Genomic DNA, 57,671 nt, shown 5'->3' with positions numbered 1-57,671 from the left:
TTTATGTGCTCTATGTGATTTATTGAAAAACTCAGGCATTGCTATCGCATTTTTTCGTTCTGTCTCTTTCCAATCTTCTCTATCTTCAAGGCCAGCATGTACAAAGATATAATCTTCTGTTTCAATCACTGTTGGCAATTCTGTTAACCATTCTATTTCTTTTGAAAAATGGCCCATCAATATGTTTTTCACTTCACAAATATTACTTTCTTCATTAACGGTGACTTTCAATTTCCCTAGCCATTCATTAAAAATTGTATTCTTTCGCGTACACAAATAATTTATTAGCGCAGGATTTTCATTTACAAGCGCCTCAACTACAACTTCACAGTTCCCTTCGACTACATAAACATTTGGCTTGCTAACTACTAGATCCATCACATAGTTTACGACGCCAACGCTACCTCTTCCTTTCTCACAAAGATCACCATTAATAATTAAATAATCTTCATCTTTAAAGTTAACTTTCTGTAGTAATTTTTTTAAAAGAGGTAATTCTCCATGAATATCAGATATTACGATTACTCTAACATCATTAGGGATTGATAGTTTCTTTATTTTTCCCAAGTGTAAGCGCTCCAATCATTCTCTGTATTATTTACAAAAAAAACAATTCAACAACATAAATTATAAACCTTTCTAAATGAAATAGGTTCTATATATTATGTCATATAGAACCTATCCTTCTTTATAATTCTTTATAAAAAGAAAAACTTACCTTATCATAGCCTTCTCTTTCATAAAAGCGGTGAGCGTCTAACCTAGGAAACGCTGATGTAAGAGCGATGGACCCACATTCGTTTTCTTTTCCCCAGTTCTCTATATATGAGAGTAATACATTCCCATACCCTTTTGAACGATGAGCTTCTGCTGTTACTAGGTCATATACGAAAACGTGCTTCTTATTATAAAAATTCGTACAAATCGCTACACCGGCTAGACTCACAACTTCATCCTCTTCATTACGTAGCGAAAACAGTTTATAATTTTCTTCTTTCATTTTTTGACATAAAGAACTTGCTTCTTCTCTTGAAAGTTTTGTTCGCAATTGCTGTAATACGGGAAATACATCATGTAAATCCACTTCTGTTACTACTTCTTTAATATTCATTATGATTCTCCCCTTACTATTTATAAAATTTTCTAAATGTTATATCATCATTATAGAAAGGAACTGCCCTTAACTTAAGTGACAGTTTTATTCTTTTTTATAAGGCCAGTATGAAAAGGAGCGTCTACGAATGGATCTGACTATCCCATTAGCATTACAAAGTAAAACACCCCTTTACTTACAAATTTATGAATATATGAAACGGGAAATCTCTCGTGGATCACTACGTGCCGGTACACGCCTTCCTTCTCACAGAAATTTAGCGGTGCAACTTAATGTGAGCCGTATTACAGTGGAATCCGCTTATCAACAACTACTAGCTGAAGGATATGTAGAAAGCAAACCAAAACGTGGGATTTTTGTTGCAGCAGTTGATATTGATGTCATTCAAAAGAAACAGCAATTTGCGTCAAACAGTACTAACAATAAAGAAAACGAACAATATGATTATGATTGTAGCCAAGGGCTTATTGGTCAAAAATCTTTTCCGATAACAAACTGGAAAAGAGCATTACATGAAACTTTATTTCAATATGAAAATGAATTATTTGCTAAAGAAGATCCTCAAGGTGAGCTCATTCTACGAGAACATATTTCAAAGTATTTATATCATGCTCGCGGGGTACACTCTTCACCTGATCAAATTATTATTGGAGCAGGTACGCAACCTCTTCTTTGGCTAATAATTCAACTACTTGGTTCAAAAAAAGAATACGGAATCGAAAATCCTGGGTTTCATCGTATACCTGCTATGATTCAAAGTTCTGGCCTTCCTGTTCACCCTATTCCTTTAGACGATAAAGGAATTCATATTTCCGCTTTACGTGAATCGGGTTCCAATGTAGCATATGTCACTCCATCTCACCAATTTCCACTTGGAATCATTATGCCGTTATCTAGAAGACTCGAGTTATTAAAATGGGCGGATGATTGTAAGGGATATATTATTGAAGATGACTACGACGGGGAATTTCGCTATATAGGAAAACCTATTCCTTCTTTACAAGGACTAGATTCAAATGAACGCGTTATTTATATGGGAACTTTCTCGAAATCTTTTTTACCTTCTTTACGAATGGGATATATCGTTTTACCACCTCATCTGTTAAGAGCTTATCAAGAACTTAATGGTATGTTTAAACAAACAGTTTCTACGCTTCAACAACTTACCTTTTCCACCTTTATTCAAAATGGTGATTGGGAGCGCCATATTAACCGAAGTCGTACGTTATATAAAAGAAAACATATTTCTTTAATTAAATCTATTACAAATGAAATGGGAAACAACGTTCATATACTCGGTGAACAATCTGGACTTCATATCGTACTTCACGTTCATAATGGGATGAACGAACAGGAACTTATTCATGCAGCTGCAAAAGAACGTATTAAATTATATCCTCTCTCCACATATGATTCTGTTCATAATGTAAAGGAGGATTCGTATGTATTACTCGGTTTTGGCAGTATTCCAGAGAATCGTATCGAAACTGTTGTCAAATTACTAAAAAAAGCCTGGTTCCCTAAATAAAAATAGCTCCACGCAAGTTATACTTACGTGGAGCTATTTCATTCACTATTTTTCTGATCTCGCTGCCCTTCCCGGACGCTTAACACCTGTTGTTTCTGTTGAATAAGACGCTTCAATTATAGCAGTTGGATCTACAGAGAGAACGAGATCTTTCATTTTTGGATAAATGAAACGGTTTGTAATACAATAAATGATTCTCTTATGTTCCCCTAAAAAACCACCTTCTCCATGTAGATACGTCACAGATAATTGTAATTCTTTCATAAGTAGATCGCCTATTTCTTTATTTTTACCAGAAATAATCATAACGCTCTTTCCTTGATTAATACCATCTAATATGAAATCAATCATCTTCGTAACAATATAGAAAATTGCTAATGAGAACATCGCTTGCTCGATTGAAAATAAAATCGCTACAAATGTGAAAATAACTGCATTTACAGCAAGTAAAAATGTACTAATTGGTACTTTAAAATGTTTATTCATCCAAACTGCTAACATTTCTGATCCATCTATTGCTCCGCCCATTTTCACTACAATCCCAACGCCAATTCCAAACAGTACTCCACCATAAAGTACAATTAATAGTTCAGAAGTTGTAATCGCTGGAAATGGTTTTAAATAGATTAATCCGAGTGTTGTAACAACGTTTGCATAGGATGTACGGATGAAGAACTTCTTCCCCATTACTTTTGCAGTAAAAAGCAGGATAGGAATATTAAGCCCTAAAAACACTCCGTAAAGCGGTAATCCAGCAACTTTATTTGCCATAATAGCAATGGCCGTTACCCCGCCATCTACTAATCCATTAGGAGCTAAAATAAGCTCTAATGAACCCGCTACAATAATTGATCCAATTGTTAATAATATGTATTCAAATACTCTTTTCATTCATTACCCCCAAAACTTATATCTTTTCTTAGTATTATTTTAACGTAATTTTACTACCAATTCAAAGATATGAGCTTATATACACAAAAGTTTCACCTGTACAATGATTTTTTATGTAATTTATTTACAGAAGCACACTTACATATTACAGTAAGTGTGCTCCAAACATTTATTTAAGTTTTGAGTATGAATTCATTTTCATTTTTAAGATTTCATCAACTGCCCTATTATACCCACCAGCATTTCGAAGTGACTCTCCAACTTTACGACTATTTTCCTTAAACGTTACATCATACATGACTTTCTCTACAGCTTCACGTAACGATTCAGAAGTTAATTCTTTACGATTAAGCCTTATTCCAGCTCCTACTTCACTCACTCGTTTCGCAACTAAAGGCTGATCTCCTGTTACCGGAATTACAACTAACGGGACACCGTAATATAGCGCTTCACTTGAACTATTCATACCACCGTGTGTCACGAATACATCAGCATACTGTAATACTTCTAATTGCGGCACATAATTAAACAACTTAAAGTTATTCGGAATGTTTTCGAATTGATTTATATTTATCTTTTTACCAACAACTAATATGACTGTCGCTTCTACATCTTTAAACGCTTCAAAACATTTTTCATATAGCTCAGGTTGTTCATTAAAAACTGTTCCCATAGAAATGAAAATCAATTTTTTATCTTTTAAATTTTCCATAGGAAAGCGCCCTACTTCTTTACGCGTAGCAATTGATGGGCCGATAAACTTATACGATTCATCGAATACATCTGAACGTGGCTGATATTCCTTTGAAGTATATACAATCGTAATATCACCAGGATGGTTCATAATATCATACATACTATTACATTTCATTCCATACTGTTTATTCCATTTTTCCATTCCCGCTAAACAAGATTGATACAATGGATTCGTTTCATCTACTTTTCTTGATTCATGTTCATCGTTAAAAGTAATGTACTGATTAAAAGCAAACGTTGTACAAGAAGAAACGCTAGGTAATTTTAAAACATTGGCTATAATACGTCCTACTGGAAAATGATTATCATATATCAAATAATCGTACTTTTCCCCTTTTGTTTCTTCTACAATTTGAGTAACAATACGTTCTGATGCTTCAACCATATGAGACAGCATCGTCAAAGGACTCCCACCTTCATTTACTCGCTCCATAATATTAATTTGAGAGAGGAAATTCTCAAACACTCGGAATTGTGCACCTGTTGCTTCAATCTTCTTTCTATAATCTTCAATACAATACGAAACAACTGTCTCCCCTCGCCGAATTAACTCACTTACAATAGCTAAAGTCGGATTTATATGACCTTCTCCAGGGAAATTTATTACGAGTACATTTGCCATCATATTCTCTCCCATCTAACATTATTAATAATTAATTATATTAATTAATTTAAAACTATTATAAAGGAATCTATTCTATTTCTTCACATTTTTCTCTTCATTTTATTATTGATAAATATTTTTCATAATCTACATTATAACTCTCATAAAAGAACTCTTACTCTTCAATTAATGAAAAATAAGAGATTTACATTTGGGTGTTTTTACAGATTTATCATCAAAAACATTATTTTGATAATTCATACAAAACTAGAAAAATATAATTTACACACTGATTTCTCACCAAGAATGTATGTAAGTTCTATGTTGTTCCTATCATTATCCACTTGGAACATATTCTGTTGTATAATGAATTTATAGAATTTACAGAAAAAGGAGCAATTTCATGCTACAACAACTATTCACTTCACCTATTTTATCTGTTCAAGCTTTACACCCAGGCTATGAAAACCATGCAAGCGATGTGTTTCTCGTCCGAACAGAAGATGCTGAAGTCATCGTTCGTTCTTCTAAAATGAATGAAGAACCAAATAATGATTTTTGGTGGGGATGCAAAAAACTATTTGGAATTGATCCAAGGAATGTCCATCATTTAGAAGCAGTTCATACATTGCTGCAAGAATATACGAATCTCCCCATCCCAACAATATTAGAAAAACATATTTTAAATGGCCGTGAATTCGTTGTGGTCGAAAAGTTAACAGGTAATACAGTTCAATCTTTTATCGGACAACCAGATTCTGTTTTAATCAGTCTTGGAAAAGGGCTTGCAGAAATACATAAATGTAATGCCGATTATATAGGAAATCCATCATGTACTTTCCAAGTTCCACTAGAAGAATTTAAGTCTCACATATTAAAAGTCAGTAAAGAACTTGTAAATATGTTTTATTCCGATAATGAAAGCATACAAAATGCATTTCCTACTTTTGAATCACAACTTTCTTCCTTACCAGCACCAAAGGAATCAACGCTCGTTTTAATTGATATGGACCCTACTCAGTTTTTATCAGATGGTACAACTATTACAGGTTTAGTAGATACAGAAGCTTACGCAGTTGCTCCCCGGGAGTTTGATTTTATCGGCTTAGAATATGTGCTTACAGAAAAAGAAGCTCGTTCTTTTAAACAAGGATACGAAACTGTTATGCCCATTCCTCATCTTGCAGAATGTAGACGTCCCTATCGATATTTGTACCGGTTATTATCTGTTCAGGGCAGTGTGGAGTTAGAAAAGTGGCTAAGTCATCCAGCCTATTTTTAAATAAGAATGAGAGAGATTATGAAATGAATATTGAACAAAAACAATCTTTAACAGCCAACGAAATTCAGCAAATGAAAGATTTAGCTCATTTTTGCGGACAATACGATCAAATTGATTACTCTTCAGATTTATATGTAAACTTTTTAAATGCTCGTAATAAAGAAGAGATACATGATTTTTTACTCTATGACGATACTCAATTAATTGGTGCATTAAGTATATATGACTTTGAAAGACCGACAAAACTGGAGTTAATAGGGTTTGTTCACCCGAACTATAGGAAACAACATATAGGCACCACTCTTTTACAAACTGCAATGAAAGAAATACGAAAAGAGGGGCAGATGAAGTACTTCTTATTATGAATGGGGATTCCGCTTCTGGGAAAGAATTTGCAAAGCATATGAAGTTACCTTATTTATATAATGAATATAGTATGGAGTTCCTAGCAAAAAAAGTACAAAAACCAACAAAGAATACTATACAGCTCACTCTTGCATCTTCAGAATCACTTCTTGATCTTATTGACCTTTCCAGTCAAGCCTTTGGAGATTCAGTAGAAAATACCTCTATATGGTTACAAAAGATGATGAATTCACCTTCTCATCAAGTGTATAGTGCTCTTATCGACGAAAAAGTGATAGGAACGATTACAGTTTCTAAGCAAGAGCAATCTACTATACTATCAGGATTCGCCGTTCATCCTTCATATCAAGGTAAAGGATACGGAAAAGATATTCTTAGTTATATGGTACATACCCTTATTACAGAAGGAACTTCAACAATTGAATTAGACGTCGAAACGAAAAATAACCATGCTTTACAACTATATACACAATGTGGTTTTGAAATGAAAACGAAGCATGACTATTATAATGTAAAATAAAAAAACTGAATCATATCGATTCAGTTTTTTCTTAGTATATTTACAACAGCAGCCGTTTCATTATTTTCTTTATAAACTCGCGGGATTCTTCTGTCTAACATACATGTAATTTCATAGTTAATTGTACCTAACATATCTGCTACTTCTTCTACCGCAATTTCTTCTTCACCTTGTTTACCGTAGAATACAACTTCGTCCCCAACTTGTACTGGCATTGCTTTTGAAACGTCTAACATGAGCTGATCCATACAAACACGGCCAATAACAGGTACTCGGACTCCATTTATTAATGCGTGCCCTTTATTAGATAACTGACGATTATAGCCATCAGCATAGCCAATTGGTACAGTTGCAATCCATTCTTCACCAGTCGTTACATACGTATTCCCATAACTTACACCGCGATTCTTCTTCGCATGTTTAATGTGAGCTACTTTTGATTTTAACGACAACGCAGGCTGTAAAGAAACAACTGCATGATCTACCTCTTTTGAAGGATACATTCCATAAATTCCAATACCTACACGAACCATATTTTGAAATGTATTGCTAAGTTCCATCGAACCTGCACTATTTGAACTATGAATATATGGGATATGAATTCCTAATTCTTTTGCTGCATTAACAGCTTTTTCAAATAAACTTGTTTGCATATTCGTATATGATTTATCGATTTCATCTGCCGTAGAGTAATGTGTAAACATTCCTACTACCTCTACATACTCCATACGGTTTAATTCTTCTAAAAATGGTATAACCTCTTCTTCTTGTAAACCGATACGACTCATTCCTGTATCAATTTTCACCTGAATTTGCGCTTTCTTTTGAAGACGGTTTGCGATTTCATTTATACCTTTTAAATCTTCACTTCTATAAACAGTCATCATAACGTCATATTGAATTGCCTCTTCCGCGACTGCTACTGATGTATAGCCTAAAATTAAAATCGGCACGTTAATTCCTGCTTCTCTTAACTCTATCGCTTCATCTACAAATGCAACTGCAAGCTGGTTTATTCCCGCTTCAATAGCAGCTTTCGCAACTTCAACTGCTCCGTGGCCATACCCATTTGCTTTTACAGCAGCCATCATTGCAATATTTTCATCATTCACACGTTTTTTAAATTCTTTTACATTATGTTTTACTGCATTTAAGTCAACTTCAACAATTGTATCTCTTCCATATTTCAAACTCATTGGTCTAACTCCTAACTCAATAATTGCATTCCATTCTATTTCACGTTTCATATGACCTTTTACAATATAATACTTTTCAATATGCTAGTCAAACTACTAGAATTTTCGGAATTTTGAGCATGATATAATACCCTCAAGAAACTATTATATACGGAGAAGAGGAGAATTACAATGGTTGTTCAATCTGCCTTACATCAACTTAAAGTTGCTGTTGATACTTCTATTCAAATGCTTATGCAATATAAAGAAGACGAATTAAAAATACACCCCATTCACTCAAAGCGGTCATTATTTGAAATGTGGGCACATCTTTCTCTTATTTGCCATGCAGATCTACTTATTTTAAATGGTATTACAGAAAAACAACTACATACTTTCTATAAAGAACAAACACCCGAAACAATTACGCAAATGCAACAAACGATGATACAGGGCTACGATTTACTTTCTAAAACTTTTTTATCCTATTCCAATGAACAATTAGCGGAAATGAAGACTGCTTATTGGGGTATTTCTTATTCACGCTTTGAATGGTTGCTGGAAATTGTTGCACACTTTTATCATCATCGTGGGCAAATTCATATTTTATTATGTGAGCATATTAAAGATCCTAACATACCTTTATTTCAATAAAGGTATGTTAGACGACATGAAACTTCTCTAAGGCAAATAAAATACCACCTTCACTCGCCTTCTTTGTAACGAAATCAGCTCTTGTTTTTAACTCTTCTCCAGCATTCCCCATCACAATTCCTAATCCTACATACTGCAACATCTCAATATCATTTCTACCGTCACCAAAAGCAACCGCTTCTGATTTACAAATATTTAAATGCTCCAATACTTTTTGAATTGCAGTTAGCTTCGATACTTTACTATCTTCCAATACATTTATGACATAACCATGAAAACGTTCGAATGTAAGCATTGGGTACTTTTCAATAAATTTTTGAGATTCCATTTCATCCGCATACAGACATAAACAATAAATCTCTTTAGACAAATCCTTGCTTTTTTCAGGGTACTCCTTTAAATGTAACGTCTCGCTAAGCGCTTGTATTACACGCTCATTATCTGAAGCTATTCCGTTCATTGCAAAACCTTCAGTAAAATAAGAAATACTGTGACCATGTAATGCAGCAAACTCTGAGATATCATGAACGATTTCACTTGAAAGTACCGATTTATGTATAACGGTTTCTCCACACTTAATATGCGCACCATTTGCTGAAATAATTGTATGTATGCCCATCTCTTTAAATTGCGCGCATAAGTTATATGGTCTCCCTGTTGTAACAACTACGTGAATCCCTTTATCTATTAATCTTTGTATCGCTTCCTTTGTACTTTCGTGCATACTTCTATCAATCTCACTTAAAAGCGTTCCATCAACATCAAAAAACACTACTTTGTACATAGGTCTTTACATCCCGTCCAAATGATTCGTATCATTAATGAAATGTACCGTTTTTTGTTCGCCATCCATTTCAATTAAGCTGATTCCCGTATCTCCCATTTTAAAATAATAATCCATTGAAATGGGCATTTTGAAAAACGCACGTAATAGGCTATTTATTACACCGCCATGTGCAACAATTGCAATTCGATCATATGTATTCTCTGTCACGATTTTAGAAAAGATTCCTTCTATTCTCATTCGAAACTCAATAAATGACTCCCCGTTTTCAAATCGATCATGAAGAAACTTTGGCTCGGGATATTTCTTTGCTTCTTCAAATGAAAGACCTGCTTGTACTCCATTATTGAACTCCATTAATTCCTCTTCTAATTGAATTGAACACCCAATTCCTTCCGCTAATGTTTCACCCGTTTCACGAGCTCGTTTTAATGTACTTGCCCAAATGAAATCTGGCGGAAAATCCTCTTTCACCTTCCGTACAAGTCTTTGCACTTGCTGCCTTCCCTTTTCTGTTAATTCAAAGTCAGCTCGTCCTTCATGTACGTTTAAGATATCAGCTTCTGATTCTCCGTGTCTTATTAGTAGTATTTGCAATTTTTCTCCACTCCCCTGTTTCATATCCACAAAATCCCATTATATCATATTCTTAATCTTCCGAAACAAAATAGCTTTCTATAACAGTTGTTCAACTTAACATTTCCAAGTAGTCTAAACTTATTATTCTTTCAAACGGGCCATACAAAAAAGTCCTACCCATAGTGGCAAAGAGGCTAATATTTTTTTATTCAGCTCAAAAATAAAAAGAGAAATGGAATCCCATTTCTCTTTTTCGCTATTATTGTTCGTTTGGTGTATCTGACGAAGGCAATCTCTTCGCTTGTTTTTCTTTAAAGATTTCTCCAATTGCTCCAAGAGTACCAAGTGTTTCAATTGCATTAGACGGAATAAAGACTTTATTTGCTGGTCCTTTTGCAACTTCAGCTAATGATTCAAATGATTTGTAAGCAAGTATACGCTCATCTAAATTCGCTTCACGAAGTAATTCAATTCGATTTTGTTCTGCTTTTGCAATTTCCTCAATCGCTCTTGCTTCCCCTTGCGCTTCTAATTCTTTTGCTTCTTTAATACCTTCCGCTTCTCGAATACGTGCTTCTTTATCCCCTTCAGCCATTAGGATTTTACTTTGCTTTTCACCTTCAGCACGAAGAACTTTATCTTGCTTTGCAGCTTCAGCTTCTAATATAATCGCACGTTTATTACGTTCTGCTTTCATTTGCTTTTCCATTGACGCTTGCACATCTTTCGGCGGATTAATATCGACAACTTCAACACGTTCAATGCGAACGCCCCATTTTTCTGTAGCTTCATCAAGTGCTAAGCGGATTTCTGTTGAAATTTTTTCACGACCAGATAACGTTTCATCCAGTTCCATTTTACCAATGATTTGGCGCATCGTTGCTGAAGTAATGTTACGAACACCGTATTCATAGTTTGAAATACCATATGTCGCAAGTTCCGGTTCAACGACTTGATAGAAAATAATCGTATCAATTTCTACTTGTACATTATCTTTCGTAATTACCTTTTGCGGTGGTACATTCGTTTGTTGAATGCGTAAGTCATGATATACACGAACGCGATCTACAATCGGGATTAATAAATTTAATCCTGGCTGCATAACACGTTGAAACTTACCAAATCTTTCAACGACTCCAACCTTTTGCTGTGGAATAATTTTAATTGTTAATGCAATAAATGTAACAACAATTAGTGCGAAAATAATGGTTAATGTTAATGCTGCAACCATATTTATTCACTCTCCTTTTTTACTTGTAATATAGTACTATGCCTCTTTATAACAATAACTTTTTCTCCAGCATCAATTGGATCATCTGCAATAGCTGTCCAAGTATCTCCATCCACCTTCACAATACCATTCGCTTCATTTGTAATCGCTTGCATAATAATCCCTTTTTTACCGACTAGCATATCTACTGTATCTGTAAAACCTTTTGCTTCTCGAAAGTTTTTTGAAATTCTTTTCGTAAAGAAAGTCAATGTTAAACTTACAATCGCACCGACAATAACTTGTAACAGTAGTGCTTCGGGAGCAAACAAAGCTATTAGACCTCCGACAACAGCCCCAATTCCAAGCCAAAGCATATAAAATGTAATCGACAACATTTCTGCAATAAATAAAATACCAGCTATTATAAACCACATTACCCAAGCAGCCATATGCAACCCTCACTTTCTTTCTCATTTTCTATATGTATATGAAGAAAAGAATGGTTTATCCGCCCTTTCTAATACGCGGGCGCTTACTACGAGCTATTGTACATATTCACTGTTATAATAAGTATTATTAAAATACTATATTAATATATTCTTCATTATACATGAAAATTCCTTTCAAAAAGTGACAAAAAATGAAATTCTTCTGAAAATTTAATTTTCAAATTATAATTATTTTAAATACTGAAATATTATATTGTGCTCTGCTTGTTTATCATTTAACTTATTAAAATATGATAAGACAAAGCAAAAAAACATTTCACTTTAATGAACAAAATAAATAGGACAGAATTTCCTGCCCTATTTATTTTATTTATGATAAGTTAGGAGATTTCCGATGCTTTGTCGCTTGTTCAAAAGCGTATGCGAGTTTAATCAAAGTCCCCTCAGAAAAAGCAGTGCTTGCAAGCGTAATTCCAAATGGTCTCCCGTTATCCATATATCCCGCTGGTATCGCTATAGATGGATAACCTGCTTTCGCACATATAGTGGATCCGATATAAGAAGGGAATAGAATTGCATCAAGATTATATTTTTCCAGTGCAAAATCAATACCTTGTTCTTGTGAAAAATATATATCTTCTAATCTTGCATTTAAATATTCTGGATTTCTTAACGTATTAGGAAAATCTTTTCTTCTTTCTAACTTAGTTTGTCCATATTTCAAAGCTCTTTCAGCTATGTTTTCATTAAACGCCATTAACTCTGAAATAGAATGTACTGGCATAGTAGAAGGTAGTTTAGAAAGATAGTTATCTAAACTATGCTTTAGTTCATAAAGCGATACTCCCCAGCTACATTCTCTATGAAAAGACGGAATATCAATATTTTCTACTACTGTTGCTCCCCCACTACGCAATACTTCAATCGTTTCCTTAAACAATTTTTCATCATACTCACCAGTTTCATAATAATCTTTTGGCGCATTACTATATACACCAATCTTTGCTCCATTTAAACCGTTAACATCAAGATATTTTGTATAATCATGTTCTACTATCCCTTCACTTTTATGAGTAGCTACGTCCTTGTCGTCCAACCCAGTTAAACTCCCTAACAAAATAGCAGCATCTTTTACTGTCCTAGCAAATGGTCCCGCTGTATCTTGTGAATAAGTAAGCGGAATAATTCCCCTACGACTAATTAGACCAACAGTCGGTTTAATACCGACTACAGAGTTTTGAACCGCCGGACTCAATATAGAACCATCTGTTTCTGTTCCAACAGATACTACTGTAAAATTAGCGGAAACTGCTATCGCAGATCCTGTACTTGAGCCACCAACAAACATGTCATCCTCACCTGTACCGTAAGGGTTTATTGTTTGTCCACCTCTTGCACTATATCCAGCCCACATTTCAAACGACATTCCATTTGCTAATTCTGTCATATTTGTTTTTCCGATTATGACTGCTCCTGCTTCTCGCAGTTTCGTAACGAGAAATGCATCTCCACTACTTATATTTTGTTCTAGAGCAATTGTACCTGCACTTGTATGCATAGCGTCATTCGTTTCAATATTATCCTTAAGTAACACAGGTATACCATGCAATGGACCTCTTATTCCTTTTGTCTTTCTTTCATGATCTAGCGCTTCTGCAATAAAAATAGCATCTGGATTGATTTCTAAAATAGAATTAATTTTTGGTCCATCTTGATCATACTTTGCGATTCTATGAAGATAATACATAACTAATTCTTTTGAAGATAATTGCCCAGCTTCCATCGCTGTTTGTATATCATGAATTGTTAATTCTTTTTGTAATAGTGTTTTGAACTGAATCTCCATTATTATTCTCCTTTTATAAAGCCTTTTATTGATTTTACAAGTACATATTCGTTGTTCATTTTCTCCGCTCCTCGCATATACAACTCACTACAAGCCCTTTAAAAGAATTCAACTTACCAATGTAAAAACCTTTTATTTCCTGAAAAATAAAAAAAGTCTGAAACGAGTTCACCTTCGCTTCAGACCCTATTATTACTGCACGTATACTTCTTCTAACAGATGTAAAAACTCCCCTTGTTTCCCGGCTAATTCAGGACATTTTGCAATATCAATCCATTCGTAGCAAAACACTAAACCTTCATCTTCCTTACCGGCACTTACAATATGTTCCCACGTATCCTTTACATCTGTTAGTAACGTTACGTGGAAAAAGTGACGTTTTTCATATTCCTGTTTGTCCTTCACATGTATAATATAATCTGCTAGAAAACGCTCTATACATAAATGACGTAATCCAGACTCTTCTTGTACTTCACGTAAAATCGCTGCTTCTAACGTTTCCCCTTCGTCAACTGTCCCCCCTGGTATTTGTATACCAGCTTCAGGTATATCACGATGTTTAAAAACAAGCAGTTGCATAACTCCCTCTTTTTCTCTTGTCACATATGCGTGTACTTTTTTCTTATATAACATCGTCATAATCCTTCTCTCCCCTCAATTGTTCATTGCGTTACTTCTTCAAGTGTCAGTTGATTTTCATATAAATATGTAGCTTGTGGATTTCCCACATACCTCACGTGCCATGGTTCGAATCGATAGCCCGTAAGCGATTCTTTCTCTTTTGTATATCGAATGACAAAACCAAATTTATGGGCATTTTCAGAAAGCCACTGCCCTTCTTTCGTTTCACCAAAAATTGTCTCTAACTGAAACTTAGCAGATTGAGATGTAATATCCATTGCGAGCCCTGTTTGATGTTCACTCGTTCCAGGAACTGCACTAGACATCGCTGTCTTTGCTTCTCCATCTTGTTTTTTATACATCGTATTTAATGCTTTTTGTCGATCAAAAGATCTAAATCCAGAGACTGCAAATAAGAAGATATGCTCCTTATCCGCTTGCTGAAACATTTCCTCTAACGCCCCTGCTGCCTCTTTCCTCATTTTTTTCTTTTCTTGATCACCTTCACTTGAGTAACGTACTTTCGGAATAACTAAATCTGGCGGTCTATACCCATCTGGTAAACGCCTACTTTTATTTACAAGCACAAGCATCGAATTTGGATTACTAATGACCGCAATATCTCCATCCATATTCGCAATCGTTTCTTTCGCTTTCGGAAATATGTTATTTACATTTACCTCGCGCGCCTGCTTATCCTTATACATTTTATAATTGATTCCTGCTACTCCAACAATGAGTATCATCGCTACGATACCAAGTAGTGTCCATCTTTTTTTCATATAACGACCTCTTATTTTAATAATTTGGCCATTTCATACTCATCGATGTTCTCTCCATCGATAATAAGAGCAGCTCTTTTGACACCTTCTTTCTCAAATCCAGCTTTTGTATATAGTGCCTGAGCTCTTGTATTGTGGGCCATTACCGTTAATTCTAAACGCCATATATCATGTAATCTTGCCCACTTCTCAGCCTCTTTAAACAATCTCGTCCCAATACCTCGCCCGCTATACTCTTGCAAAATACCAATTACAATACTTGCTACATGTCTTTTTCTTTGAATATGATTTCCATTCACTAAGATAAACCCTACTATCCTCTCTTCTTCAACTGCTACCAATATCGTTGCAAACTTATTTTCTATAAAGCGATGAATCATTTTTTCTTGTTGCTCGGCTGTAAATTTCGTTTCTTCGTCTAGTTGCTTACTTAATTGCAAAAATGGTGCTGCATCTTCTATTTTGATCTCTCTAATCACTTCAATCACCCTACCAGTTTCATAATAAAAAGTTTTCCTTGTAAAAAGATTTTCTCTACTTACTAGAAAATCCCTTTGTAAATCTCCCAGTATAATTTGACAAATTTCGATATTACTATCACATCGACAAATTATGTCTATTCTGTGACGCATCATTAATTACAAAAAACGCAAGCATTACACTCACGTTTTTTCAGACTCTCTCATTCATTTCTGTTTCACTTTATCCATTCACTTTTTCTGCCTGCCAGAAATATTCACCAAACGCTTTAGCAAGTGCATCAATCGATCGATTTAGTTCTTCCTCTGTATTATCTACGCCACCAACTTCAATTAATATCGCTTGTCCTGACAAATCTTGATTGTAGACACCATTTCCTGTTTGGAATCCTTTTTGAATGACACCACGACTAACGCCTGGATACCTCTTACTAATCGTCTCATGTAAAGCCGTTGCTAATTGTAAGTTTTTTTCATAATTTTTATTGCCTTTTCCTATGACGAAAGCAAGCTTCGCATATGATTTATCTTCAATTGTTTTTGTCGTGACATTTTTCCGAGCACTATCACGATGTAAGTCAAAGAAGTATTGCAGTTCTTTATTGCCAGTCATTGCTTCTTGTACTATTTCCCGTGACATTTTGTAAGAACTATTACTATTTAACCCTTTACTAATCAACTTTTGACCGACATCAGTCTTGTCGTTAGTAGCTCCGATCCCTTCACTTGCTAATTGTTCACGAAATCGGTCGCCGACTATTGAAATATTCGTGACGGAACTTGTCGCTTTATTCGGATTTGGATCATTTGCTAAATTCAGTAACGGCAAATAAGATTCCCAGCTATGTGAATGATAAATAAACGCAACTTGTCGTTTCCCTGTCGTTTGAGCCGGTTGCTTTTTCTCTTTGTTCCCATCCGGCTTTGGAGCCTGTCCACCTTCTCCAGTCCGTTCTTTTACTACTTCTTCAAGTGGCACGCTCGACTCTATCGGTAAGTTAGAATAATTTGTCCCTTCACCCGCAATAACAATTTCTGTATCGTACTTACCAAAACCAGGTAGCTCTTTTCCGACAAAACTGCGTACATCGTTAAAACGAATATTCGTAGCCATAGAAAAGAGAAACGAAGAAATTGAAAAATCTTGATTTAAATTTCGATATTCCTGTGTAAAATAATGATTCTCTTTTCCCAGTACGTACATGTAACCATTCATCGATAACTCGTTTAACCAATTATATAAATACGTTGACTTTGTCTCTTTCATAGAAGTTACCATCATACTAATAAGAAAAAAAGTCGCTAGTACTGTAGCAATAATAAATAAAATTAACTTACGTACACTTGTGAACTTCACATAAAAAAAACCTCGATTCATACTATCACCCTCTCTATTTCAAGTTATGTACAAGCTCTAGAGAATAGACCGTCTAAATTCCGGCTATATTGTTAATGAGGTGAACTGAATTGAAGCTACTAATAGGAACATTACCCATTGTACTATCATTTATTTTTTATTGGCTTGCTAAGCATCCTACAATCCGTGTTGCATTCCATATCTCAGCGTACTTAGCAATTTATGTACTCGGTACAATTATTTCTATTCATATATATGATGTTTTAATGCAAGATTTAGTTTTCATGACAAGCATTCATAGCATTTTACTAAATCCGTTTTTTCTTATATCAGGAGCGTATGTAGGGATATACACTTTATACCTACTTTTATCTTACATGATTACAAATATGAAAAATGGAGCGTAATGAGATGCAACCACCGTTCATCTGTCATACATGCAAAAAAAGAATTACGCGAAAGACAGATCTTATTACTGCCACATTGTACTTCCGCTTGTATTTATTTCACATTGGTTGCTTTAAACGACAGCAAGTGTTCATCTCAAGATTTATCCCTGTGAATACACTTTTAAATTTCTTTCTTATTATATATGGACTTATTTTTGGGAGTATTCTTATGATTACAGAACCATCTATTATTTGGCTCATTTTCTTATTTCCAATTTTATATCGGTTTCTTTCCTATTATTATGTTGAACGCTTTTTCTCTACATAACGTGCAGACTGCCCTCTAGGAATGCTTAAACATTCCCAATCATTTTCTTTTAACATTTTACCGATATAAATCATTTGGCCAATGTGCAAAGCATAATGAGAAATTTGTCTTTCAATTGCTTGCATGACAGTTTGTGCTTCACCACGAATATATACCGTCTGTAATAAGTTTTCCGGTGTTAGCACATTCATCGTATTAAAAACATATTCCCATCCTTTATTCCATGCTGCGAGTACCTCTCCCTTAGAAGAATAACCCCCTTCAAATTCAGCATCTCGGTTACGATCTATTTTTTCACCATCAGATATTAAAAAATCCGTCCATCTAGAACGCATATTACCGTGTAGATGCTTAATTATGATTGCTATGCTATTTGTTTCTTCATGAGAAGACCATTCAATCTGTTCGTATGATAATTGTGAAAGCACCCTCTCTCCTTGCTTCTTTGTTGCTTTAAAATTCGAAATGGCACATTGTAAATATTCGTGTCCGATATCCATGTTCCCCCGCCTTTACACTAACTAATTTTTGTTCCATTTGGTAATTCCATATTCGGCTGAAGTAATACAACATCACCAGCTTCAGGTACTCCTCCTAAAACAAGTACTTCTGATTTAAATCCAGCTACACGTTTTGGCGGAAAATTCACAACAGCAACGATTTGCTGACCGATTAAATCTTCTGGAGTATATCTCTTCGTAATTTGAGCACTTGACTGCTTAATTCCAAGCTCTCCAAAATCAATTTCTAGTTTAATCGCTGGTACTCTCGCTTCTTTAAATTCCTCTGCATGTGTTACAGTCCCAATCCGTAAATCCAAAGTTAAAAAATCTTCAAAATTAGCCATTTTATCATTCCTCCCATTTATTACTTAGACAAAACAAAAAAATCCCCTTTAAAAAAAGAAAGGCGCCTAAGCACCTTTCTTTTGTAGTTCACTTGATTCATTTGATTTATAGAAGAAGAAACCGAGGATCCCGCCAATACATGATGGGATTAACCATCCTATTCCTTCATTATATAATGGTAACATTTGTAGTACGTTAGAAATCGCGTCAATTTTAATCTTCGCACTTTCTAAACCGTTAAAGAAACTAATTAATAATGCACCTAAAATAGCTCCAATATAAATGGTATTACGCTTCCCAATCCATTTATGGAAGTAAGAAAGTACGATTAATACGATTGCTACTGGATAAATGATCATTAACACTGGTAAAGTAACTGCGATTAATTGTGTTAAACCTAGGTTAGATACAATTAAACTAAACACACATACCATTGTTACAATCGTTTTATGCGAAATCTTAGGGAATAAGTTTGTAAAGAAGCCAGCACAAGCTGATGTTAAACCAACAGAAGTTGTTAAACAAGCAAGTATAATGACAAGCCCTAATAAAATTTTACCACTTGTTCCATATAACTCATTTACAACATTCGTTAAAATAAGTCCACCATTCTCTGATACTCCAAGTGATGTACTTGTCGAACCAAGATAAGCAAGTGATAAATAGATTAACGTTAAACCAAGTACTGCAATAATACCTGATACTACTGTTATTTTTGCAACTTCACTACTTTCTTTTATTCCTTTAGAGCGGATAACTTGTACAACGACAATTCCAAATACAAGCGCACTAATTGCATCCATCGTTAAATATCCTTGAATAAATCCACCAAAGAAAGCATTTTCTTTGTACGCTGCTAGTGGCGCAGCTGGTTCTCCAATTGGGTCAATAATTGCCTTTCCGACGATAACAGCAACAATCAATACTAACAATGGTGTAAGAAATTTTCCGAACCAATCCACTAACTTAGATGGATTTAATGATAAATACCAAGTTATTCCGAAGAAAACTATCGTGAAAAGAAATAGCATGTACCATTCGGAAACCAATGCCTCTGATAAAAATGGCTTCATACCCATTTCAAATGAAACGGCTCCAGTACGCGGAATGGCGAAAAATGGTCCAATTGCTAAATAGCTAATCAATGGGAAAATAAACGCAAATATCGGGTGAACTCTAGAAGATAGCGCTTTCAAGTCCCCCTCTACAAACGCGACAGCTGTTACAGCTAATAGGGGTAATCCGACTCCCGTCACAAGGAATCCAATTGTAGCAACCCAAACATTTTCTCCAGCTTGTTGCCCTAAAACTGGTGGGAAAATTAAATTTCCAGCTCCTAAAAATAGTGCAAATAACATTAAACCAATTGCTACCGTATCACCTGGCCTTAAACGTCCCTTCATACTTTTCATTTGCATAGCACTTTTCCATTGTTTATCTCTATTTTCACAATATGCTATGCATCCTCCTCTCTACTCAAGCTGATAAAATATGCCCCTTACAAAGCAGTGTCTTTCTCCATAATTTCTCCATTCCCCTTATTTTTACTCTAATTATTACTTTTTGATTTTTTTGAATATTTAACTCATTAGAGTGGTATTGCGTGGAGTGTAGTTGTCAGACCTCTTTGTTTTTATCACACATATAGTAACATATTTAGTTGAAAAATAAAAACATATTTTCAAATTGATTTTTTTGAAAATCAAAATTATCTACATTTTTTATTCTTTCACACAAATATTGTTACAATCTCAACTTTTAACCCTATCGTTATTTTTAAAAAACTTTATTCGCGTAACATAACAAAAGCCATCCCACATAATTAGATGGCTTTTGCATGTTACTCTATCGTTTCAACTTCACGTGGATTTTTCATCTCTTCCACATATACAACTCTAAATCCATGATCTTCTAAATCTTTCAGTAACGTATCTAATTCATCGTCGTTAAACTCTTCTCCTAATGTAAACATAATTCTCCGAACTAATAAGGCGTCATTATCAAAAGTCATTAAACTTTGGATACCTGTATATTTTTTTAATACTGTCGATAATTTTTGAATGGCTCCATTATAATCCTGTGTCCCAATCATGACAGAATATTTACTAGAATGAACGCCCCAAGCATCTTCTAATAACTCGAAAACTTTTTTATGCGTTAAAATTCCAAGAAAGATGCCTTTTTCATCAACTACTGATAAATAAGGTAATTTTTTTATTGTAAAAAATACTTTAAAGAACGAAGAATCTTCTCTGACATAACCTTCTTTATCGTTTAATAATTGTACTACACTCTCTTCCAGTGAACCTTTATATTCTAGAATATCTACTTTGTATACATTCCCTAAATATTTCTCTTTTTTTTCATCTAAAACCGGTACACAACGATAGCCAGTTTTATTTAAATGCTCCAGTGCTTCCCCTATCGTAATTGAACTTGAGCAAAATAAAACTTCCCTTTTCGGCACATAATTCCCTTTAATCCTCATAAACAGCCTCCTTATGTTAAAATACTTTCTGTGCCATAACTATATTATATTTTCAGAAAAAAATAAATAATTTATTTTACTTTTCTGAAAATTTTCATTTTCTTGTCATAATTTATTCACGTTTCATTCAATTCTATCCACTACAATACTAAACTTCTTTACGAAAAATATATTGTAACTTACTCTGAAAAAAGCTAAAATAAGAATAATAATTTTCTGAATATTCTAAGAGTAGGTGATTACATGTCTTTATTGCGCTCACATATATGTAAATTTATCATTGGTGTTCTCATTATATTTATCATCAGTCCTATTCCGGCTTTATTCATTACACATAGATACTCTTACATAACTGGCTTTATAAGCATTTTTCATAACTTCGCACAGCTTTCTTCTATGACAATTCCAAAGATTGATTGGATGCATGAATCTATCTTTTTCTCAGTAAATCCGATGGTACATACTTCAAATCATTCAACACCGTTATTCCCTTACATATGGGAAATATATTTTTTATCGATTGTTCGTTTTACCTTTACTCTTGCGATTGGATTCTTCATCAGTTTAGGGATCGGCCATTTATTTTTTAAAGCACCTCATTCGGGTAAAAAGTTCACTTCCTTATTAAGATGGGTACCTTACTCTTTTTGTACTGTATTATTACAATGCTCAGTCTTATTACTACTCCTATACATCGCAAAATTTATAAAACTTCCTTACTACTCATCTTTTATCATCGTTTGTAGTACTTCCATGATTATCGTTATGCAAGCCATAAAAAAATGGATTCCGTTCTTAAGTAACACAAATGAATATGAAATAAAACAATCTTCTTTCCTTGTAGATACATTGTTTTTGGCGCTTACTTCGAATCATAAATCTATTTTAGGTTCCATTATTCTTTCATTCGTTTTTATGGAATGCGTTTTTCATGCAAGCGGACTATTGCAATTTATCGTTCAATTCGGCGGAAATGCACCTATTATTGTTACAATCGGCTTATTCCTTTTGTATATTCCGTATTGCATACTCTCGTTCCTTCAAACACTATGGACGACAAACCACGTTAAACAAAAATCATACGCTTTAACGAGAAGTATTCCAAAACCTTAATTTGAAATAACCCTCTATAATCTGAAAGTAGGGGGTTATTCCTTTTGTATAGCGGACAAAATAACAGCACATTTAAAAACTATTGCAGAAACATACCAATATTTACCCTTTTCCTTTGACTATTCTTTTCGTTTGGATTTATTATAAAAGTATAACATAATTGCAGGAGGTGACATCTTTATTCCCAAATACGGAATAGAGAACACACTTGGACATATTAAATATTTTTCTCATCTTTATACTTATCCTTATTTCCGGCTTTTTCGTTGCATCAGAATTCGCTGTTGTAAAAGTACGAAAAAGTCGAATTGACCAGCTTGCAAATGAAGGCAATAAACAAGCTTTAGCCGCAAGAAGTGTCATATCTAATTTAGACGTTTATTTATCAGCTTGTCAGCTCGGGATTACAATTACTTCTTTAGGACTTGGTTGGCTTGGTGAACCGACTGTGGAACATTTATTACGACCACTATTTGAAAAGATTAATATTACTGGAACAATGGCGAATACTTTATCCTTTATTATTGCTTTTAGTGTAATTACATTTTTCCATGTTGTATTAGGTGAATTAGTTCCAAAGTCTTTCGCAATTCAAAAAGCAGAAGCAATCACACTAAAATTTGCACGGCCACTTATTTTATTTGATAAAATTATGTATCCATTCATTTGGCTACTAAATAGTACAGCTATCTTTTTCACAAAACTACTCGGTTTAGAGCCTGCGAAAGAAAATGAACTTGCCCATTCTGAAGAGGAACTACGACTCATTTTAGGGGAAAGTTTCAAAAGCGGTGAAATAAATCAAACCGAATATAAATATGTAAATAATATTTTTGAATTTGACGACCGAGTTGCAAAAGAAATTATGGTCCCTCGTACAGAAATGATTTGCTTATCTACTGAAAATACGTTAGAAGAAAATATGGATATCGTTGCAACTGAAAAGTATACACGCTATCCTATCATTGAAAAAGATAAAGATGATATTATCGGTATGATCAATACGAAAGAAGTATTTCACGATCAAACGAAAGGCATTCATAAGCCACTTGAATCTTACATACATCCAGTACTAACGGTATTTGAAACTGTTCCCATTCGCAAAACGTTAGTTCATCTACAAAAGAATCGCGTTCAAATGGCAATTGTTATGGATGAATATGGTGGTACTGCAGGACTTTTAACAATGGAAGATATTCTTGAAGAAATCATTGGAGAAATTCAAGATGAGTTTGATACAGATGAATCACCTATGATTGAAAAACGTACGCCGAAGCTTACTGTTTTAGATGGGAAAGTGCTCATTTCTGAAGTGAATGATATGTTTGGCCTACATATTGATGATAGCGATTTAGATACAATTGGAGGCTGGCTCCTCTCTCAAGCAGTAGACTTAAATATTGAGGCTGGTTATTCCATCGATTTTGCTGGTTTTCAGTTTAAAGCATTAGAACTTGATGGACATCAAGTGAAAAAAATTGCGGTACATAAATTAGACACGAAGAAGGAGTTATAAAGTGACAGTATTATTAACAATCTGTATCATTGCCTGTTTCATTGTTTCATTTCTTGCCTTTATTTACCCTATCATCCCAGGCATCCTCGCTGTTTGGGCTGGATATTTCATTTACCATTTCGGTTTAAATGGTGGAGAACTAACGACTTCCTTTTGGATTATTCAAGTCATTTTCACACTATTCATTTTCGTTACTGATTTTATTGCAAATGGATATTTCTTAAAAAAATATGGAAGTTCTAAATGGGGAGAACGTGTCGGCATGATTTCTATCATTGTCGGATCTTTCTTCTTCCCACCATTCGGTTTAATTATCATACCGTTCTTATCGGTATTTATTACAGAACTCATGCATAAAAAAGCGCCAAAAGACGCCTTTCTAGTAGGAGTTGCTACTGTAGTTGGTTTTTTAAGCAGTACAGTAGCAAAAGCCATTCTCCAAATCATTATGATTATCATATTTGTATGTTATATCGTCTTTTAACCATCCCAATTTCGGGATGGTTTTTTAATAGGAAATACCTACTCGGCTATTCTCATATCGGTTTTCCCTACACAGATTCCACGTAAATTGTGCTGTATCACCAACTGTTATTTTCGCTCCCCCTTCTGGTAATACATCTTTTTCTGTTCGATATACCCCTGTCACACCACCGTCTATTAAATGCGTCGGACAAACGACCGTCCAACATAAATTACTACTACTCAGTACCTTATATGCAGCTAAATGATCTTCTGCTGCGGTTGTTGTCTTCCTTTTTGATTCCGTTGATTGAAAACGATATAAATTTAGATTTGTTCTCGCTTGTAAAATACCCGCTGTTCCTATTGTAATGATTTTATGAACCCCTTCTTCTTTCATTTTCTTTATAATTTGTGGCATACTCCTCGCTAATGTCCCATTTTGATCCGTCCCAAGTGCACTTATTACTATATCGCTTCCTTCTATCGCTTTCTGTATATCATTTTCATTTAGTACATTCCCTTCTATTACTCGTAACCTTACATGTTGTATTTCTATTCTATTTATATCACGTGCTAATGCCGTCACTTCAGCTGAATCCTTTAATGCTAATTCAATTATGTTTGAACCTACTCGACCTGTTGCTCCTAATATACATACTTTCACTTGTTTTCCCCCTCTTTCATTCTTCCTCTATTTTTCAATAATCTCAATCAATTTACAACAAAAAAGCTTCCTCTTATATAAGAGGAAGCTCTAATTATTATTTCTTTTCTTTAGAATCCGTAGACTTCTCAGTTCCACTTGTTTCTTTATCCTTTTTGTCCTCTTGTTGTGTTGTTGTATCGTCTTCTTTCTTCTTGTCCTCACCTTTACTACAACCTACCATTAATAAAGAACTTGCAAGTGCCATAGCAGTTAATGATTTAACCCATTTGTTCATTTGCGTTTCCTCCTTTAGATAGAATATGTACAATCCCATATTACTCTCTATTTTTAAAGGAAAGATTGAAAAACAGTAAATAAACGGTAAATATTTGTAAATTTTCTGATAATACAGATATACATCTAGTTTTTTCTCTATGAAAAGAAAAAACTAAGGCGCGCATCTTTCCGCCTTAGTTTCTTATGCAAACTTCTCATTTTCATATACATGTTTAATTTTATACTCTTTCTTCACAACATATTGCCATACACTATAGGCATAACGGTTCATTTTCAGGAAACAATTTTCTAAAAACGAGCGGAATTCTGGATTCGCAACTTCAACTGCCACTTGAGCAAACTTTAGTGCTAACCGTTTTAAATGCGAAATATAACAAGTTGCAATATGGACATCTCCTGTATATTTACTATCAATTTCCTTTTCCATTTCATGCAAATGAAATGAAATTGGTTTACAAGTTATATGCTGTACATTCTCTCCTTCTTGAAAATTCACTTGTTCATTATATGCTTGCAACATATATGGTAAATGTTGCTGTAATAGTCCCTTTAATTCTTCGTCTCTTACCTTGCCTGTATACTCTCCAACCTTATATATAAGCATATAACTATACCTCATTAGTTCTTTCATACAATCCACGAAAGTGCCTCCCTTCTCTTTTGTCTATATGCTATAAATATGATGCTATAACATTTGCTATTCTTGCTAAAAACCAATCCCATTTACTAATTTTCTCAAAATCTTCTTCCGAAAATTTTTTTGATTTATGAAAGTCTTCTTTTAATCGGTTCCATACGTCCGCTGTTACTCCCTTATCATAGATAATACAATTAGACTCTGTATTTAAATAAAAACTTCTATTATCAAAGTTTGCGGTACCAATATCAACAATTTCCCCATCAATGATTGTTACTTTCCCATGAAAAAAACCATTATGATATTGATAAATCTCCGCTCCAGCATGTAACATGTTTTTCAAATACGGATAGGCAGCTTGTTTTAACAATACGGCATCACTTTTAAATGGCACCAGAATTTTTACATTGACACCGCGGTTTAATGCATGTTTTAGCTCTTTCATCATTTCTTTACTTGGTACAAAATATGGCGTAGCAATAATTAAAGACGTTTTAGCCTGCTTTAAAAGTGCTCCATATTTTTCCCATAAACCTTTTCCATCTGAAAATAAATATTGATATTTCACATTCCCAATTGCAGGTAAACTTTCATGTATAGGCATTTTTTCTCCCGTATCTTCTTCCCAGTCAGTTGCAAATTTTCTTTCCATATCCGTGGCACCATTCCCATAGACCCGTATATGATAATCACGCCACGGACCAAATTTTGGATCTTGTCCTAGATATTCCTTTCCAATGTTAAAGCCGCCAATATATGATACTTTTCCATCTATCGTAACAATGCGTCTATGGTTCCGTTGATGCAACGAATAGAATAAATGTTTCAATTTAGGTTTTTTACTAAACGTAAACTGGACACCATTGCTTTTTAGTTGATGAATTACCTTTTTCTTCAGCTTATATCCACCTATTCGATCGACCGACAATTTTACTTCTACTCCACTAGATGCCTTTTTCTCGAGCAACTGCAAAAACTCTTTACTTATTTCATCTTTACCTACAATATAAAAATGGATATATATATACTTTTCTGCATTACGTATATCCTCAAATAATTTCGTATATAACTCTTCACCGTTTGTATACAGTTGAAATTCACCTAATCGAACTTGTCCTACTTCATATTCACTAGCCATTTTTTTCCCCATTTCCACATCGATGTTCATCCAAATGAATACACCTATTAAACAAAGGATTACAACGAAAAAGTGTTTCATGGATATTTTCCTTTCTCCACTTACTGTTATTTCTATATCTTCCCTTTTTTAATACAATATCATTCAAGAAAATATGTCATTACATGATATATGTCCATATCAAACGATAGCTCATTTGCATATTGTATGTTGTATCTTAAAATAAAAGGAGGAAATAACAATGGGCTTCGCACATGGTAATGGATTCGCGCTATTAGTCGTATTATTTATCCTCTTAATCATCGTCGGTGCTGCTTGCTTCTGCTAAGTAGTTATCGTCATATGATATGTGGATGAAAAAACTATAAAAGCGGACACCTATTTTTAGGTGTCCGCTTTTCATATGAAAAACATTTCAGTCCGTTATAATACCTTTAACGACTAAATATTCAACTCAAAAAGTTAATAATGTGGCTACTTTCTTACTCTCCGCCTTACGTATATGACGTTGTTCTGCACGCAACACAGCAATGCGATGTAATTCTTTCTCTTCTTCTGTTTCAGGAATTACTCGAGGAACTGGAACTGGATTATTATCCTTACTAAGTGCAACGAAAGTAACAAATGATGTTGCTGCTATACGTTTCTCACCTGAAATTAAATCTTCTGCTACTACCTTCACAAATACTTCCATAGAAGTTCTACCCGTCCAAATTACAAAGGATTCATAACTAACACAATCTGAAGAGCGAACAGGATGTAAGAAATCTACCCAATCCATAGATGCTGTGACGCATTCTTTTCTTGCATGCCTCGTTGCTGAAATAGAGGCGACCATATCCATCTCAGCTAATATCTTTCCACCAAATAGCGTATTGTGATCATTTAAATCTGTTGGAAATACTCGGCTCGTTTTAAACACTCTAGACTCATTAGCTGTTTTTCCCTTTACTTCAGTCATTGTTATCACCTCTCCGATTATTTAATCCACTATTTGCAGGCAGTAAGACTCCCACCACAAAATTCGGCTGGAGCAAAGAAGTTCGGTAAGAGTTCCATTTCCCATTAACACTAGAGCAGTATGAGCTTACTATCACTACACGTTTAATATTAACAACATTCAGAACTTTTAGTCCACAAAAAAAGAACCGATGTGATCAATCGGCTCCTCTAAATACATATTGCTCTTTCGGCTGTTCAACTTTATTCCATTTCGTTACTTCTAAAACAGGAATGTTCGCATGGAATGGCTGATAAAATTCCGTTGATATTTCTCCTTCAACTTGAATCCAATCATCATTTTTCCATTCTACCCCTTCTGGTTTTTTCACTAACATACCATATACACCAGAATCCGCTACACAATGTATAATACCGAAACGGAATAAGAAATATTGTTCTTTTTTAGATGAATCATCTTTGAAAACAAACCCTTTAAAAGATAATTTTTTTCCAGTAAACTCGCCAGGATAATTATAAATTGTCTCCATCCCTTTTAGGAAATCTTCGTCTTTTAAATTAATACTATCTTTCGTAACAAATTCTTTTTTCCCTTTTTCCATTACACCTCGGTATCCTTCTTTCCCGTAATAAATGCTCGTATCAGGTCTTAGAAATTGCCTTGTCATAAATGGATCTTTACTTTCTGCTTGTGCTACTGGAAAATGAAATCCCTTCGCCTTAACAATGTCGGAATCTAATGTTGCAATCGGGAAAAACAGTCCTGTGACTATCGGAAAACAAAACAATGTGTATGAAAATGCTTTTTTCCACCACGTATTCTCATCTTTTGAATGATCATGTCCGCAATGGCTATGATCGCAACCACAATTGTGCTGTTCCTTTTCTTTTTGATGTTCTTTTTGGAAAACGATAATAATTTGAACAATCGTTAAGAATCCTAAAATAATTGATGCTGTTGTTGATAAATAGGCATACTTCATATTGATATACTTCGTAATATTACCTGAAATATGAAGCTGCGCGATTAAGATTGTAAAACCTAATAATATATATGCTCGAAACATAACCTACCACCCCATCGCATAAATGAGTAGTGAGCTTGCATAAACAACAAGTGTAACTGTAACTGTAACGACAATTACAAATTTAGTTTTAAATGTCGCAAGCATCATAAACATATTTTTAATATCCACCATCGGTCCATATACGAGGAACGCGACAAGTGACGCTGTTGAAAATGTACTTTGGAATGACGAAGCAATAAATGCATCTGCTTCTGAACAAAGTGATAAAATGTAAGCAAGTCCCATCATAACAGCTGGTGAAGAAAACGGACCTTGCCCTATAGCAAGAAGTGTTGAAGTTTGTACGAACGTTTGAACTGCTGCTGCAATTAACGCACCTAATACTAAATATTTCCCCATCGAGAAAAATTCCTCAACAGCATGCGTACATACATCCCACATTTTTTTACGTAATGGACGCTTATGATTCACTTCTGGGAAGTGATCATCTCTTAATTGATGTTCTTTAAACATAAATGATAATATAATTCCAACAATAATTGCTACGATAATCGCTACAATAGAACGATACCATACCATGTGCATACTACTTCCAAAGGCAACATATGTTGCAAATAATACGACTGGATTAATGATTGGTCCAGTTAACATAAATGCAATCCCGGCATATGGCGGAACCCCTTTTCCGATTAATCGCCTTACAATCGGAACGATTCCACATTCACAGCCCGGAAACATCATCCCTAAAAAAGTAGCCATTAAAACAGACAGAAATCGGTTTTTTGGCATCCATTTTGCTACCATATCTTCTGTTACAAACATTTGAATGAATCCTGAAATAAATACACCAATGAGCACAAAAGGAAGTGCTTCGATCAATATGGAGATAAAGATTGTATTCATTTGCAGGAATGCTTTCGGTAATTGAAACAATTCCATGATGTATTTCCTCCAACTTTTCATTAACAATATGTAATTTTAACCCCATTTTATAAATTGGACAAGACTTATACGGAATTCACCCCTTTCATATACATTACATTTTATAAGTTATATTCTATTTAAAATTTGGGATTTCATAGCAAAAAAGCTGCTCTAGCGCAGTTATACAACTATGCTAGAGCAGCTTTTTTATCGTTAAAAGTAACGTTTCTTCCAAAAAACAAATGCTAGTGTGAAAGACAGTGTTACACATATTATGAGTACAATTACAAAACCATGTGCTTCTCCTTCAAACGGAACCTTTACGTTCATTCCAAAGAAACTAGAAACCATCGTTGGTAACGATAAAATGATTGTTATAGACGTTAACAGTTTCATAACACTATTTAAATTATTTGATATAACAGAACTAAATGTATTCATCATTCCACTTAAAATGTGACTATATATTTCCGCCATTTCAATCGCCTGTTTATTTTCAATTAATACATCTTCTAATAAATCTTGATCGTCTTCATACATTTTTAAAAATGTACTGTTACGCATTAATTTTTGAATTACGATTTTATTCGCCTTTAATGATGTTGTAAAGTAAACTAAACTTTTTTCAAGGCCTAGCAATGTGAAAATCTCTTTATTTTTCATCGACTGATTTAATTGATGCTCTAAATCGATTGTTTTTCTGTTAATTTGCTTTAAGTATCTTAAATAATAAGTAGAAATCGTATATAAGAGCTGAAGTGCAAAGCGTGTCTTTTTAAACGTATAAAATTCTTTAATACGTTGATTAATAAAACGTTCAAAAATTGGGTTTTCTTCTAAACAAATTGTCACAAAACAATCTGGCATGACAATCATACCTATTGGAATCGTGTCATAAATCGAATTTCCTTCTTCATCATGTCTAACTGTTGGAATATCCACGATTATTAAAGTATTACTGTCTTCCTTTTCAATACGAGAACGTTCTTCGTCATCTAAAGGGTCTTTAATGAAATCTAAGTCTACATTTAAAGTTTGTACTAGATATTGAATTTCTTCTTCCGTTGGATGAAGTACATTAATCCAGCAACCCTTTTGCATTTCCTCAATCTCTTGTAGTTTTCCGTTTCGGTCTGTTAAATAAATATTTAACATACTATCACCCCGATTCTTTTTACATGTAGGAATCTACCTCTCTTAAATAACAGTTTTTGAACCGCCATTCTCAGCATATGAAACATACGTTTAAATTTCAATAGAAAAATTATTTTGAAAACGTTTTTATAAGAAAAATATTTTAAACAAAGAAAAAGACAGAGCGCTCTCTGCCTTAAAAAGCTTATGTTGCCTTTATAACATATTTAGAAAGCATCCACAAGTTAAAGCCAACTGAAATCGTGTAACCAGCGTATGTTGAAATAATAAAACTTACATAATCGAAATACGGGAGCAATACAATATTTAAAACTATCTTCACAACAATGCCAATCACTAATCCTAGCACTGTTTTCTGTTGCTGATTAATTCCTTGTAACATCGCAGCTGTTACTGTAAAAAGCGAAAATAGTATACAAGCAGGAGCATAATACTGTAATATAACTCGCCCCATCTCCGGATCATTTCCAGCACCGAATAAAAGAGTATATACTGGTTTTGCTAACACCATCATTCCAATTGCCGCTGGTACCGTAATACCTACTACTAATAGATTCGTCCTCGTAAAATGTTTGTACAGTAACTTCACATTTCCTGCTGTATAGGCTTTTGTCATCTCAGGTACGAGAGACATACTAAAAGCAGTCGCAACGGAAACTGGGATAAGTACAACCATCTGAACAAGACCAATTATTGCATTAATTTTCTCCGCTTCCCCTTGCATATATCCTATTTGTATAAGTAGTTTATTAATTGTAAATGTATCAATCGTCTGATACAACGGAATTGCTAAACCAACCACAACAAACGGTATTGAATATGTAAAGAGCTCCTTATATAGCGAAAAAAATGATGTCGTTGTTTGCGGTATACTTGCCATTTCTTTTTTCTTTAAGTGCTTTCTCCTCCTTATGTAATATGCACTTAAAACAGTCAGTCCACCTATCGCTCCCATAAAAGCACCGAACGTTGAAATACCAACAGCTAGAGAGACAGATGCTTTTAAAATATATAAAACGACAAAACTTCCTATCAAAATGGTTAAGACTCGAAAAAATTGCTCTACCACTACACTTAAAGCAGAAGGACCCATCGATTGGAATCCTTGAAAGAATCCCCTTAATAAACTCATTACCGGTACAAGTATTAACGCAAAACTGACAATTTGAATATTAGTTGTGACCGCCGCTACACTATTCCCTGTTTGATCATTTCCATCGATTACAAGTTTAGCTAAATGTGGAGCTAATATATATAGGGTTAAACATGAGATTACTCCCATTATTAGCATAAAAAAGATACCGCTCTTTAGCACTCTCTTAACCGTATGATAATCATTCAGTTGATCATATTTTGATACCATTTTTGAAACGGCAAGTGGTAGTCCCATCGTCGCAATACTGAGCATAATCGTATAGGGACGATATGCATATGTGTATAAAACGTACCCACTCGTACCGACCATTGCTGTAAATGGTATAACATATATAAATCCTAACATTTTAGATATCATCGTTGCCATCGTTAAAAATATCGTTCCACGTATAAACGGTGACCCTTTCATCACATTCCTCCGCTACGCTTTATTATTACACATTATGGACAACTCCTTTTTTTTAGAACCGAAACAAATAAAAAAAGCCAATGAAAAATCATCGACTTTAACGCGCTGCTTTTTTCTTTTTGAAATACTTTAAACCGAAGTATAAAGCAACAAAGAGAACAGCTCCTATAATTATGTAATGTGTGTAATCAGATGCATACTCTTTAATGTGTCGCCAATTCCCACCAAGCTTTTCACCTAAGTATATAAATAGTATTGACCATGGAATAATCGCAACTACTGTATACAGTGTAAATAGTTTTAATGGCATCTTGGCTAATCCTGCTGGAATAGAGATTGCATGACGTACTACCGGAATAAAGCGTGCAGAAAAGATTACTCCAGCCCCGTAACGCTTAAACCAATTTTCTGCTATGTCTAAATGATGTTTATTAATAAGTAGATATTTCCCATACTTCTCTACAACTGGACGCCCACCATAGTATCCAAGCCAATATAAAAAGATTTGAGCTAACGTACCACCGATTGTTCCAGCAATAACTGCACCGACAAAGCTAATTTTACCATCTGCAACTAAAAAGCCCGCATATGAAAGTACAATTTCACTCGGAATAATTTCAATCATTAAAGCTAGCGCTACTCCAAAGTAACCTAAACTTGCAAAAAATTGCAATAACTGATCTATTATGCTTGCTAACATTTTATTTTCTATCTCCTTTTTTCTTCACATACCATCCCATTATTACATAAAGGTTGCATTCTGCCAATATCTTCATTCCAACATTTTTATCGGCATAAGCATTATTAATCTATTACTGTTTCTTTCTGAGGTTCCTTCATATAGGCAAACATTTCTTTAATTTGCTCTTCTGTATTTCTAGCAACTGATAAATTAGGCAATTCATTCTCACCAAAAAACTCCACATCTTCTGTTTCAATACTCGTCTTCTTTTCACCACCGATAATCTTACAGCCTATAAAAATTTTATATACATGTGTTGCGGAAGGGGATGGGTGATGTTTTTCTTTATCAAATATAGCGAATAATTTAAAATCATCTACTTCATACCCCGTCTCCTCTAGAACTTCTTTTGCAGCTACTTCTGTCGGCGTATAACCGATATCTGCCCATCCACCTGGTAATGCCCATTTCCCATCACTTTTTTCTTTCACAAATAATAACTTTTCATTTTGAAAAACAACTGCTCTTACATCAACTTTTGGTGTTTGATAGCCTGTCTCGCTTGCAAATAACTTCTCTACAACTTCCCAATCTGTCCTAGTGTAATGTGACATCATCGAAATGGAAATATCCCGTAATTGTTGGAAACGTTCTATATCATACACATCCTTAGAATACGTTAAACCCGCTTGAGCTATAGATTGTATTTGTTTTGCCCAGTCAATCCATTTTATCGTCATGTTTCCACATCTCCATTCTTTTTTAAGTGAATATTACATCAATTCTACCAATACATCTTTATTATACAAAAAAAGAGATTGATAATGTTCCAATCTCTTTCAAAATTAATCCAATTCATGTAAATGATCTTGTATATACTTTCTTCTTTTATTTATATATTCCTCAATCATATCAGCTTCTTGATCAAATATTTCTAATTTTTCTTTCATATATGGATCTTGTAGTAAATATGGACGAATCGATTCACACAAACCTTCTACTTTCGGCATCATAAACGAAACGGTAAATTGTTCTTCTAATATTTCTTCCAAAATACTTCGGTATTGTTTTCTAAATACAGGTATATCTAACAATCTTGCACTTAATGTGTTATAACCTTGAATACGAATATACTCATGATTAAGTGGTCTCCCTTGTACATCTCGCCCCCAAGTCGCATCATAATCCCACGGTATCACTTCAAATAAATTTGTTTCATCGTTATGGTATAGTGCATAGTTATGAACAAAACCATCAAAGTTTTGCGTAAAAATGACGCCAGCTAACCACCTTAAATATTTGTCTACATGCAAAAAATCCCCAATTTCTTTTTCATATGCTTCCCTTGACAAAGTATTCGCTTGAAATACAAATTCACTCAATTGTTCTTCACTATTTTCATTCGAATATTTAAATTCATAACCCGCAAAAAGCTCGGTCTTAACATCTTTATCTCTCTCACTCATTAAAGAAAAATTCGCATCATCATCTATCGCATAATAAATAGAACCACTCGGTAATCCTCTATTTTTCAAAAAGTTTTCATCAACTGATTCTAACTGTAAATATACACCTTGAATTTGACCATTAATTTTTATAAATACATGTTGTGATTTTGGTGAAAGTACACCAATATCATGAAAAAAGTCTAAAGATAATTTATTTCGTATGAGAGACGGATCCATAAACTCAGAATTTAAATGAATCTCTTTCGCACCTTGAAATTTTTTCGGTTTATAAAACATAACATGATAAGACTTTTTCTCAAATTCACGAATATGAGCACCCCGGTATACGATATCAATGTCATACTTCTTTTTTCCATAAGTTAATTTTGCTGGCACTGGACTGTCTGACCAAATGTCTTTTTTTAATTCCACTAAGTACATTGGATGAATAAAAAAATCATATGAAGGTAGCATGTTTTCTCATCCCTTCTCAGTTCTCTTCATTCAATGTATGCGCATTGTCTTGTCCATACATCCGCTATCATCCATTTATATAAAATTACACTCTTGTCTTGTTCAGAAAGACGTCATATCTCATATCATGTTAAGGAAAAAGAATACCTTTTCACCTGAATACATGATAAGGAGGATTTCTATGAAACGTGATATTAGAAAAGCTGTTGAAGAAATCAAAAGTGCTGGGATGGAGGATTTCTTACACCAAGATCCAAGTACTTTTGAGTGCGATGATGATAAATTCTCTCATCATCGATGTACAACAGGTTGTAAATGTACAACTGGGGGTAAATGTCCAAGAACAAGATGTACTCGCGTGAAACATTGTACTTTTGTTACAAAATGTACGCACGTAAAAAAATGGACATTTGTTACAAAATGTACTCGTGTGCGCGTTCAAAAATGGACATTCGTTACGAAAGTGACTCGTAGAAAAGAATGCGTTTTAGTTACAAAACGTACTCGCAGAAAACATTGTACTTTCGTTACAAAATGCATACGCTTTGAAAAGAAATTTTTCTGGACAAAACGAAGTTTCTGTAAAAAATGCGAATTCTTCCCTAACAGACACGGTCACTCTTGCGATGATTCATGGGATCATGGTAAAGACTGTCACGATGGCGGACACAAGTGGGACGATTGCAAAGGCGGACATAAATTCCCATCTTGTAAAAATAAGAAATTCGATCACTTCTGGTATAAAAAACGTAATTGCTAGTTTTTATACCAACCAAAAAAGGCCGTTTTGCGGCCTTTTTTACATATATTGAAAATGACGTATATCTGCAAATTGCGTCACTTCACCTTTATCTTCTTCAAATTCTATTATACTTAGACTAGCACTATGCATAAAAGGTTCATCCCATACATTTTCTATTTCAATCCCCGCAAAATGTCCTACAAGTAGTTTTGCTGCTGCCGCATGAGAAACAATTAATATACTTTCTCCTTTATGCTTTTCTAAAAGAATCTGTATCCCCTCAATTACCCTTTTATAAACAGACTCAAAATTTTCTCCTGATGTTGACTGAAAAAGATGTGGCTCATACCAAAATAATTGTATTTCGTCTGGGTATTGCCTTTCTATATCATCGACTGTCTGTCCTTCCCATATACCCATGTTAATTTCATAGAAATGCTCATCCGCGATTATCGGTATATTACGTTCGCCCTTTATTAACTCTGCAGTATGAAGGGTCCTTTTACTCGGACTACTATAAATCGCATCGATAGATAAATCTTTCATTCGATCTCCTAATTGCTTAGCTTGTAACATACCATTTTCGGTTAAAGCAGAATTTTTCCTGCCTTGCATTCGTTTCTCTACATTCCATTCCGTCTCACCGTGCCTCGTTACATATACAGTTGTTTTCATTTGCCATTCCCCCTTACCATGTTGGCCGCAATTCCCACGGCTCTACTCGCCCTACAATCCATTCATCACATTTACTCTCAATTCCTTTTATTACCCCATCCGATATTTCTTCATGAGTAAGCCATCTGCTGTATGTACCGTCTAATATAAAACCTAATATTATTCTATGGTAGCTACACCGCGTACCTCCTATTTTTTGGACGGTCATGCGCGATACTTTACTACCTAAAATATGAAAAACACTGTATGTTTCAGACGACAATTCTAATTCTTTACAAATGAGTGATAGCGTATCCTTCGCACTTGCATGTATCCATGCGACAACTAATGTTATTGGGCCATTCCGCTCAATTGTACTTTTTATAGCTAACTTTACATCGTCTTCATTATGATAATCTAACGATAGACATGTGATACTTTCTGGTACAGCACTCTCTCGCTTAACTCTTTCTAATTTCACTTCATCTCGTCCGATAATAGAAACATGAACCCCTTGCTCACAAAGCCACATAGACACCCTCTTTAGCATTCCTATCCCACCAATTACTAGCGCATGCAACTTCTTTCCCCCCTTAGTAAAATGTCATATGAGGTTTATCTTCCCTATAATAATTAAGCCGGTCTTGCAATGTCCCTGAATGAAACTCAAACTTATGTCCATCAGGATCAACAAAATATATAGACTCACAATCTCTTACATCTCGATCTCTTCCTTGTAAAATATGAACATCATTTTCTTCTAATCGCTGCATTAGACGTTTAAAGTCTTTCTGTTCAACTGAAAACGCAATATGCGTATAAGATTGATGAATCTCATTTCTCGGAATATGTGCTTCTTCATTAAGTGCTATCCATACCCCACATATATTAAAATATGCAAGTTTCCTCCCTTTAACTAATAATTCTCCTTCTAGTACTTTTTCGTAAAATGTAATAGAGTTTTCTAAATTAGACACTGAAAAACAAAGATGATTGATTCCTTTTAACAAAAGTAATTCCTCCTTAAACAAAATGAAAAGATGAGCGAAAATTCACTCATCTTTCATTATACTATTTCTTTGTAATATATGCCCATTTATAACTAAAGTCTCCACCAAACGTATGATTTGCAATTCCTTTTACATATGTTTTCTCTAAATATGCAGTACTTTGTTGGTACGCAGGAGAAATGGCAGCATCTTGACCAATTAAGATTTTCTCAGCTTCTGCAAGTGCATTCCAACGTGCTTTATCATCTTTTAATAGCTCTCCTTTTGATTTCGCAACTAACTCATCATACTTCGGATTAGAATAATCCATTTCATTAAATGAGCTTCCAGTAACGAACATATCAATATAAGTCATTGGATCTGGATAATCTGGACTCCATGCAGATAATGAGAATTCATATTCAAATTTCTTTTCTAAATCTAGCTTTTGCTTATATGGCTGTTGTTTCAAATTCACTTTAATACCAGGTAAGTTTTTCTCTAACTCTTCTTTAATAAAGTCGCCCACTTTTTTACGGCTACCGTTATCATCATTTAGTAATTCTACTGTAATTGTATCTTGACCAAGTTCTTTCTTCGCTTCTTCCCATAATTTTTTTGCTTTTGCTGCATTGTCTTTACTGTCACGGAAATTTTTATTTACAGAACGGAAATCTTTCCCATCTGGTCCTGTCGTAAATTTTTCAGGTACTAAGAAATATGCTGGTAATGATCCGTCATTTAAAATAACATTTGCAATTCCTTTTTTATCATATGCTAAATCAATCGCTTCACGAACTTTTTGGTTTTTAAACGTTGCATTTTTTTGGTTAAAGCGCAAGAAATACATACGTGGATCTAACTTCGTTTTAAATTCATCTGGTTTATTCTTTTTATATTTATCAACAAATTCAGAACTTAAAATAACACGGTCTGCTTGATCACTATCATATAAATTTACTGCAGTGCTCGTTTCCTTCACAATATTCACATTAATTTCTTCTAACTTTACAGTATCTTTATCCCAATAATTAGGGTTTTTCTTTAACTGATAGCTTCGTTCATGTTTCCATTCACTCATAGTAAATGGTCCATTGTATAATAGTTTATCTGCTTCTAATGCATATTTATCCCCTTGTTCTTTCACATATTTTTCATTTAAAGGGAAAAATGTTGGGAATGAAGTAAGCTCAAGGAAATATGGTGCCGGTTGTTCTAATTCCACTACTAACGTTTTATCATCCTTTGCTTTTACTCCTAATTGATCTAACGGTAGTTCTCCCTTATTGACCTTCTGTGCATTTTTTACATCAAATAAAATAAATGCATACTCAGCTGCCGTTGCCTTATCTAATGCGCGTTGCCACGCATATACAAAATCTTGCGCTCGAACCGGATCGCCATTAGACCACTTTGCGTCTCGTAATTCAAATGTATATGTTGTTTTATCTTCACTAATCTTCACATCTTTTGCCATACCCGGAGTTGGTTTATTATCCTTATCTAAACGATATAATCCTTCCATTGCATTTACAAAGGCACGGAATGATACAGAGTCTGTTGACTTTGATGTATCCATTGAAGGAATTTCTGCTGTTTCTAGTAAGTTTAATACTTGCTTATCTGCTGCTCCCTTACCTGCTTCTTTCTTCGTTGTAGATGCCTTCTCCCCATTTCCGCAACCTGCAACTAATACACTAGTCGATAATGCTACTGCAGCAAGCGTTGTTACCTTTCTCTTCATTCTTCCTTCCCCCAATCTATATGTATAAATGAAAGCTAGTATAATACATATTATTATACAAAAGATTCAGATTATTTCAAATATTATTTTTATACAATAAAAAAAGAAGCGGATAGAGAGGTCTTCTATCCGCTTCTTTTTCTATTCCTTTTACTTGCAATCCATCCTCTATATCAAATGGATTTTGAACTTTAAATATTTCGTCCATTATCTTTAAAAATTCTTCCTCATTTTTAGGTTCTTCATTAATCGTAAGTGAGTACGGCTCAATCTCACCCAATTTATAATCAACAATAAATTGGATCTTCACCTTTTTTCTCGGCATATCAGGACTATCTCCTTGGAATTCTACCAATTCTAATCCTTCTGTTCCACGATAATATACCCAACCTGGATTTCTAAAATAATTTTCAAACGATTCACCAATGGAAAAGAACGGATATTCATAAAGCGATCCTGTACGAACTTTTTGAATAATATCTCTATCAGTCGGGAAGAAGAAATGGCTGAAAAAAATACTAGCAACCGCTAAAATCGTAACGATTGTTGCTCCCATTTTACTCGTTCCACCACTATCACGAATGAGGTACTTCTCAACCGATTCATCTTGAATTTCTCTTGCTTTTATTCGATATATACGCCTTTCTGCAAATTGATAATATAATCCATTCGCAAAAATCGCCATTCCAAATAAAATAAAAACGAGTAATAAAAACGTAAGAGGCACCATATTAATGATCGGCAGTGCTACATTGAAACCCATATAATAAGAAAACGCATCACACGCTACTAATAACAATACAAATAATGCTGCCGGTAAATAGTACTTACGATATCCAAGCCAACCTACATTGAAAATAGTTGCCCAACCATTCCAGCTCCACCTAGCAATCCGCTTTTCCTCAAGCTCCCACTTCCTTTTGTAATACGGATATTGTCTCCCTACATATACTTCTAATTCTTTGTCTATTAGCGAGCTTCCTTCACCTTGTTCAGTATGCAAAGCCCGCTGGCAACTTTCACAATTCAACTGATTTCCCTCACAAAGTTGCCCACAATTTATACATTTCAAAACAATCCCTCTTCCCATCCATACGTCATTTCAAAATACCTTCGTGTTTTAATAACCACTCTTTCCTCCATATACCACCTGCATATCCAACAAGCTTCCCGCTCTTTCCTATTACACGATGACACGGAACGATAATTGAAATCGGATTACGACTATTCGCTCCTCCTATTGCCCGTACAGCTTTCGTATTTCCGACTTTCTCTGCAATATCTAAATATGAAGCACTTACGCCATAAGGAATAGTATAGAGCGCATCCCATACATTTTTTTGAAATGCTGTTCCCTCGGCAGACAGCGGGACTGTGAATTCTTTTCTATACCCCTTAAAATATTCATCTAGCTCATTTATACATTGATCTATCATTTCATTTGTAATTTCTTCTTGTCTCTCATCAACAAATATAACAGACGTAATTCCTTTATCGTTCGCTGTAATTTCTAGCAAACCTAATTCACTTTCATAATAAGCCTGGTACATATGTCATCCTCCAATTCAATTCATATTCATTATTGTAACACGAATAGACAAAATTTTTCGTATAAGCGTTTTATTAGGGAAACAAAAACGAGAATGATACAATGTAAGAAAATTCAATCTAGGAGGATATTGGATGAATTCCGAACTTTTTTCACCTTATACAATTAAGGACGTTACATTAAAAAACCGTATCGTTATGTCACCTATGTGCATGTATTCATCAGAAAACGAGGATGGCCGAGTAACTAATTTCCATCTCGTTCATTACGGAACAAGAGCTGCTGGTCAAGTTGGTTTAGTTATGATCGAAGCAACAGCCGTGTTACCTGAAGGGAGAATTTCTAATAAAGACCTAGGTATATGGGATGATAGCCTAATTGAAGACTTACATAAAACGACAACTTTTATACATGATAACGGAGCAAAAGCCGCCATTCAACTTGCTCACGCCGGAAGAAAAGCTGAATTAGAGACGGATGCTCTCGCTCCATCCGCAATTCCGTTTAATGAAACTATGAAAACACCAGTAAAAATGAGTATACAGCAAATAAAAAAGACCATATTAGCTTTTCAAGAGGCTGCAATACGATCCAAACAAGCTGGATTTGACGTTATTGAAATACACGGTGCTCACGGTTATCTTATTAATGAATTTCTTTCTCCCCTTTCTAATAAACGGACTGATGAATATGGAGGTTCACCTGAAAATCGCTATCGTTTCTTACGTGAAATTATTGACTCAATAAATGAAGTTTGGAACGGACCATTATTTGTTCGTATTTCAGCAAACGATTATCACCCTGACGGTTTAACGGTTCAAGATTATGTTCCATATACAAAATGGATGAAAGAACAAGGAGTAGACTTAATTGATTGTAGTTCTGGAGCTGTTGTTCCGGCACACATCGATGTATATCCCGGGTATCAAGTACAATATGCTAAACATATTAAAGAACATGCTAACATTGCAACTGGGGCTGTTGGTTTGATTACGACTGGAGCACAGGCAGAGCAAATTTTAAATAATAACGAAGCAGATTTAATTTTTATCGGCCGTGAGTTACTTCGCAATCCTTACTTCCCAAGAATAGCCGCCAATGAACTTGGCTTTGAGTTAGAAGAACCATATCAATACAAGCGAGCACCGGGGAAAATCCATACGAATAAATAAAACCGAGAAGTCATTCTTCTCGGCTTTATTTATTCTATCGTTGTAATTTCATTAGAGTTATAAATATAAATACCCGTTTCTTCTCGTAATGCAGTGATATACATCCCTTTCGCCACATCTTTCGCTGAAATTGGTTTATACTTTTTGAAAGCCCCCTTAAATATAAAAGGAATGATACGAGATAACTTTTCAGCCATTCGTTCACCAAAACGAAATTCTTGTCGATTTCCTACTAATAAAGATGGCCTAAAAATGTGAATACCACCAATGACTAACTTTTGTAATTCCTCTTCCATTCTCCCTTTAACTTGCGAATAAAAGAAAAACGATTTAGGATTTGCTCCCATTGAAGACACAACAAGGAAATTTTGCACACCTTGTTTCTCCGCTAGACACGCAGCTCGTACCGTATATTCATAATCTACCTTTTTGAAATTTGCCTTTGTTTTTGCTTTTTTGATTGTTGTTCCTAGACAACTAAATACGTCATCTACAGCAAAAAATTCTTTATATTCCTCTAATACCGAATAATCCACTTGCTTTTGCTGTAACTTCTCATGTTGCCATTGCATTGGTTCTCTTACAAAAATAGTAACCGAATCGTAGTAATCTGATTCAAGTAATAGACGCGTTATCTCTTGTCCAACTAAACCACTTGCACCAAGTACTAACGCTGTTCGCTTATTCATATATGCATATACCTCTTATTTTACTTTACTCTCCTTCAGTAAAATACAACTTTTAGGAGTTTCCTCCTCTCATTTTACCACAAGTAAAGCACTATGCGTACGCATAGTGCTTTACTCACTCTTTTTTCTCATCTTTCTCTCGTAATTTTGATACTGTTGATGCATCCCCTAAATTACTTATTAATCTTCTTAAAAAAATTAAGACTAAGGCTAATGGTAATATTACCGCTAATATCAATAAAATAGCTTCCATTAAGTAACCCAAACGCTCATCCCCCTCTACACCCTCCTTTCATATATATGAACACAGCGTTGTCACATATGCATGTATTCGCAAAAATAACACATCTATATTTGACAACTTTATAACAAAATCAAATCGGAATGATTATTATTTATTGCAACTTTATAAAAGATGTATTATACTAAGTTCGCAAACTAAAACGTAATTATTCCGTTTTGTATTAAAATGATATTTTTCTCCTATAATTGGGGAAAATATATCCGTAAAAAAAGAAAAGAGGAGAACTTCATGCCTAAAAGATTGACTTTATTTTCATTCTTACTTATTTTCACTTTAATTTTTACTGGCTGCTCAAATACGAAAGAAGGTAATGCCAAGAAAGACGGAAAGCTAACTGTTTATACAACTATTTTTCCTCTTGCAGATTTCGCAAAAAAAATTGGTGGCGACTATGTAACGGTTGAAGCGATTTACCCACCTGGTGCTGATTCTCATACATTTGAACCAAGTCAAAAACAAACAGTAAAAGTTGCAAAAGCCGATTTATTCGTTTATAACGGGGCTGAATTAGAGCCATTTGCTGAAAAAATGGAAAAATCATTACAAAAAGAAAATGTTAAAATTGTAAATGCATCAAAAGGTATTGAACTACGTACTTCTACTGAAGAAGAGCATCATGATCATGGAGACGGCCATAAAGAAGATGAACATCATCACGATAAAGACCCACACATTTGGTTAGACCCTACTTTAGCAATGAAACAGGCTGAAAAAATTAAAAACGCACTTGTAGAATTACAACCTGACCATAAACAAGAATTCGAAAAAAACTTTGCAGCACTTCAAACAAAATTTACTGATTTAGATGATCAATTTAAAGCAGCTATTGCGAATGCAAAAACGAAAGATATTTTAGTTTCTCATGCGGCTTATGGATACTGGGAACAACGCTATGGCCTAAAACAAATTGCTATCGCTGGTATTTCAGCTTCTGATGAACCTTCTCAAAAACAGCTTGCTGACATTACAAAAACAGTAAAAGAACATAATCTAAAATATATTTTATTTGAAACATTCTCTACGCCAAAAGTAGCATCTGTCATTCAAAAAGAAACGGGCACAAAAATTTTACGCTTAAATCATCTTGCTACTATTTCTGAAGATGACGCGAAGAGCAATAAAGATTACTTCACTTTAATGGAAGAAAACGTAAACACATTGAAAGAAGCTACTAACTAATCAATTTTTTTAAGAAGCTGAACGAGTCATTCAGCTTCTTTTTTATTCATTCTTACTTGACTTGACCAAAATAACAAGTAAAATTATCCATATTAGCTTTTAAGCTATATTAATTTAGAAAGTGAGTTGGAATTATGACTCTTCACATTTGTGAAGTAACAGAAACAAATTGGCGTTCGGTAGCTGCTTTAAACGTCGCAAAAGACCAGCAGCAATTTATTGAAAGCAATGCGTTTTCTCTAGCAGAATCATTATATGAGAAAAACGGAACGTCAGTAGGTTTATATGATGGAGAAACACTTGTAGGATATGCAATGTATGGATGGTATTGGGAAAAACGTAAAAACGTATGGTTAGACCGCTTTATGATTGACCAACACTATCAAGGAAAAGGATACGCAAAACGCTTTCTTCGCATACTCATTCAATTCTTACAAGATAAATTTGAATGTAAAATAATTTATTTAAGTTTACATCCAGACAACAAACTTGCAATGGGACTATATGAATCATTTGGCTTCCGTTTAAATGGCGATATTGATGATGAAGGCCCAGTTGTAGGTGTTGTAATGGAGTTACTATTAAATGAACATACAAGCCTGTGAAAACAGGCTTTTTATCATCCTTCTTTTTTTGCAATCTAGCATGTTTCTACAAAGCGCTTAGTTAAGTTCAAAAAATAAGCCTGCAATATATGCAGACTTATTTCACACACTCCTCGAAATGTTCTTGGAACCATTCTTTATTAATATCTTTTCCGATAAACACAACTTCACTTACTCGTTCTTCGCCCTCTTGCCACTCTCTATCGTATGATGCAGCGAACAGTGTATGCACACCTTGGAAAACGATACGTTTATCTATTCCATCAATCGATAAAATTCCTTTGTAGCGATATAAATATTCACCTAGTTCTTGCACGACAGCTGACATCCATTCATTCAGTTTTTGTAAATCTAACGGACGCTCTTCGCGTAATACAAATGATTTTACTCCCTCTAGATGATTATGCTCTGTATGAGGATAAATTTGTAATGTATCTTTCGTTTTAAACGTTTGAATTTGTAGTAACGATGGAATATCTACATCACAGTTAGTGGACTCGATTAACTTTGCAGTTGGGTTAATACCTTGCAGTTCCTGCAATATATTTTCCTTTTCACTTTCATCCACTAAATCTAATTTATTTACTAAAACGACATCAGCAAATGCAATTTGCTCTTTTGCTTCCAGTCCTTTTTCAAAATGTTTATGTATATGATAACTATCTACTACTGTTACAACACCATTAATTTGGTATGCGGATTGAATAACAGGATCTAAAAAGAATGTTTGAATAATTGGCCCTGGATTTGCAAGACCCGTCGTTTCAATTACTAATCCATCAAAGTCCATTTTCCCTTCTGCTTTTACGTCCAGTAATTGTTTTAAAGCAACGAGTAAATCTTCACGTACAGTACAACATAAACATCCATTCGTCATCTCCATTATCTCTTCTTCGACATTCATAATCAGCTGATTATCAATACCAATTTGTCCTATTTCATTTACAATCACTGCTAATTTCTGACCGTGATTCTCTGATAAAATGCGATTTAATAATGTCGTTTTCCCTGATCCAAGAAAACCAGTTAATATTGTTACTGGAATCATTTTGTACCTCTCCTTATAGCTATATGTTTCTACATTATAGCATATAGAAAAAATCGTTTTTGTAGCAAAACATATTTATTGTATGTACGACACTGTAACTATATAATAATATGTAACAAGAAAGCCTTTTCAAAATATTATTCATTCATCAAGGAGGTACTTATAATGGAACGAGTTCAAATGGCCGAAACACTCGAATTTTCTCGTATTATTCAAGGTTTTTGGCGTTTAGCAGAATGGAATATGTCAAAACAAGAGTTACTTTCTTTTATTGAATCTTGTATGGATATGGGAATTACTACTTTCGATCACGCTGATATTTATGGTGGTTATACGTGTGAAGGACTGTTCGGAGAAGCATTACAACTCAAGCCTTCCTTACGCGAAAATATGCAAATTGTCACAAAATGTGGAATCGCTCCCCCATCACCGAAATTTCCAGAGCGATATGTTGCGCACTACAATACGAGTGCTGAACATATTATAAAAAGCGCCGAGGATTCATTACAAAACTTACATACAGATTATATTGATGTATTGCTCATCCATCGCCCTGATCCATTTATGAATCCAAATGAAGTGGCAGAAGCGTTCTCACGCTTAAAGCAAGAAGGAAAAGTCCGTCACTTCGGTGTATCTAACTTTTTACCTTCACAATTTAATATGTTAAGTTCTTATTTAGATTTCCCGCTCATTACAAATCAAATTGAAGTTTCTGCGATGCAACTTGAGCATTTTGAAAAAGGAACAATTGATTTATGCCAAGAAAAACGAATCAATCCTATGATTTGGTCACCTCTTGCTGGCGGAGAAATCTTTACGGGTCAATCAGAACGTGCCGTACGTGTACGTGAAACGTTACAAAAAATTGCTACGGAACTAGGTGTTACTAGCATCGATACGGTTATGTATGCATGGTTGCTTGCTCATCCAGCTAACATGATGCCAATCGTTGGCTCTGGTAAATTAGATCGTGTTAAAACGGCTGCTTTTGCTACAAAAGTTAACTTAGACCGTCAACAATGGTTTACAATTTTCGAAAGTTCTAATGGACATCCTGTACCATAATGTATAAAAAGAAGAGCCGTTTCTTTACAGCTCTTCTTTTTCATATGTATCTCTAGTCATGGCAAATACACACATATCCCTTAATCCATTTCCATCTACTGCTACACTCGCACTTTCTAACGTACCTTCTAACTTAAAGCCTAATTTCTCAGGTATCGCTCTACTTTTCTTATTTAAAGAATCACATCGGATTTCTACGCGGTTTGCTTTCAGTTCAGAAAAAGCATAATCTGTTATACCCTTTGCAGCCTCGACCATATAACCCTTTCTACTAAACCTCGAATCAATCCAATACCCGATTTCAAATTGGGGTATATCCCAATTAATGCGATGTAATCCAGCTGATGCAATAAATTCACCTGTTTCTTTCGAAAAAACTAGTAATCTTAAATCCTCACGCTGCAAAAATTGAATATGCGATTTTCTAATGCTCACTTCTACTTCTTCCTCTGTTTGCTCTTTTTGTGCAAAAACCATCCATGGTTTTAATTCTTTCATAGAAGCTTGAATTGCATCGTATACAGCTTTACCGTCACCTGGTTTCGGCATTCGAATAAATAGCCTTTCAGTATAAAATTCAGAAGGAAAATCGAATAATAACGGATTCACTTTCAACACTCCTTATAATTCTTTTATATATAATAATATCCATCTCAAACTATACAGTAAAGAAATTTCTGAATTTTACACATTTAATTCATTTACATCTACCGCAACACGAACGCCAGATTCAATTGCCCCTTGTATCCATCCGTGATATAACGTTGCATGATCACCTGCAAAGTATAGTCTCCCCTCTGGTTTTATAATTGCTGGTTGTAGTTCAGATTCTTGACCTGCCTGAAATAACGCAAAACCTCCAAGTGCATATGGATCCAATGTCCAACTTTTTGATATGCCAGACATGAACTCATCATATACTTGACCGCCTAATATTGTCGCTAAGTTCTGTAGTGTGTAATAGATACGATCACCTTTTGATAACCCATCCCATAACAACGCATCATAAGACCATGTATAGCTGCCTAACATCATAGCAGGTCCTTTTTCTCCAATTCCATGACTTGGATAATATGCGTAACGAATTGGCAAATCTGTTATAATTCTGCCACCTAACTGTCCTTGTTCTTCCCAAAATCGACTTTTAAATTGAATTCCTATTTTTATCGCCGGCATATAATGCAATTCACGAATTGCTTTCCATTTTTCATGAGATATAGAATCAAATGGATCTACTTCCACAAAGCGCATTGTCGAAAATGGAATTGTAATAATGACTAAATCACCTGTAATACTACTATATTCAAAAGTTTCCTCGTTTCGATAAAAAGCTGTTACACCGTTATCGTGTTGTTGTAGCTTCATTAGTTTTTGATTATATATAATATTTTCTTCTAATTGTGGTAAAAATGACTTTGGTAATCTATCATTCCCGCCTACTATTTCACAAAATCCACTCTCCTCTTGCATAATATATATAAAGCGTAACGTCTCAACAAATGACCTTTCCAAGAAACCTTCTAAATCTAATAAAACACCGATCATCTCAATTGTAACTGGCGAAAAGTAAGTATTATATTGATAAGGATGATACTTTAAAAATTGCCCTGTAGAATATCTCCCAAAATCCTTTACTACAACATCCCAATTTTTCTCTGGATTCTTTTTAATAAAATTTATAATAGGCTGCACCGCTAACAATAATAACTCCTCAGACGTTTTCCCAACTTCATTCATTTCTACAGGATACTTTAATATACTTGGATCTTTTTCATATTGCTTTAATGTCGTTTTCCGGCCATTTACGTAAATAATATCAGTCTCATTCCTATTAATAAAAGGGCTCACCTGTAGCCCAAATTTTCTTATATATGCCATCGTTAATGTGTGCGAATACGGAATTCTCATTGCCCCTACATCCAAATATAATCCGGTATCTTCCATTCTAACCGTCTCTATACGGCCACCTACCCGGTTGTTTGCTTCAAAAATCTTTACTTCATGTCCTGCAGCTTTTAATAAAGATGCCGAAACCAACCCAGCCATGCCAGCCCCTACTACTATAATCCGCTTCGGACGAGTCGTCTTGTTTAACCCTTTATTTATAACTTTTAACGTTTCATCCATCTCAGTGTTATACATTATATCTTTCTGCACAATTCCACCCCTTACTTCATAAAAATGGGCATTAGCGGTTTAGTGCATTTTATTCATAAATTCCCATAAACATAACAACAGGGAAAGAGGAATATTCACTAAAAGTACATAAGAGTTAGCTTTCACACCTCTTCATGCTTCGTATAATATAGCAACAGCAAAGAAGGAGTGGTTGAAAATGAAACAAACTTACGACTACCACGCTACAAAGAAGTATTTAGAAGAAAAGAAACAACAACTATGTACCAAACTCAGTAGTATCCATCTATCTAAAAAAGAACGTGAACAACTAAAACTTGAGATAGAGAACTATGAATATATATTAAATTTAGTTGAAATGAATCATTATGAACGAGGCTTTTCTCGTTAAAGGTGGATAGGTAGTTTATCCAAATCCCCCCCGCATTAACGGGCAGCATTTTAGCAAATACGAGGAGGCTAGCTGGGAGATAAATCCCCGTAAAAGTCCGATTGGTGAGGGCTTATTATAGTTCCGCTTTATTTTGAGCATTTTATTACGCATTTTTCGTAAGTAAATATATAATAGGATGTACATTAAGATTGAGAGGTATATTCTATGATCAAATTAAGTGTATTAGACCAATCCCCTATTTCAGATGGTAGTACAGCAGCTGAAGCTTTTTCACATACAGTTACACTTGCACAAGAAGTTGAAAAACTAGGGTTCACACGTTTTTGGGTATCAGAACATCACAATTCTGTAAGTCTTGCTGGTTCAAGTCCAGAAATACTTATTTCTCATATTGCAGCGAAAACGGAGCGGATGAGAGTCGGTTCGGGTGGTGTTATGTTGCCGCACTATAGCCCATATAAAGTTGCTGAGAACTTCCGCGTTTTAGAAGCGCTTTATCCAAATCGTATTGACCTTGGTGTTGGCAGAGCACCTGGTGGTATGCCAATTGCAACTCGCGCACTTCAAGAAGGAAAAATGGTCTCACTTGATCAATATCCAGAACAAATTGCAGATGTTGCAATGTACTTACATGATCAAGTACCAGAAAATCATCATTACGCAAATTTAAAGGCTACCCCTGTGATTCCAACATCTCCTGAGATGTGGTTGCTCGGTTCTAGTGGAGAAAGTGCAATGATTGCCGCAAAACAAGGTGCTTCTTTTGCATTCGCACAGTTCATTAACGGATACGGTGGCCCTGAAGTAATGAAGGCTTATCAGGAACAATTCCAACCTTCCTATTTAGGAGATAAACCAAAATCAATCGTCTCTATTTTTGTTATTTGCGGGGAAACAAATGAAGAGGCAGAAAAAATTGCTTCTAGTTTAGATTTATCAATTTTATTACTAGAGCAAGGAAAGCGTACAACTGGTACTCCTTCTATTGAAACTGCACAAAATTATTCATACAGCGCTTATGATTTATTACGTATAAAAGAGAATCGTCAACGTATGATCGTCGGTGATCCATCTTCTGTGAAAGAACAAATCGTAAACTTAAGCAAAGCGTACAATACTGATGAATTTATGATTGTCACAATTACTCATCGATTTGAAGATAAATTAAATTCTTATCGCTTACTAGCGAATGCTTTTCATTTATAATGATAAAGGGAGATACATCCATTATGATGCATCTCCCTTTCTTACTAGTTATTACTTTTGTCTTCTATATATTTAATAGCTCCTTCTAATAAATCTTCAAAATTCCCAGGATAATCGTGATTCAACTGGGGTACAACTTTATACTTATGTTCTATATTTTTATCTCTTAATAATTGTACAAATTGCTGCGTACATTCGAAACAATCTTCATCTTGATCCCCGCACACTATATATCCCTTTATATTTTTGACATGTAGCACTTCCAACAACTCATTCCATTCATCAATCTCTGGAAGCCACGGCGCGATAAAAATAAAACCATCTACTTCTATATATTTTTGTAAAATTGTATATAAAGCTACTCTTGCACCAGCAGAAAAGCCACCAATTATTACACTTTCTACTGTATAGTTTTCTTTAAAATTAACGTAATGCTCTTTTAATTCTTCTTTCCCTCTATGTATATCATCCCAAACAAACCCATCTGAAAACTGAATTTGCGAAGACTGTGGTAAAGCTAACGTATAATCTTGATCCAAAATAGATTTCCAATATGGTTCTACTATTGCTATATTTTCTTGATCTCCGTGCATTGCAATAAATAGTTTTTCTTTTTTCTTACCTTCTATAAATTTCACATCTGCTCGTTCTGTTTTCTTTACTAATTCTTCTCTTTCTTTACATAATTGAACCATTTTATGAAACTCTTCAAATTTATGTAGTGGTTTTAAATCGTCGTCGGTCATTAAATATTCATTTCCATACCAAAAACCCTTTTCTATAATAGCTTCCTTCATTACATGCATCGCTTCTTCTTCAAGCCCTGCTGCACTCGCCAGTGCATATTTAAAATTATATATTTGCGCCTCATTCCCCACTATGCCTTTCGCATGCTCCATTATATACTTGTACGCTTCCAAACTTCCTTTATTTGCGTAACAATGTAACGTTTCATTTAATAATTGAATGTAAGTCATACTATTTTTCATACACCCATTCCCCCGTAATCTTTTATAATATATAGTTCTCAAACTTTTATACCATTCTGTAATCACTGTATATAACTCCAGCTAACAATACTTAATCATTACTCCTCTTCGTCCAATAAATTTATTATAAAATCTAATAGATTGAAATTTCAATATTTTTATAAACAAAAAAAGACAACAATATATTTATTGTTGTTTTCAATACATCTAACCACTCTTTTGTTTTTTTCTGTCTGGTTTACTTGAAACTAAATAATGTTTTTCTGAAATATATAAGTCTCTTTTTAATATACGATTTAAATACGGTCCTAACTTCACTCCGCATATAAGACGCTCTTCACTATCTTCGACAATTGGAAACATTTCTTTTTCTGTTACATATTGATCTACTGCTTTTTGAACGATATCAATTTCTTTAACTAGGTTTAGATTTTCTTCTGTATGTTCAAATACCTCAAGCGTTTCCTTCGTAATAAGAAAACTATTTGTTGGAAATGCAGGTAAATACGGCTTTAACAAATCATAATTTACTGTATAATCATCATTTACTAATACTGTATAAACGATATTAGCATTCGTTTCTAGAAACTTAGCCATCGCTTGTTCTAATTCATCTTTCGTAATTTCACGCTCTTCTTTTCCAGTTCTGAAAAAGCGAAACATCGCATCGCCTCCTTTTTACTATATTATAGCATAAAAGAAAACTGAAAAATCACAAAAAAGCCATTGAAAGAATTTTTCAATGACTTTTTTCTTTATCAACTTATATTTATTTTAAGAACGCACTTAACATCCATACGTGTTGTTCTAATGTTGTATGAATTGCTAACAACATGTCCGCTGATGTTTCATCGCCAGCTTCACCAGCAACTTCCATGCCTTCTTTTAATTCTTGAATCAATGCAGAGTAATCATTCACTAATGTTTGTACCATTTCTTCTGCAGATTCCTTACTTGTCCCTTCATTTACACTAGATGTTGCAAGGTATTCTTTCATTGTTGCTAACGGCTTACCTTCCAATGCTAGAATACGTTCTGCTAATTCATCAATATACGTTCCAGCTTCATTGTAAAACTCTTCAAATTTCTCATGTAATGTAAAGAAGTGTGGTCCTGTCACATACCAGTGATAATTATGTAATTTCACATATAACACATTCCAGTTTGCTACCTGCTTGTTTAATACTTCAACAACATTTGTTTTCGTACTCATACAATCCACTCCTCTTATCATTTCATAATGTTTATCTTTTAATAACCTAATTACATGTTACCATACATTTCCTATCCTTTCGAACGATTGGCTCATATGTAACAAAGTTTTAACACCTTTAATACTTCCCTAATATCTTTTAATTCATGTATGTTTTCAACTACTTCTTACGTCTAATTGTCCAAGCTCATACATATGCATAATAGTAAATCAAGCTCATCGTAGTAGAAAGAGGGATAACATGGACAATCAACAATGGCAAGTAGCAAAGAAAGTCGCTGCTACTTATATTGGAACAGTCGTTGGAGCTGGATTTGCTACTGGACGAGAAATTGTTGAATTTTTTACAGTGAACGGATTTTACGGAACAATTGGTATATGTGTCAGTGGATTTTTTTTTATTTGGCTTGGCACGAAGATGATGTTGCTTTCATCACAAATCGGTGCATTTTCAGCGCAAGAATTTAACAAATATTTATTTGGAGATGTATTTGGTAATGTTGTAAATACACTATTATTACTCGTATTATTTGGTGTAACGAGCGTTATGTTATCAGGAGCTGGAGCGGTATTTGAAGAGCAACTTCGTTTACCAAGACAACTCGGCATTCTCATTACAGTAATTGCATGCCTCATTATAGGTAGTCGTGGATTACAAGGTGTCTTTGAGGTAAATACTCTTGTCGTACCTATTATGATGATTTTTATTATAGGACTTGCTATTACTACTTTTTTTCATGGTTCAACTCCTATTAGTAACACTATTCCAGCAGAAAGCTGGAATATGAAGTGGATTACTAGCCCAATTACATATGTCGCCTTAAATCTTTCCCTTGCCCAAAGCGTTCTCGTCCCGTTAGCCAGTGAAGTTAAAGATCGAAAAGCCATTTTATGGGGCGGTATTTTAGGTGGGGCAGGACTTTCTTTAATTTTACTATGCAGCCATTTAGCGATCTTATCAGTCGATCAATTTTATCAATATAACATCCCAATGGCTGAAGTCATAAGAAGATTTAATGCAACTTTCCACTTCTTCTTTGTTCTTGTTATTTTCGGTGAAGTGTTCACAACTTTAGTTGGCAATGTATTCGGAATGACAAAACAGATGCAATCGATTACCGGATGGCAAAACAACAATATTATTTTCTTCATTTTACTAATTAGTTATTGCTTTAGTTACGTTGGTTACAGTGAATTGCTCCACATTTTATATCCTATAATCGGATGGGTCAGTATTATTTTACTCCCGATTATTGCTTTTAAACGACTTCAAAAAACATAAAAGGAGCATCCATGTCATTGGATGCTCCTTTTATGTTTATTCACAATCATCACAAACTTCCCAGTACGGTCCCATTTCGAGTGCTAAATATGGCTTTAATTGCAAGCGAATCATCCGACTAGGCATACGTTCTAAAACGAATTGAATTCCTTCTTCCTCTTCGTCTAATTCAACTTTTGAAATCGCAATTCTTTGCATAGTAGAAATAGGCATTCCATCTTTATATAAAGTGATTTTCACCTCATCATATTCATTAAAATACAATTCAACACTCATTTCATTTTTTAACATTTCATCAACAATTTCGTATTTATCATTTCGTTCCTGGATTATATATTTCCAGCCGCCTCTACCTTCTTCTTTCGGAGCTGTTTGAAATAATGTCATCAAATCCTCGTATAGCATAAGATAACCCCTCTCTTACTAAAAAACGATGAGTATTTTATATACCCTTTATCTCTATCACTATCCAAATGTATTGTACCATATATCACCGTTTTTACCGTATTCATTTGCTTCATACTGCATATAAAACAGCTGATTTTCTTCATTGCTATATGAATTGTCTCTCATTGTATTTCTTAATATGCTTCTAAAGCTTTCCAATCCTATCAAACATAAGTAAATGAACTCTTTGGTCACCCTACGCTTAGTATTTCCTTACAATAACAAAAAAAAGAAGAGTGACTTACATCACTCTCCTTAAAAGAATTTTCCAGTAGCTGCTAATGCTAATACTAGTATTAAAATTGTAAATAATAATGATACAATGAAACTAAAAATAGGTAATGCTTTCTTTTCATTCTTCTTAAAGAGTAACTTTAAACTAAGAAAGATGTTTACTGGTACAAATATCAAATAAAAATATTTAACAATTTGCACCGAACTATTCGAAAGTGTTTTTAAAATAAACACTTCAATTAGAAAAACAATAAAAAATGAAATACTTAACCAAAATGAGACATAACTAAGCCAAGAATGTCTTTTGGTCCCCCAGTACACTCCCATATTAATAATCTCCTTTATTTGCATTCTATATGATTATAATTATACATAAAGTTAACAAACACCTCTATTTTTCGACAAATATTATACATGATATGCCTTTAAACATCATAAACATACTCTCTATCGCATTTCATGTTACATAGTAAAAACAGACTACTCCAAAATCGCATACTGCTATTTTGGAGTAGTCTGTCCTCTGTTACACTTTAAATCTTTCAATTAACCCTTGTAATTCTTCAGCCATTTGAGATAACGTACCCGCCGCAGAACTAATCTCCTCAATGGACGCTAGTTGTTCTTCTGCTGATGCTGCAACGTTTTGAGTACTCGTCGCATTATTCTGTGCTGTCATTGCAATTTGCCCTACTGAAATAGACACTTCATTTGCACCTTTCGACATCCCATTAGCCGTTTCAACCATCGTTTTAATTTGATCTGCAATTTCATTTGTAGATTGTAAAATCTCAGTAAAGTTTTGCTTCGTTTCATTCGCAATAACAAGTCCAGATTGAACTTCTTCATTTACATGACCCATAGATTTTACCGTCTTACTCATGTCATCTTGTATTTCACATATTAATTTACTAATTTCACTAGAAGATACGCTAGACTTCTCCGCCAATTTACGTACTTCATCTGCAACAATTGCAAACCCTCTTCCGTGCTCTCCCGCTCTTGCAGCTTCAATTGCTGCATTCAAAGCTAAAAGATTTGTTTGATCTGCAATATTTTGAATTACTTCTAGTATGTCACCAATTTGTTTTGATTTATTATTTAGTAACTGTATAACTTCATCTGATTGTGAAACAGATTCTGCAATAGATTGCATTTGATTTACAGTTTTTCCGACTAGTTTTCCGCCATCTTCTGCTTTTTCACGAGTATGAGCAGAAGCGGTACTAATTGATGAGGAACTATTTGCTACATGCTGAATTCCTTCTGTTACATCAAATAGTAACATTGCACCATTTTCTACACTTGTCGTTTGCGTTGTTGCCCCGCTCGATATTTCATCCATTGCCATTGTAATTTGCTCAGTTGCTTCACTCGCTTGTCTTACACTTGCCGTCAGCTCTTCTGATGCTGCTGCAACATGTCCAGCCGAAGTATTTATTCTTCCTATTAACGTTCGCAATGCATCTGTCATCTCATTAAACCCTTTTGCAAGTTGACCAATTTCATCATTAGAATGGATCTCGATTGTTTGCGTTAAATCTCCCTCACTTATTACTTTGGAAGTGGTAACTAATCTCTTTAATGGCTTCGTTATAGAAAGTGTCACAAAATAAATAAGTGCCCCGCCTATAACTAATGAAATAAACATAACAATTAACATATTGTAAAATACAGGCTGTGCAGCTTCAATTATTTCATTCGAATACATCGTTCCACCAATTTTCCAACCTGTTTTTACATTTGTAGCAAATACCATTTGTTTTTCGCTACCGTCATACATATATGAAAAAGCACCGTGATTATCTTCATAAATTTTCTTCGCCCAAGAATCAGCTGCTTTTTTCCCTGATTTTTCTTGAGGATGTGCAATTATTTTTTGTTTCCCATCTAAAATGAAAGCATATCCTTTTTTACCGATATTGATTAACTTTGTTGTTTTTAATAAATTATCTAAACTTAAATCTATTGCTACAACACCGTTTTTATCTTCTGTTTGTTTTGCAATCGTTACGACAATATGTCCATTTCCTTTCGCCTTATACGGCTCAGTAATGACAATACCACCTTGTTTTGCCACTGCATCTTTATACCAAGAACGTTCTGTTGGATCATAGTCTGCTGCCATTTGTATATTTGGTTCTTGCACAAATTTCTTATCATTCCCAGCAACATAAACCTGTTCAACATCTTTATTTAAATTGATATATTGAGATAATATTTTTCTTAATTCCTCTTGATTATCCCCTTGATACATATTACCTTGAATCACACGTGCAAAATTATTTACATCATTAAATTTCGCCTCAATCATTTGATTGATTAAATTATCTAATATTTTTATATTATCGTGAGCACTGCTCGTAATTTGTGATTCAAAATTCTTTTTAGCTGTTTGATAAGACATGCCTCCGATAATAGAGACAGCCGCAATTAAAATAACAAAAAATGAAATTAGTAGTTTTTTTGCTACTTTCATGTCACGAAACAAATTTAATAGTCTACCCATTACAAACCTCCTGCTTTTCATTTTCAAAAGTTAAACGTAACGAATTATAAATATTTCCCAATCCCTAATTATTATTTTCATAACCTATTATGATGAATACTTTGTAAAGTTTAAACAATTAAATTCCCTTTGTCTATATATATGAATAATATTATTATAAAATTTACAAATGCAAAAAGCCAAAGGGAACCACCCTTTGGCTTTTCACATTTTTTTATGCTGTTTAGAAATCTTTTTCCACTTATCACGCTCTGCCCTTGCAAGAATAGCATCTTGTTTTCTCATAAAATACGCTAGTTCTCTTTGTAATTTTTTATAGCTTTGCAAACGATTTATCGTAATAATTCCGTTACCAATTGCACTATGCACTGCGCACCCTGGCTCATTTTCATGCTTACAGTCCCTAAAACGGCACGTT

The 57,671-nt window shown here is 34.4% G+C and carries 65 protein-coding genes and 1 pseudogene (2 of these 66 running past the window's edge); 18 read left to right on the top strand and 48 right to left on the bottom strand.

The window, feature by feature from the left end; translation table 11 throughout:
• Window positions 1–567, bottom strand: the 5' portion of a protein-coding gene (locus AAG068_RS10120) for a metallophosphoesterase (protein WP_342719167.1). It extends 561 nt beyond the left edge of the window; only the first 567 of its 1,128 coding nucleotides appear in the window; its start codon is at window positions 565–567; its stop codon lies off the left edge, out of view.
• Between the two features lie 121 nt (window positions 568–688).
• Entirely contained in the window at window positions 689–1,111 is a 423-nt protein-coding gene (locus AAG068_RS10115) for a GNAT family N-acetyltransferase (protein ID WP_342719166.1), read from the bottom strand.
• A 130-nt stretch (window positions 1,112–1,241) separates the two neighbouring features.
• Here AAG068_RS10115 and AAG068_RS10110 point away from each other — a divergent pair, with 130 nt between their 5' ends.
• Window positions 1,242–2,642 carry a PLP-dependent aminotransferase family protein gene (locus AAG068_RS10110; RefSeq protein WP_342719165.1) on the top strand — a complete coding sequence of 467 codons (1,401 nt, stop codon included), beginning with the start codon at window positions 1,242–1,244 and terminating at the stop codon, window positions 2,640–2,642.
• A gap of 45 nt (window positions 2,643–2,687) precedes the next feature.
• On the opposite strand, the gene AAG068_RS10105 is transcribed toward AAG068_RS10110, so the two are convergent.
• Window positions 2,688–3,533 (bottom strand): YitT family protein, encoded by an 846-nt coding sequence (locus tag AAG068_RS10105; protein ID WP_131933017.1) that lies wholly within the window; start codon window positions 3,531–3,533, stop codon window positions 2,688–2,690.
• 169 nt (window positions 3,534–3,702) lie between these two features.
• A complete protein-coding gene (locus AAG068_RS10100; protein WP_342719164.1) occupies window positions 3,703–4,911 on the bottom strand; it encodes a macrolide family glycosyltransferase in 1,209 nt (402 codons plus the stop codon).
• 385 nt (window positions 4,912–5,296) lie between these two features.
• On the opposite strand from AAG068_RS10100, the gene AAG068_RS10095 reads away from it, so the two are divergent.
• A complete protein-coding gene (locus AAG068_RS10095; protein ID WP_342719163.1) occupies window positions 5,297–6,175 on the top strand; it encodes a phosphotransferase in 879 nt (292 codons plus the stop codon).
• A 23-nt stretch (window positions 6,176–6,198) separates the two neighbouring features.
• A pseudogene (locus tag AAG068_RS10090) lies at window positions 6,199–7,061 on the top strand (GNAT family N-acetyltransferase).
• A gap of 20 nt (window positions 7,062–7,081) precedes the next feature.
• On the opposite strand, the gene alr reads toward AAG068_RS10090, so the two are convergent.
• A complete protein-coding gene (gene alr / locus AAG068_RS10085) occupies window positions 7,082–8,257 on the bottom strand; it encodes an alanine racemase (RefSeq protein WP_342719735.1) in 1,176 nt (391 codons plus the stop codon).
• 171 nt (window positions 8,258–8,428) lie between these two features.
• Here alr and AAG068_RS10080 point away from each other — a divergent pair, with 171 nt between their 5' ends.
• Window positions 8,429–8,890 carry a DinB family protein gene (locus AAG068_RS10080; protein WP_342719162.1) on the top strand — a complete coding sequence of 154 codons (462 nt, stop codon included), beginning with the start codon at window positions 8,429–8,431 and terminating at the stop codon, window positions 8,888–8,890.
• Window positions 8,891–8,897: 7 nt separating this feature from the next.
• On the opposite strand, the gene AAG068_RS10075 is transcribed toward AAG068_RS10080, so the two are convergent.
• The 9 genes from AAG068_RS10075 to spoIIP all read right to left on the bottom strand — a co-directional run bounded on the left by AAG068_RS10075 (window position 8,898) and on the right by spoIIP (window position 17,021).
• On the bottom strand, window positions 8,898–9,674 hold the full coding sequence (locus AAG068_RS10075; RefSeq protein WP_342719161.1) for a Cof-type HAD-IIB family hydrolase: 777 nt from the start codon (window positions 9,672–9,674) through the stop codon (window positions 8,898–8,900).
• A 6-nt stretch (window positions 9,675–9,680) separates the two neighbouring features.
• Window positions 9,681–10,271 (bottom strand): histidine phosphatase family protein, encoded by a 591-nt coding sequence (locus AAG068_RS10070; protein ID WP_342719734.1) that lies wholly within the window; start codon window positions 10,269–10,271, stop codon window positions 9,681–9,683.
• Between the two features lie 241 nt (window positions 10,272–10,512).
• Window positions 10,513–11,484 (bottom strand): SPFH domain-containing protein, encoded by a 972-nt coding sequence (locus AAG068_RS10065; protein ID WP_098669087.1) that lies wholly within the window; start codon window positions 11,482–11,484, stop codon window positions 10,513–10,515.
• Between the two features lie 2 nt (window positions 11,485–11,486).
• A complete protein-coding gene (locus tag AAG068_RS10060; protein WP_342719160.1) occupies window positions 11,487–11,915 on the bottom strand; it encodes an NfeD family protein in 429 nt (142 codons plus the stop codon).
• Window positions 11,916–12,285: 370 nt separating this feature from the next.
• Window positions 12,286–13,761: an amidase family protein gene (locus tag AAG068_RS10055; protein WP_342719159.1), complete on the bottom strand. Its 1,476-nt coding sequence runs from the start codon at window positions 13,759–13,761 to the stop codon at window positions 12,286–12,288.
• 192 nt (window positions 13,762–13,953) lie between these two features.
• Window positions 13,954–14,400 carry an NUDIX hydrolase gene (locus tag AAG068_RS10050; RefSeq protein WP_342719158.1) on the bottom strand — a complete coding sequence of 149 codons (447 nt, stop codon included), beginning with the start codon at window positions 14,398–14,400 and terminating at the stop codon, window positions 13,954–13,956.
• A gap of 23 nt (window positions 14,401–14,423) precedes the next feature.
• Window positions 14,424–15,164: a M15 family metallopeptidase gene (locus AAG068_RS10045; protein ID WP_342719157.1), complete on the bottom strand. Its 741-nt coding sequence runs from the start codon at window positions 15,162–15,164 to the stop codon at window positions 14,424–14,426.
• Between the two features lie 11 nt (window positions 15,165–15,175).
• A complete protein-coding gene (locus AAG068_RS10040; RefSeq protein WP_342719156.1) occupies window positions 15,176–15,643 on the bottom strand; it encodes a GNAT family N-acetyltransferase in 468 nt (155 codons plus the stop codon).
• Window positions 15,644–15,866: 223 nt separating this feature from the next.
• Entirely contained in the window at window positions 15,867–17,021 is a 1,155-nt protein-coding gene (spoIIP, locus tag AAG068_RS10035) for a stage II sporulation protein SpoIIP (RefSeq protein ID WP_342719155.1), read from the bottom strand.
• Between the two features lie 89 nt (window positions 17,022–17,110).
• Between spoIIP and AAG068_RS10030 the strand changes: the two genes are divergently transcribed.
• Together AAG068_RS10030 and AAG068_RS10025 are read left to right on the top strand one after the other, a co-directional pair.
• On the top strand, window positions 17,111–17,407 hold the full coding sequence (locus tag AAG068_RS10030) for a hypothetical protein (protein ID WP_342719154.1): 297 nt from the start codon (window positions 17,111–17,113) through the stop codon (window positions 17,405–17,407).
• A 4-nt stretch (window positions 17,408–17,411) separates the two neighbouring features.
• A complete protein-coding gene (locus tag AAG068_RS10025; RefSeq protein ID WP_342719733.1) occupies window positions 17,412–17,717 on the top strand; it encodes a permease in 306 nt (101 codons plus the stop codon).
• Here the strand turns inward: AAG068_RS10025 and AAG068_RS10020 are convergent.
• From AAG068_RS10020 to cbpA, 4 genes are all read right to left on the bottom strand, one after another.
• Complete coding sequence (locus AAG068_RS10020) at window positions 17,690–18,217, bottom strand: DUF1572 domain-containing protein (protein ID WP_342719153.1); 528 nt, start codon at window positions 18,215–18,217, stop codon at window positions 17,690–17,692. The genes AAG068_RS10025 and AAG068_RS10020 overlap by 28 nt on opposite strands.
• 17 nt (window positions 18,218–18,234) lie before the next feature.
• The gene (gene csaA / locus AAG068_RS10015) at window positions 18,235–18,564 is read right to left on the bottom strand and encodes a chaperone CsaA (RefSeq protein ID WP_098669077.1); all 330 of its coding nucleotides are present in this window, start codon (window positions 18,562–18,564) and stop codon (window positions 18,235–18,237) included.
• A 66-nt stretch (window positions 18,565–18,630) separates the two neighbouring features.
• Window positions 18,631–19,968 carry a branched-chain amino acid transport system II carrier protein BrnQ4 gene (gene brnQ4, locus AAG068_RS10010; protein WP_428846002.1) on the bottom strand — a complete coding sequence of 446 codons (1,338 nt, stop codon included), beginning with the start codon at window positions 19,966–19,968 and terminating at the stop codon, window positions 18,631–18,633.
• 437 nt (window positions 19,969–20,405) lie between these two features.
• Window positions 20,406–21,053, bottom strand: coding sequence for a cyclic di-AMP binding protein CbpA (cbpA, locus tag AAG068_RS10005; RefSeq protein ID WP_342719151.1), 648 nt, complete (start codon window positions 21,051–21,053; stop codon window positions 20,406–20,408).
• A 243-nt stretch (window positions 21,054–21,296) separates the two neighbouring features.
• Between cbpA and AAG068_RS10000 the strand changes: the two genes are divergently transcribed.
• The 3 genes from AAG068_RS10000 (at window position 21,297) to AAG068_RS09990 (ending at window position 24,166) form a co-directional block, all read left to right on the top strand.
• Window positions 21,297–22,166 carry a hypothetical protein gene (locus AAG068_RS10000; RefSeq protein WP_342719150.1) on the top strand — a complete coding sequence of 290 codons (870 nt, stop codon included), beginning with the start codon at window positions 21,297–21,299 and terminating at the stop codon, window positions 22,164–22,166.
• Window positions 22,167–22,374: 208 nt separating this feature from the next.
• Window positions 22,375–23,682, top strand: a complete 1,308-nt coding sequence (locus tag AAG068_RS09995) for a hemolysin family protein (RefSeq protein WP_342719149.1) — start codon at window positions 22,375–22,377, stop codon at window positions 23,680–23,682.
• Window position 23,683: 1 nt separating this feature from the next.
• Complete coding sequence (locus AAG068_RS09990; RefSeq protein ID WP_342719148.1) at window positions 23,684–24,166, top strand: DUF456 domain-containing protein; 483 nt, start codon at window positions 23,684–23,686, stop codon at window positions 24,164–24,166.
• A 24-nt stretch (window positions 24,167–24,190) separates the two neighbouring features.
• On the opposite strand, the gene AAG068_RS09985 is transcribed toward AAG068_RS09990, so the two are convergent.
• The 4 genes from AAG068_RS09985 to cls all read right to left on the bottom strand — a co-directional run bounded on the left by AAG068_RS09985 (window position 24,191) and on the right by cls (window position 26,946).
• Window positions 24,191–24,811: an NAD(P)-dependent oxidoreductase gene (locus AAG068_RS09985; protein WP_342719147.1), complete on the bottom strand. Its 621-nt coding sequence runs from the start codon at window positions 24,809–24,811 to the stop codon at window positions 24,191–24,193.
• 97 nt (window positions 24,812–24,908) lie between these two features.
• Complete coding sequence (locus AAG068_RS09980; RefSeq protein WP_001045960.1) at window positions 24,909–25,088, bottom strand: hypothetical protein; 180 nt, start codon at window positions 25,086–25,088, stop codon at window positions 24,909–24,911.
• A 183-nt stretch (window positions 25,089–25,271) separates the two neighbouring features.
• On the bottom strand, window positions 25,272–25,730 hold the full coding sequence (locus tag AAG068_RS09975; protein ID WP_342719146.1) for a spore coat protein: 459 nt from the start codon (window positions 25,728–25,730) through the stop codon (window positions 25,272–25,274).
• 31 nt (window positions 25,731–25,761) lie between these two features.
• Entirely contained in the window at window positions 25,762–26,946 is a 1,185-nt protein-coding gene (gene cls / locus AAG068_RS09970) for a cardiolipin synthase (RefSeq protein ID WP_342719145.1), read from the bottom strand.
• A gap of 160 nt (window positions 26,947–27,106) precedes the next feature.
• Here cls and AAG068_RS09965 point away from each other — a divergent pair, with 160 nt between their 5' ends.
• Complete coding sequence (locus AAG068_RS09965; RefSeq protein ID WP_000505094.1) at window positions 27,107–27,193, top strand: YjcZ family sporulation protein; 87 nt, start codon at window positions 27,107–27,109, stop codon at window positions 27,191–27,193.
• Between the two features lie 126 nt (window positions 27,194–27,319).
• Here the strand turns inward: AAG068_RS09965 and AAG068_RS09960 are convergent, their stop codons facing one another.
• From AAG068_RS09960 to cotH, 8 genes are all read right to left on the bottom strand, one after another.
• Entirely contained in the window at window positions 27,320–27,826 is a 507-nt protein-coding gene (locus AAG068_RS09960; RefSeq protein WP_000141166.1) for an acyl-CoA thioesterase, read from the bottom strand.
• Window positions 27,827–28,022: 196 nt separating this feature from the next.
• Complete coding sequence (locus AAG068_RS09955; protein WP_342719144.1) at window positions 28,023–28,892, bottom strand: TIGR03943 family putative permease subunit; 870 nt, start codon at window positions 28,890–28,892, stop codon at window positions 28,023–28,025.
• Between the two features lie 3 nt (window positions 28,893–28,895).
• Window positions 28,896–29,792: a permease gene (locus tag AAG068_RS09950; protein WP_000418724.1), complete on the bottom strand. Its 897-nt coding sequence runs from the start codon at window positions 29,790–29,792 to the stop codon at window positions 28,896–28,898.
• Between the two features lie 198 nt (window positions 29,793–29,990).
• Window positions 29,991–30,932: a magnesium transporter CorA family protein gene (locus AAG068_RS09945; RefSeq protein WP_000932390.1), complete on the bottom strand. Its 942-nt coding sequence runs from the start codon at window positions 30,930–30,932 to the stop codon at window positions 29,991–29,993.
• A gap of 184 nt (window positions 30,933–31,116) precedes the next feature.
• Window positions 31,117–32,496: a putative polysaccharide biosynthesis protein gene (locus tag AAG068_RS09940; RefSeq protein ID WP_342719143.1), complete on the bottom strand. Its 1,380-nt coding sequence runs from the start codon at window positions 32,494–32,496 to the stop codon at window positions 31,117–31,119.
• 97 nt (window positions 32,497–32,593) lie between these two features.
• Complete coding sequence (locus tag AAG068_RS09935) at window positions 32,594–33,196, bottom strand: DedA family protein (RefSeq protein WP_000881208.1); 603 nt, start codon at window positions 33,194–33,196, stop codon at window positions 32,594–32,596.
• 104 nt (window positions 33,197–33,300) lie between these two features.
• Complete coding sequence (locus tag AAG068_RS09930) at window positions 33,301–33,918, bottom strand: NUDIX hydrolase (protein ID WP_342719142.1); 618 nt, start codon at window positions 33,916–33,918, stop codon at window positions 33,301–33,303.
• A gap of 105 nt (window positions 33,919–34,023) precedes the next feature.
• Window positions 34,024–35,100 (bottom strand): spore coat protein CotH, encoded by a 1,077-nt coding sequence (gene cotH, locus AAG068_RS09925; protein ID WP_342719141.1) that lies wholly within the window; start codon window positions 35,098–35,100, stop codon window positions 34,024–34,026.
• Window positions 35,101–35,281: 181 nt separating this feature from the next.
• Between cotH and exsB the strand changes: the two genes are divergently transcribed.
• Window positions 35,282–35,860 (top strand): exosporium protein ExsB, encoded by a 579-nt coding sequence (exsB, locus tag AAG068_RS09920; RefSeq protein ID WP_000817496.1) that lies wholly within the window; start codon window positions 35,282–35,284, stop codon window positions 35,858–35,860.
• 39 nt (window positions 35,861–35,899) lie between these two features.
• On the opposite strand, the gene AAG068_RS09915 is transcribed toward exsB, so the two are convergent.
• The 6 genes from AAG068_RS09915 to AAG068_RS09890 all read right to left on the bottom strand — a co-directional run bounded on the left by AAG068_RS09915 (window position 35,900) and on the right by AAG068_RS09890 (window position 40,779).
• The gene (locus tag AAG068_RS09915) at window positions 35,900–36,517 is read right to left on the bottom strand and encodes a phosphoserine phosphatase 1 (protein WP_342719140.1); all 618 of its coding nucleotides are present in this window, start codon (window positions 36,515–36,517) and stop codon (window positions 35,900–35,902) included.
• 13 nt (window positions 36,518–36,530) lie between these two features.
• A complete protein-coding gene (locus tag AAG068_RS09910; RefSeq protein ID WP_342719139.1) occupies window positions 36,531–37,076 on the bottom strand; it encodes a short-chain dehydrogenase in 546 nt (181 codons plus the stop codon).
• Window positions 37,077–37,089: 13 nt separating this feature from the next.
• Window positions 37,090–37,506 carry a FosBx1 family fosfomycin resistance bacillithiol transferase gene (gene fosB, locus AAG068_RS09905; RefSeq protein ID WP_342719138.1) on the bottom strand — a complete coding sequence of 139 codons (417 nt, stop codon included), beginning with the start codon at window positions 37,504–37,506 and terminating at the stop codon, window positions 37,090–37,092.
• Between the two features lie 61 nt (window positions 37,507–37,567).
• Window positions 37,568–39,229, bottom strand: a complete 1,662-nt coding sequence (locus AAG068_RS09900; RefSeq protein WP_342719137.1) for a peptide ABC transporter substrate-binding protein — start codon at window positions 39,227–39,229, stop codon at window positions 37,568–37,570.
• Window positions 39,230–39,305: 76 nt separating this feature from the next.
• Window positions 39,306–40,319, bottom strand: a complete 1,014-nt coding sequence (locus AAG068_RS09895) for a DUF2628 domain-containing protein (protein ID WP_342719136.1) — start codon at window positions 40,317–40,319, stop codon at window positions 39,306–39,308.
• A gap of 7 nt (window positions 40,320–40,326) precedes the next feature.
• Entirely contained in the window at window positions 40,327–40,779 is a 453-nt protein-coding gene (locus AAG068_RS09890) for a methylated-DNA--[protein]-cysteine S-methyltransferase (RefSeq protein WP_342719135.1), read from the bottom strand.
• Window positions 40,780–40,912: 133 nt separating this feature from the next.
• Here AAG068_RS09890 and namA point away from each other — a divergent pair, with 133 nt between their 5' ends.
• On the top strand, window positions 40,913–41,950 hold the full coding sequence (namA, locus tag AAG068_RS09885) for an NADPH dehydrogenase NamA (protein WP_342719134.1): 1,038 nt from the start codon (window positions 40,913–40,915) through the stop codon (window positions 41,948–41,950).
• 29 nt (window positions 41,951–41,979) lie between these two features.
• On the opposite strand, the gene AAG068_RS09880 is transcribed toward namA, so the two are convergent.
• The gene (locus AAG068_RS09880; protein WP_306188416.1) at window positions 41,980–42,639 is read right to left on the bottom strand and encodes an oxidoreductase; all 660 of its coding nucleotides are present in this window, start codon (window positions 42,637–42,639) and stop codon (window positions 41,980–41,982) included.
• A 115-nt stretch (window positions 42,640–42,754) separates the two neighbouring features.
• Entirely contained in the window at window positions 42,755–42,904 is a 150-nt protein-coding gene (locus tag AAG068_RS09875) for a hypothetical protein (RefSeq protein ID WP_342719133.1), read from the bottom strand.
• A gap of 267 nt (window positions 42,905–43,171) precedes the next feature.
• Here AAG068_RS09875 and AAG068_RS09870 point away from each other — a divergent pair, with 267 nt between their 5' ends.
• Window positions 43,172–44,122, top strand: a complete 951-nt coding sequence (locus AAG068_RS09870; protein WP_342719132.1) for a metal ABC transporter substrate-binding protein — start codon at window positions 43,172–43,174, stop codon at window positions 44,120–44,122.
• Between the two features lie 134 nt (window positions 44,123–44,256).
• Window positions 44,257–44,727 carry a GNAT family N-acetyltransferase gene (locus tag AAG068_RS09865; protein ID WP_342719131.1) on the top strand — a complete coding sequence of 157 codons (471 nt, stop codon included), beginning with the start codon at window positions 44,257–44,259 and terminating at the stop codon, window positions 44,725–44,727.
• 97 nt (window positions 44,728–44,824) lie between these two features.
• Here AAG068_RS09865 and AAG068_RS09860 read toward each other — a convergent pair whose 3' ends face one another.
• The gene (locus AAG068_RS09860) at window positions 44,825–45,775 is read right to left on the bottom strand and encodes a CobW family GTP-binding protein (protein WP_342719130.1); all 951 of its coding nucleotides are present in this window, start codon (window positions 45,773–45,775) and stop codon (window positions 44,825–44,827) included.
• 165 nt (window positions 45,776–45,940) lie between these two features.
• Between AAG068_RS09860 and AAG068_RS09855 the strand changes: the two genes are divergently transcribed.
• Entirely contained in the window at window positions 45,941–46,843 is a 903-nt protein-coding gene (locus tag AAG068_RS09855; RefSeq protein WP_342719129.1) for an aldo/keto reductase, read from the top strand.
• Between the two features lie 24 nt (window positions 46,844–46,867).
• On the opposite strand, the gene AAG068_RS09850 is transcribed toward AAG068_RS09855, so the two are convergent.
• Window positions 46,868–47,452, bottom strand: a complete 585-nt coding sequence (locus AAG068_RS09850) for a GNAT family N-acetyltransferase (protein ID WP_342719128.1) — start codon at window positions 47,450–47,452, stop codon at window positions 46,868–46,870.
• Window positions 47,453–47,527: 75 nt separating this feature from the next.
• Window positions 47,528–49,000, bottom strand: a complete 1,473-nt coding sequence (locus AAG068_RS09845) for a flavin monoamine oxidase family protein (RefSeq protein WP_342719127.1) — start codon at window positions 48,998–49,000, stop codon at window positions 47,528–47,530.
• 178 nt (window positions 49,001–49,178) lie between these two features.
• Between AAG068_RS09845 and AAG068_RS09840 the strand changes: the two genes are divergently transcribed.
• Window positions 49,179–49,370, top strand: coding sequence for a DUF3896 family protein (locus AAG068_RS09840; RefSeq protein ID WP_342719126.1), 192 nt, complete (start codon window positions 49,179–49,181; stop codon window positions 49,368–49,370).
• 207 nt (window positions 49,371–49,577) lie between these two features.
• The gene (locus tag AAG068_RS09835; protein WP_342719125.1) at window positions 49,578–50,579 is read left to right on the top strand and encodes an LLM class flavin-dependent oxidoreductase; all 1,002 of its coding nucleotides are present in this window, start codon (window positions 49,578–49,580) and stop codon (window positions 50,577–50,579) included.
• Window positions 50,580–50,623: 44 nt separating this feature from the next.
• Here the strand turns inward: AAG068_RS09835 and AAG068_RS09830 are convergent, their stop codons facing one another.
• The 3 genes from AAG068_RS09830 to AAG068_RS09820 form a co-directional block, all read right to left on the bottom strand.
• Window positions 50,624–51,568 carry an alpha/beta hydrolase gene (locus AAG068_RS09830; protein ID WP_342719124.1) on the bottom strand — a complete coding sequence of 315 codons (945 nt, stop codon included), beginning with the start codon at window positions 51,566–51,568 and terminating at the stop codon, window positions 50,624–50,626.
• A gap of 207 nt (window positions 51,569–51,775) precedes the next feature.
• Window positions 51,776–52,231, bottom strand: coding sequence for a DUF3939 domain-containing protein (locus AAG068_RS09825; RefSeq protein ID WP_342719123.1), 456 nt, complete (start codon window positions 52,229–52,231; stop codon window positions 51,776–51,778).
• A 106-nt stretch (window positions 52,232–52,337) separates the two neighbouring features.
• Window positions 52,338–52,781 carry a Dps family protein gene (locus AAG068_RS09820; RefSeq protein WP_000105198.1) on the bottom strand — a complete coding sequence of 148 codons (444 nt, stop codon included), beginning with the start codon at window positions 52,779–52,781 and terminating at the stop codon, window positions 52,338–52,340.
• A gap of 241 nt (window positions 52,782–53,022) precedes the next feature.
• Between AAG068_RS09820 and AAG068_RS09815 the strand changes: the two genes are divergently transcribed.
• Window positions 53,023–54,063, top strand: coding sequence for a YkvI family membrane protein (locus AAG068_RS09815; protein ID WP_342719122.1), 1,041 nt, complete (start codon window positions 53,023–53,025; stop codon window positions 54,061–54,063).
• Window positions 54,064–54,099: 36 nt separating this feature from the next.
• Here the strand turns inward: AAG068_RS09815 and AAG068_RS09810 are convergent, their stop codons facing one another.
• From AAG068_RS09810 to rsgA, 4 genes are all read right to left on the bottom strand, one after another.
• Window positions 54,100–54,468 carry a DUF3979 family protein gene (locus tag AAG068_RS09810; protein WP_048527400.1) on the bottom strand — a complete coding sequence of 123 codons (369 nt, stop codon included), beginning with the start codon at window positions 54,466–54,468 and terminating at the stop codon, window positions 54,100–54,102.
• Between the two features lie 297 nt (window positions 54,469–54,765).
• Complete coding sequence (locus AAG068_RS09805; protein ID WP_342719121.1) at window positions 54,766–55,071, bottom strand: hypothetical protein; 306 nt, start codon at window positions 55,069–55,071, stop codon at window positions 54,766–54,768.
• Between the two features lie 199 nt (window positions 55,072–55,270).
• The gene (locus AAG068_RS09800) at window positions 55,271–57,253 is read right to left on the bottom strand and encodes a HAMP domain-containing methyl-accepting chemotaxis protein (RefSeq protein ID WP_342719120.1); all 1,983 of its coding nucleotides are present in this window, start codon (window positions 57,251–57,253) and stop codon (window positions 55,271–55,273) included.
• A 204-nt stretch (window positions 57,254–57,457) separates the two neighbouring features.
• Window positions 57,458–57,671 carry the 3' portion of a ribosome small subunit-dependent GTPase A gene (rsgA, locus tag AAG068_RS09795; RefSeq protein ID WP_342719119.1) on the bottom strand. The gene runs 836 nt beyond the window's last position, so 214 of the gene's 1,050 nt are visible here — the last part of the coding sequence; its start codon lies beyond the right edge, outside the window — the gene reads right to left on this strand; it ends in the stop codon at window positions 57,458–57,460.

Source organism: Bacillus paramycoides (assembly GCF_038971285.1).
GTDB lineage: Bacteria > Bacillota > Bacilli > Bacillales > Bacillaceae_G > Bacillus_A.
The sequence above is the reverse complement of the archived record's forward strand: the minus strand, read 5'-3'. Positions and strand labels throughout refer to the sequence as shown.

What these genes read in the sequence shown, in the direction of transcription:
- AAG068_RS10115 (WP_342719166.1), bottom strand. Translation starts at nt 1,111, where the DNA reads ATGAATATTAAAGAAGTAGTAACAGAAGTGGATTTACATGATGTATTT.
- AAG068_RS10110 (WP_342719165.1), top strand. Translation starts at nt 1,242, where the DNA reads ATGGATCTGACTATCCCATTAGCATTACAAAGTAAAACACCCCTTTAC.
- AAG068_RS10105 (WP_131933017.1), bottom strand. Translation starts at nt 3,533, where the DNA reads ATGAAAAGAGTATTTGAATACATATTATTAACAATTGGATCAATTATT.
- AAG068_RS10100 (WP_342719164.1), bottom strand. Translation starts at nt 4,911, where the DNA reads ATGGCAAATGTACTCGTAATAAATTTCCCTGGAGAAGGTCATATAAAT.
- AAG068_RS10095 (WP_342719163.1), top strand. Translation starts at nt 5,297, where the DNA reads ATGCTACAACAACTATTCACTTCACCTATTTTATCTGTTCAAGCTTTA.
- alr (WP_342719735.1), bottom strand. Translation starts at nt 8,257, where the DNA reads ATGAGTTTGAAATATGGAAGAGATACAATTGTTGAAGTTGACTTAAAT.
- AAG068_RS10080 (WP_342719162.1), top strand. Translation starts at nt 8,429, where the DNA reads ATGGTTGTTCAATCTGCCTTACATCAACTTAAAGTTGCTGTTGATACT.
- AAG068_RS10075 (WP_342719161.1), bottom strand. Translation starts at nt 9,674, where the DNA reads ATGTACAAAGTAGTGTTTTTTGATGTTGATGGAACGCTTTTAAGTGAG.
- AAG068_RS10065 (WP_098669087.1), bottom strand. Translation starts at nt 11,484, where the DNA reads ATGGTTGCAGCATTAACATTAACCATTATTTTCGCACTAATTGTTGTT.
- AAG068_RS10060 (WP_342719160.1), bottom strand. Translation starts at nt 11,915, where the DNA reads ATGGCTGCTTGGGTAATGTGGTTTATAATAGCTGGTATTTTATTTATT.
- AAG068_RS10055 (WP_342719159.1), bottom strand. Translation starts at nt 13,761, where the DNA reads ATGGAGATTCAGTTCAAAACACTATTACAAAAAGAATTAACAATTCAT.
- AAG068_RS10050 (WP_342719158.1), bottom strand. Translation starts at nt 14,400, where the DNA reads ATGACGATGTTATATAAGAAAAAAGTACACGCATATGTGACAAGAGAA.
- AAG068_RS10045 (WP_342719157.1), bottom strand. Translation starts at nt 15,164, where the DNA reads ATGAAAAAAAGATGGACACTACTTGGTATCGTAGCGATGATACTCATT.
- spoIIP (WP_342719155.1), bottom strand. Translation starts at nt 17,021, where the DNA reads ATGAATCGAGGTTTTTTTTATGTGAAGTTCACAAGTGTACGTAAGTTA.
- AAG068_RS10025 (WP_342719733.1), top strand. Translation starts at nt 17,412, where the DNA reads ATGCAACCACCGTTCATCTGTCATACATGCAAAAAAAGAATTACGCGA.
- AAG068_RS10020 (WP_342719153.1), bottom strand. Translation starts at nt 18,217, where the DNA reads ATGGATATCGGACACGAATATTTACAATGTGCCATTTCGAATTTTAAA.
- csaA (WP_098669077.1), bottom strand. Translation starts at nt 18,564, where the DNA reads ATGGCTAATTTTGAAGATTTTTTAACTTTGGATTTACGGATTGGGACT.
- brnQ4 (WP_428846002.1), bottom strand. Translation starts at nt 19,968, where the DNA reads ATGAAGGGACGTTTAAGGCCAGGTGATACGGTAGCAATTGGTTTAATG.
- cbpA (WP_342719151.1), bottom strand. Translation starts at nt 21,053, where the DNA reads ATGAGGATTAAAGGGAATTATGTGCCGAAAAGGGAAGTTTTATTTTGC.
- AAG068_RS10000 (WP_342719150.1), top strand. Translation starts at nt 21,297, where the DNA reads ATGTCTTTATTGCGCTCACATATATGTAAATTTATCATTGGTGTTCTC.
- AAG068_RS09980 (WP_001045960.1), bottom strand. Translation starts at nt 25,088, where the DNA reads ATGAACAAATGGGTTAAATCATTAACTGCTATGGCACTTGCAAGTTCT.
- cls (WP_342719145.1), bottom strand. Translation starts at nt 26,946, where the DNA reads ATGAAACACTTTTTCGTTGTAATCCTTTGTTTAATAGGTGTATTCATT.
- AAG068_RS09965 (WP_000505094.1), top strand. Translation starts at nt 27,107, where the DNA reads ATGGGCTTCGCACATGGTAATGGATTCGCGCTATTAGTCGTATTATTT.
- AAG068_RS09960 (WP_000141166.1), bottom strand. Translation starts at nt 27,826, where the DNA reads ATGACTGAAGTAAAGGGAAAAACAGCTAATGAGTCTAGAGTGTTTAAA.
- AAG068_RS09955 (WP_342719144.1), bottom strand. Translation starts at nt 28,892, where the DNA reads ATGTTTCGAGCATATATATTATTAGGTTTTACAATCTTAATCGCGCAG.
- AAG068_RS09950 (WP_000418724.1), bottom strand. Translation starts at nt 29,792, where the DNA reads ATGGAATTGTTTCAATTACCGAAAGCATTCCTGCAAATGAATACAATC.
- AAG068_RS09945 (WP_000932390.1), bottom strand. Translation starts at nt 30,932, where the DNA reads ATGTTAAATATTTATTTAACAGACCGAAACGGAAAACTACAAGAGATT.
- AAG068_RS09940 (WP_342719143.1), bottom strand. Translation starts at nt 32,496, where the DNA reads ATGAAAGGGTCACCGTTTATACGTGGAACGATATTTTTAACGATGGCA.
- AAG068_RS09935 (WP_000881208.1), bottom strand. Translation starts at nt 33,196, where the DNA reads ATGTTAGCAAGCATAATAGATCAGTTATTGCAATTTTTTGCAAGTTTA.
- AAG068_RS09930 (WP_342719142.1), bottom strand. Translation starts at nt 33,918, where the DNA reads ATGACGATAAAATGGATTGACTGGGCAAAACAAATACAATCTATAGCT.
- cotH (WP_342719141.1), bottom strand. Translation starts at nt 35,100, where the DNA reads ATGCTACCTTCATATGATTTTTTTATTCATCCAATGTACTTAGTGGAA.
- exsB (WP_000817496.1), top strand. Translation starts at nt 35,282, where the DNA reads ATGAAACGTGATATTAGAAAAGCTGTTGAAGAAATCAAAAGTGCTGGG.
- AAG068_RS09915 (WP_342719140.1), bottom strand. Translation starts at nt 36,517, where the DNA reads ATGAAAACAACTGTATATGTAACGAGGCACGGTGAGACGGAATGGAAT.
- AAG068_RS09900 (WP_342719137.1), bottom strand. Translation starts at nt 39,229, where the DNA reads ATGAAGAGAAAGGTAACAACGCTTGCTGCAGTAGCATTATCGACTAGT.
- AAG068_RS09895 (WP_342719136.1), bottom strand. Translation starts at nt 40,319, where the DNA reads ATGGGAAGAGGGATTGTTTTGAAATGTATAAATTGTGGGCAACTTTGT.
- AAG068_RS09890 (WP_342719135.1), bottom strand. Translation starts at nt 40,779, where the DNA reads ATGTACCAGGCTTATTATGAAAGTGAATTAGGTTTGCTAGAAATTACA.
- namA (WP_342719134.1), top strand. Translation starts at nt 40,913, where the DNA reads ATGAATTCCGAACTTTTTTCACCTTATACAATTAAGGACGTTACATTA.
- AAG068_RS09880 (WP_306188416.1), bottom strand. Translation starts at nt 42,639, where the DNA reads ATGAATAAGCGAACAGCGTTAGTACTTGGTGCAAGTGGTTTAGTTGGA.
- AAG068_RS09870 (WP_342719132.1), top strand. Translation starts at nt 43,172, where the DNA reads ATGCCTAAAAGATTGACTTTATTTTCATTCTTACTTATTTTCACTTTA.
- AAG068_RS09865 (WP_342719131.1), top strand. Translation starts at nt 44,257, where the DNA reads ATGACTCTTCACATTTGTGAAGTAACAGAAACAAATTGGCGTTCGGTA.
- AAG068_RS09860 (WP_342719130.1), bottom strand. Translation starts at nt 45,775, where the DNA reads ATGATTCCAGTAACAATATTAACTGGTTTTCTTGGATCAGGGAAAACG.
- AAG068_RS09855 (WP_342719129.1), top strand. Translation starts at nt 45,941, where the DNA reads ATGGAACGAGTTCAAATGGCCGAAACACTCGAATTTTCTCGTATTATT.
- AAG068_RS09840 (WP_342719126.1), top strand. Translation starts at nt 49,179, where the DNA reads ATGAAACAAACTTACGACTACCACGCTACAAAGAAGTATTTAGAAGAA.
- AAG068_RS09835 (WP_342719125.1), top strand. Translation starts at nt 49,578, where the DNA reads ATGATCAAATTAAGTGTATTAGACCAATCCCCTATTTCAGATGGTAGT.
- AAG068_RS09830 (WP_342719124.1), bottom strand. Translation starts at nt 51,568, where the DNA reads ATGAAAAATAGTATGACTTACATTCAATTATTAAATGAAACGTTACAT.
- AAG068_RS09825 (WP_342719123.1), bottom strand. Translation starts at nt 52,231, where the DNA reads ATGTTTCGCTTTTTCAGAACTGGAAAAGAAGAGCGTGAAATTACGAAA.
- AAG068_RS09820 (WP_000105198.1), bottom strand. Translation starts at nt 52,781, where the DNA reads ATGAGTACGAAAACAAATGTTGTTGAAGTATTAAACAAGCAGGTAGCA.
- AAG068_RS09815 (WP_342719122.1), top strand. Translation starts at nt 53,023, where the DNA reads ATGGACAATCAACAATGGCAAGTAGCAAAGAAAGTCGCTGCTACTTAT.
- AAG068_RS09810 (WP_048527400.1), bottom strand. Translation starts at nt 54,468, where the DNA reads ATGCTATACGAGGATTTGATGACATTATTTCAAACAGCTCCGAAAGAA.
- AAG068_RS09805 (WP_342719121.1), bottom strand. Translation starts at nt 55,071, where the DNA reads ATGGGAGTGTACTGGGGGACCAAAAGACATTCTTGGCTTAGTTATGTC.
- AAG068_RS09800 (WP_342719120.1), bottom strand. Translation starts at nt 57,253, where the DNA reads ATGGGTAGACTATTAAATTTGTTTCGTGACATGAAAGTAGCAAAAAAA.